The sequence below is a fragment of the Mycobacterium sp. genome (genome assembly GCF_035274705.1).
Taxonomy (GTDB): domain Bacteria; phylum Actinomycetota; class Actinomycetes; order Mycobacteriales; family Mycobacteriaceae; genus Mycobacterium.
Genome location: NZ_DATENY010000113.1, coordinates 1 through 45,419 on the forward strand (window position 1 = coordinate 1; position 45,419 = coordinate 45,419).

Below are 45,419 nucleotides of genomic sequence, written 5' to 3' on the forward strand. Positions count from 1 at the left end.
TCGAAGAGGACGTCCACCCGATCGACGTCCCCTATCCGGTGTTGTGGCGCAACCTGACTGACGTCGTCGCCCAAGTCCTTGAGGCACTCGGCGAAGATCCGCGGCTGGCACCCGCGCCGGTCCTGGAACGCCAGGCCGACCAGCGCTCCGATGAATGGGTGGACCGTTATCGCGCGGACGCCGAGAGGGAGGGACTACCGACATGACGACAGTCGAGACCAACTTCGACACCCTGCATGTCGACGAACTCCGGCTGCTCGAGGCCGAAGCGGTTCACATCATCCGCGAGGTGGTGGCCGAGCTGGAACGGCCCGTGCTGCTGTTCTCGGCAGGCAAGGACTCGATCGTGCTGCTGCGGCTGGCGGAGAAGGCATTTCGGCCGGCTGAGCTGCCCTTCCCCGTCATGCACGTCGACACCGGTCACAACTTCGATGAGGTCATCGAGTTTCGCGACCGCAGGGTCACCGGCCACGGCCACAAACTGATCGTGGCGTCGGTGCAGGAGTCGATCGACAGCGGTCGCGTGCCCGACCCCGGTCCAGGCGCCTCCCGCAATCGCCAGCAGACCCGCACTCTGCTCGACGCCTTGGAGGCGGGCGGATTCGATGCGGCCTTCGGCGGCGCCCGCCGCGACGAGGAGCGCGCCCGCGCCAAGGAACGCATCCTGAGCTTCCGCGATGAGTTCGGCCAATGGGACCCGCGTTCGCAGCGACCGGAGCCGTGGTCGTTATACAACGGCCGGATCAAGAAGGGCGAGCAGGTCCGGGTCTTCCCGCTGAGCAACTGGACCGAACTGGACGTCTGGCGCTACATCGAGCTGGAAAACCTTGAGCTGCCCTCGATTTACTTCGCTCACGAACGCGAGGTGTTCGAGCGCGACGGCATCCTGTTGGCGGTGTCGGACTACGCCTCGCCGACCAACGGCGAGACCGCCGCGGTCGAATGGGTGCGCTACCGCACGGTCGGTGACCTGACCATCACCGGCGCGGTCCGGTCCACCGCCACCGAGATCGAACAGGTGATCACCGAGATCTCCGCGGCCACCGTCTCCGAGCGCGGCGAAACCCGCGCTGACGACCGCACATCGGCGGCGGCCATGGAGGACCGCAAGCGCGAGGGATATTTCTGATGACCCGTCAGCTATTACGCATCACCACCGCAGGCTCCGTCGACGACGGCAAGAGCACGCTGATCGGCCGGCTGCTGCACGACACCGACAGCCTGCCGCTCGACCACCTCGAAGCGGTCACCGACGAGGAAGGCGTCGCCGACCTGGCCGCGCTGTCGGACGGTCTGCGCGCCGAACGGGAACAGGGCATCACCATCGACGTCGCGTACCGCTTCTTTTCCACCGACGCGCGCAGCTACATCCTCGCCGACACACCTGGCCACGAGCGCTATACCAGAAACATGTTCACCGGCGCGTCCAACGCCCATGTCGCTGTCTTGCTGGTCGACGCGCGCGCCGGCGTGTTGCGGCAGACGAACCGCCACGCGCGCATCGCAAAGCTGTTGGGCATCACGCATTTCGTCGCCACGATCAACAAGATCGACCTCGTCGACTTCGACCACGCGCGATTCACCGAAGTGGAGGACGAACTGCGTCAGCTCGCCGCCCGTCTCGGCGGACTCGACATCACGGTCATCCCGATCGCCGCGAAGCTCGGCGACAACGTCGTGCACCGATCCGACAACACGCCCTGGTACCACGGGCCCACCTTGCTCCAGTATCTGGAAGGCGTCGAACTGACTGCGCCACAACCAGAGCCGAACAAGCTGCGACTGCCGGTGCAGTGGGTGTCGCGCCCCACGGTCGATCAGCGCCGACGCTACACGGGCAGGCTCTCGGCGGGAACGCTCAAGGTTGGCGATCCGGTGCTGAGCCTGCCCTCGGGCACTCGGTCGACCGTGACTGTCGTGGATGCGCTCGACGACGACCGCACGACGGCCGTTGCACCGCTTAGCGTTTCGATCGAATTGGCCGACGACATCGACGTCGGGCGCGGGGACGTCTTCGTCAGCGACACCGACGATGCGTCGCTGCCCGTGCTGGCGCGCGAGCTCGATGCGACGGTGTGCTGGTTCCGCGACAGCCCATTGCGTGCCGGCGATCGGTTAGCCCTCAAGCAGGGCACACGAACCGTGCGTACCACCGTTCAGGCACTCCACAGCAGGCTCGATCCCGAAACCCTCGACGAGCTCGACAACCCGGTCGAGCTGGTACTCAATGACATCGGCTCGGTCACTCTGCGAACCAGCTCCATCGTCGTCGCTGACGCGTACGCCGACAACCGTGACAGCGGCGCGTTCATCCTCATCGATGAGACCACCAACGACACCGTCGGCGCCGGCATCATCACCGAGCCCCGCGAGGTCAAGCCCGGCGTGCAGACCCGCAACGACGTCCGCTGGCATCCTTCTTCACTGGACCGCGACTACCGCTGGACGGCCACAGGTCAGCGCGGGGCCACGATATGGTTCACCGGCTTGCCAGCATCAGGCAAGTCGACGATCGCGGTCGCGGTGGAGAGGGCGCTCGTCGAGTCCGGTGAGGTGGCCTACCTCCTGGACGGCGACAACATCCGGCACGGGTTGTCCGACGATCTCGGCTTCTCGGCGGGTGATCGAGCCGAAAACATCCGCCGCGTAGGGCATCTCACCCGTCTCTTCGCCGATGCCGGTGTAGTGGCGCTCGCGTCCCTGGTTTCTCCCTTGAAATCCGACCGTGAAATCGCTCGCGCGCTCAACAACGCGGCAAGGCTGCCGTTCATCGAGGTGTACGTGGCCACGCCACGCGAGGAATGCGAGAAGCGGGATCCCAAGGGGCTGTACGCGCGTGCCCGCGCCGGCGAGCTCAAAGGCCTCACCGGTGTCGATGCGCCCTACGAAGCGCCCGAGAACGCCGATCTGGTGCTCGACACCACCGGGGCCAACATCGACCAGCTCGTCAAGCAGGTGATCGACCAGCTGGACCAGCGTCGCGGCATCTAATTCACCTGGGCCACAACGAATATCCGGCGGAACGGAAAGAACGTCTTACCGTCGGCCCGCGTCGGGTAGGCCGCGTCAAGCATCGGAATCAGTTCGTGGCGGAACTGTTCCCACTGCTCGTCGGACAGGCGGCTCCTCACCGGTGTGAGCGCGGTCCCGGTGATCCACTCCAGGACGGGATGCTCACCGCCTAGTTCGTGGATGTACGTGGTCTCCCATGCGTCGACGCTGCAGCCGGCGTCGGTGAGCAGCCCCGCGTATCCCGACGGGGATTCGACCTGACCTTCACGAAACGGGAAGTCCGCCAACGGTTCCAACCATGGATCGCGCCGAGCGAGTTCGCGGACCGCCCGATGCGAAGGAGCATCGAAGTTCCCCGGCACCTGCACCGCGATCCACGAGCCGGACACCAACTGGTCCGCCCAGCGCAACAACAGTTCGGCGTGCTCGGGCACCCACTGCAGGGTGGCGTTGCTCACCACGACGTCGGTATCCGGTTGCGGTGTCCATGCCCGCACGTCGCCAACCCGGGCGTCGACGCCGCGTTCGCGGGCGGCCTTGACCATCTCCGCTGAGCTGTCCAACGCCTCGACGACGGCGTCGGGCCAGCGCTGCGCGAGGCTGACCGTGAGATTGCCGGGGCCGCAGCCAAGGTCGACGACCCGGCGCGGATTCTGTGCTCCGACGCGGGAGAGCAGGTCGAAGAACGGGCGGCCGCGATGGTCGGCAAAGGCCAGGTAGACGTCGGGGTTCCACATGACGCCAGTGTCGCACCCGCCATCAAACTCACAGCGGCTTGACAGCCGCGGCACAGGCTGGGGGCCAGCAAAGACCGGCACCGTAGGCGTGTGATTGCCCTCGTCGACGCATCCGCCGTAGCCGTCGACCCGGCCGCACCCACACACACCAGCCACTGGCCGCGGTGGGCGTTGGCTTCGCTACTGACGGCGACAGCTCTTCTGTATCTGTGGGACCTCTCGGCCAGTGGCTTCGGCAACACCTTCTACGCCGCCGCCGCCCAGGCCGGCTCACAGAGCTGGTCGGCATGGTTCTTCGGGTCGCTCGATGCCAACAACTTCATCACCGTCGACAAGCCACCCGCCTCCGTCTGGGTGACGGGATTGTCCATGCGGTTGTTCGGCGTGAACAGTTGGTCGGCGCTGGCACCACAAGCGCTCATGGGCGTAGCGGCGGTCGGCATGGTGTATGCCACAGTCCGGCGGACGTTCACCGATCCGACCGACGGCGCGGTCGCGGGCCTGCTGGCCGGCGCGGTGCTGGCATTCACACCCGCCGCGGCGTTGATGTTTCGGTTCAACAATCCCGACGCGCTGCTGGTGCTGCTGCTGACAGTGGCCGCGTATTGCCTGGCGCGTGCGGTGCAGTCCGCGTCGTGGCGGTGGCTGGTGCTGGTCGGCGTCGTGATGGGCGGCGCGTTCCTGACCAAGATGCTGCAGGGCTTCTTGGTGCTGCCGGCGTTCGGGCTGGCGTACGTGCTTCTCGCGCCGACGTCGTGGCTCAAACGCGCACTGCACCTGCTCGCCGCGGTGGCTGCATTGATCGTCGCGGCAGGCTGGTGGGTGTCGGCTGTGCAGCTTGTGCCTGCGAGCGCACGGCCCTACATCGGCGGTTCCGCCGACAACACAGTCCTCGATTTGGCGTTGGGCTACAACGGAATCAGCCGCATCCTGGGGCACCACCGCGAATCGCTCGGCGATTGGGGAGGTTCGGGTGCGCAGATGTTCGGCGGGCACGCCGGACTAGAACGGCTGTTCACCGGCGAGATGGGCAACGAGATCGCCTGGCTGTTGCCGGCGGCTTTGTTCGCAATCGCGTTCGGAATCCACCTGACACTGCGCCGGCAACTCGGCCGTATGCAGTTGTGCGGGTTGGTGATGTGGGGCGGCTGGCTCGCCGTGACCGGTGTGGTGTTCAGCTACATGGGCGGAATGGTCCACCCGTATTACACGGTCGCGCTGGCACCGTGTATCGCCGCGATGGTTGGCACAGGCGCGGTGTGGGCCTGGCAGCGCCGGACAATCTGGGACGGGCGCTTCGCGATGGCGGCGATGGTCGCGTTGGCGACGGTATCCGCCGTAGTGATATTGCACGGCAACCACTTTGGTCCATCGTGGATCGGTGGGTTGATCGGTGCAACGTCGGTCATCGCCGTCGTCGGAGTTCTGTGGCCGAGGCCAGGGATCGTCGCGGTCATCGTCGGAGTAGTGGCCGCGCTGGCCGGCACCATCGCGTTCTCCATCGCAACCGCATCAACGGCGCATCAGGGCTCGATCCCGTCCGCGATTCGGCCGACGAAGGTGACGGGCGCCTGGATGGGCGACGAGGGCACCAATGGTCAATTGGCCAGCCTGCTTGCGGCCACCCACACGCAGTGGTCGGCCGCCACGAACGGTTCGCAGTCTGCGGCTGCGCTCGAAATCGCGTCCGGCACGTCGGTGATGGCGATCGGCGGGTGGAGCGGGGATCCGGTACCCACATTGCAACAGTTCATCGACGATGTGCATGCCGGCAGGATTTCCTACTATGTCGAGGCGGGACGCCGCACGAATCATGGCGAGGTTGTGCGCAGCCCTCTCCATAGCGGGTCGCACACCCGCGAGATCGCCGAATGGGTTGCCCAGCACTATTCCGGCACAGTGATTGGCGAATCCACCGTTTACCGATTGGCCTGACTTCCCGGGTTACCATCGAATTGCCTTATCCCGGTGAGAAAGGCCGACAATGCCGTCCGATGCCGCTCCGGTAGATCCGCCGATCCCAGTTCCCGACGTTACCGGTGCCGACGCGAGCGCTCGTGGCCTGCCCCGCCGAATCGACCTCACGCTGCGGCAGCGGCTGATCGTCGATTCCTCAGCGGTTGCCGACATCGCGCTGCGCACCGCGATCGCGTCACTGGTCGGAGCGGCGATGCTGCCGCCGGTGATCACCGCGGCGCTGCGGCGTTCGGAATCCCGCACTGAGCGTGACCATCTGAAGTACTATGCGGAACTCGCCAAGGCGCAGGATCCCACCGTGTCGTTCCCGGCGCCCACGTCGGAACCGCGAATCTCGTCACGGCCGGCCAATCCCGTCGCTGAATGGATGGCCAAGGGCCGGGTGCACAACATCCGGTTCAACAGCAGCTTCGAAGCAGTCAACCCGGCGCTGCGCGGGCAGTGCCACGGATACCTGCGCAACAACATTGTGCGCGCACAGCATTGGGTGCACGACGACGGACCGCATCCGACCCTGTGCGTGATTCACGGCTTCATGGGCTCGCCGTACCTGTTCAACGGCCTGTTCTTTTCGCTACCATGGTTTTTCCGCTCGGGCTACGACGTCTTGCTGTACACCCTGCCGTTCCACGGACCTCGAGCCGAAAAAGGTTCACCGTTTTCCGGATACGGGTATTTCGCGCACGGGTTCGCCGGCTTCGCGGAGGCGATGGCACAGGCGGTGCACGACTTCCGTTCGCTCGTCGACTATCTGGAGTTCACCGGTGTCGACCGGGTTGCGCTGACGGGCATGTCGCTCGGCGGCTACACCTCGGCGCTCATCGCGTGTGTCGAGGACCGTATCCAGGCAGTGATTCCGAACGTTCCCGTCGTCACTCCGGAGAAGACCGCCGACGAATGGTTCCCCGCCAACCAGGTTGTGCGCTTGCGCAACATACTTGCCGATACGGATGACGAGCTGGCGACTGCGGCCTCCATGTACCACTCACCGCTGAACTACCCACCGCTGGTGCCCAAGGACCGCAGGCTGATCATCACCGGGCTGGGAGATCGGCTGGCGCCGCCACAACAGGCGGAGTTGTTGTGGGAGCACTGGGACCGATGCGCGTTCCACTGGTTCCCCGGCAACCACATCCTGCACGTAAGCCAGCCGGACTATTTGCGCCGGATGACCCGATTCATGCGCGGGTTCATGTTCGAATGAGTCGGTTCGTCGACAGCGGGCTGAGCGCGGTGAGCGCGGGCCCGTGCCGTCCCCGCAGCGGCGTCCGTAGGTCGTGGAAAGTGGGACTACTTCTTGATTGCGCTGACCAGGCTGATCTTGCCGCTCATGACGCCTGCATCGGAATCGGCCTCGGGAATGGGGCGGCCGGCCGAGTTGAGGTAGCTACTCAATGGCGTGGCGGTCGCATCCCAACCGCGTTCCGTTAACCACTGGTCGGCAGGAGCGTGCTGCTCGTTGTAGGTAAGCGTGAAGAAGTTGCTCCCATCGGCGGTTTCATACCCGCCGTCTTCGCGCCTGGCCGCGTACAGCTCTGCGTCAAGGGGCACGGTGTCCTCGACCGCGACGTGGCTGCCGGACGCCGCAAGCCCGTCAAAACCGGCGAACAGTTGGGCCTGGGCCGTGCCAGGCAGGTAGATCAGCAGCCCCTCGGCGATCCACGCCGACGGCTTGGATGCGTCGAAGTCGTTGTCGCGCAGAGCCTGTGGCCAGTCATCGCGTAGGTCGACGGCGATCTCGCGGCGCTCTGCCGACGGTGTGGCGCCGTGCTGACTCAGAACCTCCCGTTTGAATTCGAGTACCTGCGGCCGGTCGAGTTCGAAGACCACGGTCCCGTCCTGCCAATCGAGCCGGTATGCCCGCGAGTCAAGGCCCGCCGCGAGCATCACGATCTGGCGCACGCCTGCATCGGCTGCCGCGCGGAAATAGGTGTCGAAGTACTTGGTCCGCGCTCCCTGGTAGTTCACGAAGTACTTGCCGAACTCCGTCGTGGTAAGGGGAATATCGGTGGGCTTGCCGTCGAGCACTTCGGCCCACATGCCGCCAACGGCCCGGCAGAAGACCTCGGCATAGGGATCGACGGCAAGTGGAGACGGCTTCTGCGCCTCCAATGCTCGAGAGGCGGCGACGAACAACGCGGTCGCGCCGACGCTCGTATGGATGTCCCAGGAGTCGTTTTCAGTACGCACCTACGCGTTTATACGCCAACATCCTGACAGTCGAACGGTTGGCACACTCGACACATGACCCAACCGTGGAACATCAACATCCACTACGACGGCAAGATCGACACCTCCGTCGCACGCGACGCAAAATCCGCCCTAGACGTCGGCTGTGGAGACGGATTCCTAGCAGCACGGCTGGCGCGCCGCATACCGCATGTCGTGGCAATCGATATCGACGCGCCGGTATTGGAGCGGGCGCGCGAGCGCTTTCCCGATGCACCCGTCGCGTGGACGCACGGCGACTTCCTGACGGCAGGCGACGAGCTGGGCAGTTTCGATGCCGTGGTCTCCAACGCCAGCTTGCATCACTTCCCTGACACCGGGATCGCGCTGCGACGACTGCGCGACCGCGTGCAGCCTGGCGGAACCCTTGCGATTGTGACGTTTGCCCGACCCGGTTTGCGCGGATTACCTTGGGCCCTGGTCACATTAGTCGCCCGTGGAGTCGCGATCCGGCTGCGCGGGAAATGGGAACACAGCGCCCCGACGGTATGGCCGCCACGAGATACCGTCGCCTCGCTACATCGTCACGTACGCGCGGAGCTACCAGGTGCACAGTTGTCGCTACTGCTCTTGGGACGCGTGTTCATCCTCTGGCGCGCGCCGGCCACCTAGACCAGCGGACGGCCGGCGCGGATCCGCCGGTCGAGGTCCTTCAGCAGCACATTGAACGGGAACTGCCGGATGAACCGCGGCATCAGATGGTTCACCGTGCGCAACACGGCGATCAGCCGATCGAACCGGCGCTGCTTTGCAGCGTCCCACGGCAGCCGCATCTCCTCGCGGAACCGTTGCGGCAGAAAGCCCGTCGTGATCAACAGCGCAGCGGCTTCCGACCACCGCTGCAGCGGGCCAGGCAGCGTGACGCCACGCACCCTGGACGCGGCGATCGGATACAGATACTCCCGAACGGTGTCGTCGATGTGCACTTTGTCCACGGCGTCCTGCCAGTACCGGTCAAATGCGGCCCGGTCGGCGGGCCACATGTCCTCCGGCACTTGAAGAGTGGTGCCGAGTGCCATCCCCTCGCGATAGTGGCGCTCGGCAGACTCCTCGTCCATCTCCCCGACGAACGTCCGGTATACGTCGACCGCGCCCTTGTACAGGCACGCCCCCACCCAGAGCTGCAGATCCTTGTCGAATGCGTGGTACTTGACGGGGCTTTCGTCGGTCGAATACACCTGCGCGTGTGCGCGGTTCACCGCACGCCGGAACGCGGCCTTCTGTTGGTCAGTTCCGTTGGTGGCGACCGCGAGATAGGTGAAGGTGGTGCGGGCCCGCTTGATCGGGTGCCGGTCGACCCGTCCGCTTTCGACTCGGCTCTCCAGGACGCCGTAGCCGACGCCCGGCTGTGCCAACTGCATGATCACGTTCGCGGGCCCAGCCAGCAGTGCCACACCCATCAGGCCGTCACCGAAGTCTGCGCCTCGTCGTGAAGACGCTGGCAGCGTCGTCGCGGCCTCATTCACCGGACGTTCGACGATCGTCATTGACCCACCTGTCGATAAAAGTGAGAACGTCTGTTTCCAGATATATTGCACTTGTGCTGACCGCGGTGTCAAGATTGACGCGATGGCTCAAGTGCGGCCCTACCGCGGCGTCGAGGCGGCCGATCGGCTGTCCGACCGTCGCCGCCGGTTCCTCGAAGCGGGCCTGGACATCCTCGGATCGGAGACCGACCCCTCCGAACTGACGGTGCGGGGCATCTGCCGCCAGGCCGCGGTGTCATTGCGGTACTTCTACGAAAGCTTCACCGACAAGGACGATTTCGTCGCGCAGGTGTACGACTGGGTGATTGCCGACATCGCGGCCACCACGCAGGCGGCGGTGGCGGCCGCGCCTCCGAAGGAGCAGAGCACGGCCGGTATGGCCAACATCCTTCACGCCATCGCCGCCGATCCCCGCGTAGGACGCTTGTTGTTCAGCTCTCAGCTGTCCAATTCGGTTGTGCTGCGCAAGCGCGCGGAGTCCTTCGCGTTGATGGCGATGTTGACGTTCCAGCATGCGGGTGCGTTGGGGGCCCAAGGCAATGAGCGCACCAAAGCGTTCTCACACTTCGTGGTCGGCGGCGTGACCCAGACCATCACCGCGTGGCTGGCCGGCGACATCGACCTCGAACACGATCAACTTGTCGACCAGCTGGCGGCGATCATCGACAAGCTCGCGGATCCGAAACTCTCCAAGGGCTAGGGCAGCAACGGGATTCGCCACAGCGGCATGCCCGGGTCTAGAAGGTACAGCCGGGTTGCGGTCAACCGCAGAATGCGAAGCGCACCCGTGATCAGAACGACCGCCAGTGGCAGCTCACCGAGCCCGCCTGTCAACAACGACAGCCACCTGTCGCCGGGCGCTGCGGTCATCACGTCGAACCACGCGTCGCAGATCAGCAGGATGCCGCTGGTGAACGCGGTGAGGATCAGCAGCTGACGTTGCAGTAGGCCGAGCACGGCGGTGGTGGTCAGGAAGACCAGCAGGAGGATGTCGAATCCGACCCATGTTGTGGTCCAGTTGTGCGCAACGTACTTGTCGGGCAATGTGAGCGAGAGGTAAACGATCCAGGGGATCAGGCCGATCGACGCGCCGACCATCAGCACAATACGAATGCGGCGCAGTCTCGCGAGTGACGATGCGGGCAACAGCTCGCCAAGCGGGCGTTCCAGCCGCAAGATCAGCTCCCGGCGCTCGTCGGCGGACAGCGCCGCGATAGCGGCGTCCGACAGCGCCCCGTCGGTCACCTTCCGGCGGCCACCGGGGGCCGACGATCAGCCGCGGTCTTGGGCACTGTCTTGGTGTCGTTGTCGGTGAATTCCTTGGTCCAGCAGGCGAACTCGAGCGTGATGCCATCCGGGTCATGGAAGTAGAACGACCGCACATAGACGCCGGGATGCACCGTCGGGGAGACCTGCGCCTCGCTTTCGTCATGATTGAGCACCGGGCCGACGCGCACGCCCTTGTCCTTGAGCCGCTGCCGGTACTCGTCGAACTTCTCCGCAGGCACGTGGAAGGCGAGGTGGTTCATCGTGCTCACCGCGCTGACGATGTCGCCGATGCCGGGAATCGCTTCCGGCGACGAGATACCCGCAACGCGGTCCGGCGCCTCGGCGAACCAGAAGAACGCGACGCAGTCGCCGTTGCCCGCGTCGAAGAAGAAGTGTTGGCCCATGCCGCTCGGCAGGTCGAGCGACTTGATCAGCGGCATGCCAAGGACATTGCTGTAGAAGTCGACGGTGCGCTGCATGTCCGAGCAGACCAGCGCGACGTGGTTGATGCCGCCGAGTTCGAACTCGGAATTGGGGTTGTTCGGCTTGATCATCTGGCATCTCCTCTAGCCAAGCTCGAAATCTGAATCTAACATCAGGTTCAGTTTCAATCAACGGCCGAGGAGCTTCGTGACGGTCAGTCCCCGCGAGCAGTTGCCCACTCTGCGCGGACGGCAAACGCAGGCCGCGATCGACGCGGCGGCCCGAGGGGTGGTTGCACGCAAGGGCATTCTGGCAACGACGATTTCGGACATCGCCGCCGAAGCCGGCAGGTCTACCGCATCGTTCTACAACTACTACGACTCCAAGGAAGCGATGGTCCGCGAGTGGGCCGTACGATTCCGTGACGAGGCTCGTGAACGTTCACGGGCCGCCGAGGAACCTGGCCTGACGAGCTGGGAGCGCTCGTATCAGGCCGCGGCCGCGCACTGGACCACCTACCGCCACCGGCTGGCGGAGATGATCAGCGTGTCGCAGCTGGCGATGGTGAGCGACGATTTCGCCGAGTACTGGAGCGATATCTGCTCGGTCCCGATCGGACTGATCACCGGCATGGTCAAACACGCTCAGAACCAAGGACTTTCTCCTGTCGACGACGATCCGCACCTGGTCGCCGTCGCGATGGTGTCGATGCTCAACCAGTTCTGCTACACCCAACTGTCCGAAAACAAAGCGGATTTCGTGGACGACGAAGCGTGCATCACCACGCTTGCCAACTTCTTTTACAGGACGATCTATCCCAAGGAGGCCGGGCTGAAATGAGCAGACCACCGGCAGCATCCGGCGCACCCGGAGTCACCCGCGAGTTCGTCGGAATGGATTCACCGACGGCGCGCAGGGCAGGATCAGGCGGGCACCCCTGCCAGGGGCTCTACCACCGCGGAGTGGGTCGCAAGCCCAAGGTCGCGATCATCGCCACGCACTACCAGATCGATTTCTCCGAGCATTACCTTGCCGACTACATCGCCACCCGCGGCATCGGATTCCTTGGCTGGAACACCCGCTATCGGGGATACGAGAGCAGTTTTCTGCTCGACCACGCGCTCGTCGACATCGGCGTCGGCGTGCGTTGGCTGCGCGAAGTTCAAAATGTGGAAATCGTGGTGCTACTGGGCAATTCCGGCGGTGGGTCGCTGATGGGTGCCTACCAAGCGCAGGCCGTCGACCCACACGTCACTCCGCTGGAAGGCATGCGCCCGGCGGCCGGGCTCAACGACCTGCCGCCGGCCGACGGCTATATCGCCAGCGCGGCCCATCCCGGACGGCCCGACGTGCTCACGGCCTGGATGGACCCCTCCATCGTCGACGAAAACGACGCCATTGCAACCAATCCCGACCTCGACCTGTTCAACAAGCAGAACGGGCCGCCCTACTCCCCCGACTTCCTCAAGCGCTACCGCTCGGCGCAGCTTGCCCGCAACCACGCCATCACCGATTGGGCCGAGACCGAACTCAAGCGGGTACACGCTGCCGGCTTCTCGGATCGCCCATTCACTGTGCTGCGTACCTGGGCCGATCCCCGGATGGTCGACCCGACGCTGGAGCCGACGAAGCGTCCGGCCAACATGTGTTACGCCGGCTTGCCGGCCAAGGCGAACCGCTCCGCGCACGGCATCGCGGCGGCGTGCACCCTGCGCAACTGGCTGGGGATGTGGAGTCTGCGGCATGCACAGACCCGCGCCGAGCCCCACCTCGCGCGCGTCGAATGTCCCGCTCTGGTCATCAACGCCGAACAGGACACCGGCGTCTACCCCTCGGATGCGCAGCGCATCTACGACGCGCTGGCCAGCACCGACAAATCCCAGTGCTCTGTCGACACCGACCACTACTTCACCACCCCCGGTGCGCGCAGCGAGCAAGCCGATACCATCGCGAAGTGGATCGCGAAGCGGTGGCGCTAAGAGTCCTTGCGCATTTCACTCCCGGCGACAAGGTAGCCGAATTCCTTGCACCAGAGACGAATTGGCTCGACATTCGGTACTGCGCCGAGGACGACAACGACACGTTCTACCGCGAGCTGCCCGACGCAGACGTGGTCTGGCACGTGTTGAGGCCCCTCTCTGGTGACGATCTCGAGAACGCGCCGAAGTTGCGGCTGGTGCACAAGATGGGTGCCGGGGTGAACACCATCGACGTCGACACCGCCACCCGACTGGGTATCGCCGTGGCGAATATGCCTGGCGCAAACGCGGCCTCGGTCGCCGAGGGCACGGTGTTGTTGATGCTCGCGGCGTTGCGTCGACTGCCCGCCTTGGACCGGCTGACCCGCGAAGGCAAGGGCTGGCCGTCGGACCCGAGCCTGGGCGAGACGGTGCGCGACATCGGCGGCTGCACGGTCGGGCTGGTCGGCTACGGCAACATCGCCAAGAGTGTGGAAAAGTTCGTGGCTTCGATGGGAGCCCGTGTGCTGCACACCAGCACACGCGACGACGGCCTTTCCGGCTGGCGGCCGCTGCCCGAGCTGCTCGCCGAAAGCGACATCGTCTCCCTGCACCTGCCGCTGACCGAACAGACCGCGCGCATGTTGGACAGCCCGGCGCTGGCCCTCATGAAAGCGGACGCAGTGCTCGTCAACACCTCGCGCGGCGGGGTGGTGGACGAGGATGCGCTCGTCGACGCGCTGCGTAATGGAGGGCTGGCCGCCGCAGGTCTGGACGTGTTCGCCGTCGAACCCGTATCGGCCGACAATCCCCTGCTCACACTGAACAATGTGGTGCTGACGCCGCACGTCACCTGGTACACCGCCGACACGATGCGCCGCTACCTCGAACACGCCGTCGAGAACTGTCGCCGGATCCGGGACAAGCGGGATCTGGCGAATGTCGTGAACGGTATCGTGGTTCCCAACCGACCGGTTAATAGGGAGACCCCGCCACAATGAGGTGCAAGTATGCCCATCGCAATCACTCCTGAGCACAACGACCTGGCCGATTCGGTGCGGTCGCTGGTGGCGCGCGTGGCGCCGTCGGACGTTCTGCACGAAGCCCTCGAGACCCCGATTCCCAATCCCCCGCCGTATTGGAAGGCCGCGGCCGACCAGGGCTTGCAGGGCGTACACCTAGCGGAATCGGTTGGCGGACAAGGCTTTGGCATCCTGGAACTGGCGATCGTCATCGCCGAGTTCGGCTACGGCGCCGTGCCCGGCCCTTTCGTCCCTTCGGCGATCGCGAGCGCTTTGATCTCGGCGCACGATCCCGACGCCAAGCTGCTCAACGACCTGGCGTCCGGCGAGGTGATCGCCGCCTATGCCATCGATTCGGGCCTGACCGCCACGCGGCACGGTGACGGCCTGGTCATCCGGGGCGAGGTACGGGCCGTGCCGGCGGCCGCGCAGGCGTCGGTGCTCGTGCTGCCGGTCGCCATCGACAGTGGCGAAGAGTGGGTGGTGCTCGACGCCGATCAGCTGGAGATAGAGCCCGTCCAGAGCCTCGACCCGCTGCGGCCGCTGGCCGACGTGCGCGCCAACGCCGTCGAGGTCGGCGACGACCGCGTGCTGTCCAACCTGAGCCGGACGCTGGCGCGGGCGCTGATGTCGACGCTGCTGTCCGCGGAATCGATCGGTGTCGCACGCTGGGCGACCGATACCGCGTCGGCGTACGCGAAGATCCGCGAACAGTTCGGCCGGCCGATCGGCCAGTTCCAGGCCATCAAGCACAAGTGCGCCGAGATGATCGCCGACACCGAGCGGGCCACCGCGGCTGCGTGGGACGCGGCCCGCGCGATCGACGAGCATCGCGAAACCGGCTCGAAAGAAACCGCTTACGAGTTCGCCGCGGCCGTCGCCGCGACGTTGGCACCCGCCGCCGCACAACGCTGTGCGCAGGACTGCATCCAGGTGCACGGCGGCATCGGCTTCACCTGGGAGCACGACACCAACGTCTACTACCGCCGCGCGATCGTGCTTGCGGCCTGCTTCGGCCGCCATGCGGACTACCCACAGCAGGTGGTCGACATAGCGACTCACAGCGGAATGCGGCCGATCAACATCGATCTCGACCCGGAGACCGAGAAGCTGCGGGACGAGATCCGCGCGGAAGTCGCAGGGCTCAAAGCGATTCCACGTGAAGAGCGCAACGTCGCGATCGCCGAGGGCGGTTGGGCGATGCCCCACTTACCCAAGCCGTGGGGTCGCGGGTCGAGTCCGATCGAGCAGATCATCATCGCCCAGGAGTTCGACACCGGCCGGGTCCGCCGCCAGGCGATGGGCATCGCGGCATGGCTTATCCCGTCGGTCGTCGCGTTCGGCACCGAGGAGCAGAAGCAGCGCTTCCTGCCGCCGACGTTCCGCGGCGAGATGATTTGGTGCCAGCTGTTTTCCGAGCCGGGCGCCGGTTCGGACCTGGCCAGCCTGACCACCAAGGCCACCAAGGTAGACGGCGGCTGGCGCATCACCGGCCAGAAGATCTGGACCACCGGCGCACAGGTGTCGCATTGGGGGATGCTGCTGGCCCGGACGGACTCGAACGCCCCGAAACACAATGGCATCACCTACTTCCTGCTCGATATGGCCAGCGACGGCGTCGAGGTGAAGCCGCTGCGGGAACTGACCGGCAACGCAATGTTCAACACCGTGTTCATCGACGACGTGTTCGTGCCCGACGACCTGGTGCTCGGTGAAGTCAATCGCGGCTGGGAAGTCAGCCGCACCACGTTGACCGCAGAGCGGGTGTCGATCGGCAGCAGCGAGCCGCCGTTCCTGGCCAACCTGGACGGCTTCGTGGAGTTCCTGCGCGACGGCCACTTCGACCAGATCGGGCAGAACCGCGCCGGCAAGCTGATCGCCGAGGGCCACGCCGCGAAGGTGCTCAACATGCGGTCGACCCTGCTGACGCTGGCCGGCGGTGACCCAATGCCGGCGGCCGCGATCTCCAAGCTGCTGTCGATGCGCACCGGCCAGGGCTACGCGGAATTCGCGGTTTCCTCGTTCGGCACCGACGGCGCGATCGGCGATCCCGAACAGCTGCCGGGCAAGTGGGCACAGATGCTACTGGCCAGCCGCGCCACTACGATTTACGGCGGCACGTCTGAGGTACAGCTCAACATCATCGCCGAGCGGCTGCTGGGACTGCCTCGCGATCCGTAAGAGGGAGGACGGGCCCCACGACCGGTAGCGACCGTGGGGTCACGCTGCGCCTGTTGCGGCACTTCTAGGCGCCTATCCCGAAATCACCCTGGAGCCAAGGGAATTCGACTTTCCCGATCCGACGGCGGGTTTGGCCGACGGCACCACGGAAGTAGCGATCATCCGGCCGTCGGTGGACGGGTGTGCAAATGCAGGTCGTGCAGACAGGGCTGAGCCATAAGCACGGCGCCCGGGTGATGCGCCGAATGCACCCCCTGATTGATCAATCGCGAACCGGCGACCTATCCGTCCGAAGTGAGCTCGACCATGCCCCGGCTCGGTGAGGTCATTGGCGATGCGACGCACTGTCGGCTTCGGAATGCCCGTTCGAACGACCAGCGACACCGCCTACGTGCGGTTTTCAGATGCGGTTGCCAAGTTGCTGACCGGGGCGTCAATAGGGGTCTACGATCGAAATAGTCGATAGCCCCACGCCGTTGGGATTGATTATGAGCATCATCGGACGATTCACCGTGCGTCTTGCAATGTCCGCAGCGGCCGTGCTCATCCTGGTCATCGCGCCGGCCGCTCTCTTCACGGGAACGGCCCCGCAGGCGACAGCCCAACCTTGCTACAACGGCGTGATACCGGGAGCACCCTTCATCCCGAGCTGTACGCTTCCTGGGCCCCAAAGCCCCAGGGTCCGTGGATCAGCGCCTGACGCAACCGCGATCATCGCCTGCCGTAATCTGCCAGGCTGTCTGTCCTGGTACGTCAACGGTCCTTAATGGTTTCGGCATCCCTGCACTGGAAATCCGAAAGACATGACACACGACGTTGAGAAGCGGTTCGACCGACCGGGAACATTTCACGAGGCCGCACTGTATGTAGGCGCAGTGGTGGCGGTGGCGGGCGTCGTATTCGCGGTATATGCATTCACCGCGCGCGATTCAGTCGTGGCTGCGTCGCTCGTTCCGGCGATCCTGCTCGCCGGTGGAATAGGCGCGTTTGTCAAGACCTATCGGGTATGGAAGGAACAGGGCGCGTGGCCGGCATGGCAGGGTGCGGGCTGGTTCTTGCTGACATTGATGCTGGTGTGCCTGTCGATTCCAGCGGCGGCGATTCACGCCTCGTTGAGCTGAAACGCGAACGGAGTCTTCGCGGTAAGTCCCGCACGTGGTCCGGTGATACGAACGCGAGATAGAGCACAGACATCGATGGCGTGAAGAAGCCGACGGCCATCGTCAGCATGATCGAGTGACAACTCTACGGCGATGGCAACCCATGTGGCGATATTGATAAGCAGTGCGTTTGTCGATAAACCATTGCGGGACAGGAACAATCAGCATGTCTCCGAGACGGAGGGCATACGAGACGGGTCACTCCGGGATATGCAAGCCTCAGGACCGCCCGACGAAGTAGGACGCCTGTCTTCAAAGGTGAATATTGCACGTACGGCTGTTACATGCCATCGATCCACAACCGTGAGTGCAACCTGCAGGCGACGCTACGCCGCCACCAAATACACTACTGCACAATCGATTTCGAGATCCGGGCGTTGCGGTTGTGCCTACCGCCCCTAGCCTTGTTCCACTTCCATCTCGCGCAGCTCACGCTTCAACACCTTGCCGGTCGGATTGCGCGGCAGCTCGTCGAGGAAGACCACCTCGCGCGGGACCTTGTAGCGCGCCAGGTGCTCTTTGACGTAGGACTTGATGTCCTCCTCGCCGATGCTGGCGCCGTCGGTCTTGACCACGAACGCGCGTAGCCGGTGTCCCCACTCCTTGTCCTCCACGCCAAGGGCGGTGGCCTCGACGACCTCGGGGTGGCCGCTGATCAAGTCTTCGACCTCGGCGGGGAATACATTTTCGCCACCGGACACGATCATTTCGTCGTCGCGCCCACTGACGTAGAGCAAGTCGTTCTCATCGAAGTAGCCGACGTCTCCGGACGACATCAGCCCGTCGATGATCTGCTTGTGGCCGCCGCCGGTGTACCCCTCGAACGGGAAGGTGTTGCCGACGAAGATCCGGCCGACCTCGCCCTGCGGAAGCTCGTTGCCATTGTCGTCGAGGATCTTTACCTTCACGCCCTTGACCACCGGTCCCACCGTCGCGGGGTTCTTCTCCAAATCCTCGGGTCTGGCGATGGTGGCGAACGCGATTTCCGTTGAGCCGTAAAGGTTGTAGACGACCGGCCCTAGGTCCTTGAACGTGCGCTGTGCCAACTCCGCACCGAGCTGCGATCCGGACACGAACACGATCCGCAGCGACGACAGGTCCGGCTTGGTGTCCATCTTCTCCAGCGCGTCGAGCATCCGGGACAGCATCACCGGGACGACGACCACGGCAGTCACCTTGTGCTTCTCGATGTCTTCGAACACCGTCGGCGGCTTGAAGCGTCGCCGTAGCACCAGCGTGTCGCCCAGGATCATGGCGATGGTGGCGTGCAGATAGCCCAGTGCGTGAAACATCGGCGCCGGCAGCGACGTCACCTCGCCCGCCTTGAACGGCACGTGCGACAGGATCCCGCCGATCGGGGCGAGCGACGGTGGCGTGCTGCGGTTGGCGCCCTTCGGGGTTCCGGTGGTGCCGCTGGTCAGAATGATGATCGACGAATGCTTCGTCACCTTGGGTGCGGGCTTGCCGCTGCTGCGCGCGACCAGGTCTTCCAGTGTCTCGTCGGTGCTGGGCGAGTCCTCTTTGTCGGGGTTGGTGCCCAACGCGCGCAGCTTGCCCAGCGGTGTATCCGCCTTGGACACCGCATCGAAGTACTCGTCGTCGTAGATGATCAGCTTGGCGCCCTCGCGCTCGGCGACCTCTTTGATCTGCGGTCCGGAGAACTCGCTGTTGAGCAGGATGATGCGGGCACCGGTGCGCGCGGCGCCGTAGGCCGCGATCAAGAACCACCGGTGGTTGCGGGCAAGGATCGCGACACCGTCACCACCCTTGACCCCTTTGTCCAACAGCCCGTTGGCAACCTCGTGGGCGGCCTCGTCGAGTTCCTTGAATGTGATTTCGCCGAAGTCGTCGATGATCGCGGTGCGGTTGGGCGTCCGGCGTGCGTTGAGCGCCGGGATCATGCCGAATTCACCCCAGCGGCGGATGTCGGCGACCATCGCGGCGACATTCTGCGGCGGCTCGATCTTGAACGCGCCGGCCTCCAGCATCTTCAGGGCGTAGTGCAGTTCGGCTGAGCCGCGTTCGGCGAGCTGCTGGATTTTGCCGACTGCCTGCAACGGAAGATCAGTTAGCTTGGGCATAACCTCACCATATGTGACGCTCGTCGCACCGCGGCCTGAATGCTGAGCGCAATTACGATGGCCACATGGCCGCTCCACTAACGCTGGAAGTGGACGGTCGGCAGGTCGCTATCACCCACCCTGACAAGGTCGTTTTCCCAGCCATCGGGGTTACCAAACTCGACCTGATCAACTACTACGTCGCTGTTGCCGACGGTGCGCTGCGCGGCGTCGCCGACCGGCCGATGATCCTCAAGCGGTTCGTCAAGGGCATCACCGAAGAGGCCATCTTTCAAAAGCGGGCACCGGAGAAACGGCCGGACTTCGTCGACGTCGCGGAGCTTAAGTACGCATCCGGAACCTCGGCGAAAGAGGCGGTCATCCACGATGCAGCCGGTCTGGCCTGGGCGGTGAATACCGGATGCGTCGACCTCAACCCGCACCCGGTTCGCGCCGACGATCTCGCTCACCCCGACGAACTGCGAGTCGACCTCGACCCGATGCCTGGGGTCGATTGGCAGCAAATCATCGACGTCGCGCTGGTCGCCCGGGAGGTACTCGAGGAGCATGGCCTGACGGCGTGGCCCAAGACGTCGGGGTCGCGCGGATTTCACATCTACGCCCGCATTCAGCGGCGATGGCCCTTCAAGTTCGTCCGGCTGGCCGCGCAGACCGTAGCCCGCGAAGTGGAACGGCGGGCACCCGAACTTGCCACGGCTCGATGGTGGAAGGAAGAACGCCAGGGCGTGTTCGTGGACTTCAACCAGAACGCGTTCGATCGGACGGTGGCCTCGGCGTACTCGGTCCGCGCGACGCCGGATGCCCGGGTCTCGACACCGCTGTACTGGGCCGAGGTCGCCGACTGCCATCCCGAGGCCTTCACGATCGCGACCGTGCCGAAGCGATTCGAGAACGGCGACCCGTGGGAGGCCATCGACGATCACGCCGGCACTTTGGATGCATTGCTCGATCTCGCCGACCGGTTGGGGCCGGCCGAGAAAGCGCCGAAGGGGGCGAAGAAGGGGACGGGCAGGCGAGCGTCGGTGATGCCGCTGATCGAGATCGCGCGCACCAAGACCAAAGACGAAGCCATTGCCACACTCGACGAATGGCGCTCACGTTACCCAGCAGTAGCTGAAAAGCTCGAACCCGCAGACATTCTCGTGGACGGCATGCGCGGGCCCAGTTCGATCTGGTACCGCATTCGGATCAATCTGCAGCACGTTCCTGAACAGGAGCGGCCACCGCAGGAGCCGCTGCTTGCCGACTACAACCCGTGGCAGAACTATTCCGGACCGCAGTGGATGCGCCGCGGCTGATCAGTTTGCTGTACGAACCAAAACCGGTTCTTAATAAAGTATTAGCGGCTACTCCCCGTTGCCTTATATCGGATCGTTACCGTCAGTGACAAGTCGGGCGAAACAGGGGAGGCTGCGGATGTACGGAAATCCGGCATTCGACTGCGACGGCGCGCAGATTCGGGCGCACAGCCGACAACTTGCCACCGTGGTGACGATCCGCGGCGCCCTGGACGATGCCAATCTCGACGGGGTCTGCCAACACACCAAGCGTTTCGTCGTTCGTGAGAAGCCCGTGATTCTCGATCTCAGCGACGTGAGTTCGGCTTCTCCACATATGGTTTCGCTGCTGTACGACATCGACGACGCCTGCACGGCAGCCGGGATCGAGTGGTCTCTGGTGGCGAGCCAACCGGTACATCGCGCACTGCGTATCGCCGACGTTGACGTGCCGACCGATGGTTCGGTCGCGGATGCGCTCAACCATTTCGCCGACGAAATGCTCGAACGCCGCCGGCTCCTTCCGCTTCTCACCAAGAGCGCTTAGAGACAGGATCGATCACAGTGCTTCTCGACATTCGGTGGTTGAAGTTCTTGGTGCACGGCCGGCGCCACAAGCCGCGCGGCACTCTTGCCCTGACAAGCGGCTGACGCAAATTCGCTTATAGAGTCACCACCCGTGTCGGGTGGTTGGGGAACGGTGTTCGGCGAGTTCGTTCCGCCGGCGCTCGTCGTCGCGCTGTCGCCTGGGTGCGCATCGCCGCTGGCGCCGTGCTGATCGCGCTCGGGGAATGGCACTGGGTGACACGTGACAGGTCAGCCGCGGCGCCGTCGTGGTTGACCCCGCTGAGCAAAAATCACGCCGATCGCCGCGTTCGGTCTCGGCTTTGGGCTGATTGTGGTCAATCCGAAGGTGCTCGCGATGAACGCCGCGGCGGGTCTGGTGATCGGCACAGCAGCGTGGGGCCTACCCGCGACCTGGCTTGCCGTTGTCTACTACTCCGCGTTGGTCGTCGGTTTGTTTGTTGATATTCACCGGAATTCGCGCGATGTAGCCGTCATTCGGGCTTGATTTCGTCCTGGTACTTCTTCGTCATGTGGTCGATGGCCTGCAACTGTGTTTGTGCGAGCTCTTCTCGCACTCCGCTGGCCCGGGCCGCCGCATCGACCGTCGGCTGCGCCAGGCCCTGGAAGTGCGGCATGACCTCGGCGGCGAACAGTTCCGCAGACCGCTTGGTAGCGGCGGGATTCGCCCACTCGTGGCCCATCTGCAGCATGCATCCGAACCCACCGGACTGATCCCACAGCCGCTGCACCTGCGCGCGTGCCCGTTCCGGCGTGCCGATGACGCCGGCACCGGCGTCGTTGATGATGTCGATCATCTCGTCGAGCTGCTCGCCAGGAATCGTCATCTGTGGGAAGGCCGCCACTTTCTGGAAGTACCGGAACCAGGGCTCGATTCCGTACTTGACGTCGGCGCGCGCCTGCTCATCGGTTTCAGCGATGTGGAACGGCCCGACGAGTGTCCAGTCCTTGCGGTCGACCTGGGTGCCGAACGCTGCGGCGCGCTCCTCCACGATGCCCCAGTGGTAGGCGAGCGCATCGAAGCCCTCCACGACAAGGGTGGCCCCGATCGACAGCAGGCCGATGCCGTGCTTGCCGGCCAGCCGCGCTCCTGTCGGCGAGGCCACCGCGGCGACCGCCAGCGGGATACCGCCCTCGGAGTACGGCGCGAGTTGCAGCCGGGCGTCGAACAATTCGTGCGTGGCGGTCTTGGCCGACACCGTCTCGCCGGCCAGCAGCCGCACCACGATGTCGAGGTTCGTCTCGAGCAGCTCCCGCGTGTCGGTCGGAGTCAGGCCGATCATCGCCGAATCCGTTGGTAAAGAGCCAGGTCCGACTCCGCCGATGATGCGGCCGTGGGTGAGGTGATCGAGCAGCATCAAGCGGTCGGCGACCCAGAGCGGATTGTGATACGACAACGAAATCACGCCCGTTCCGAACCGGATCCGCTTCGCGCGTTCGGCGGCCGCGGCGATGAAGATCTCCGGCGAGCTGATGATCTCGCTGCCCGCAGAATGGTGCTCGCCGAACCACACCTCGTCGAAACCCAGTGCGTCGATGTGTTCGACGAACTCGAGGTCGCGTTGCAGTGCGAGTGTCGGATTGGTGCCCGCGCGGTGGAACGGCGCGATGAAGTATCCAAACCTGAGCTTGGCCATTGAATGCCCCTTTGCGTGAATGCCCCTTTGCGGTCGCGATGACCTGAGGCTAGTGCCGGACACCGGTTCGTCAGGTGCGATCACCGGTAACTGATCGTTGCGGGACCGCCGGCCCTGGTTCAGTAGTGCTGGGCCATGCTCAACACGACGAAGGCCATACAGATGAGTAGGTTCAGCAGCACGAGAACCACGCCCGCGACGATCAGCCATTGGATGCCGCGGCGACGTCTGCGCTCGAAGTTGGTGAGGCGTTCTTCGCGCTGAATCTCGGTCGCGGTGAGCGCGAATTTGAGATCAGTGAGTTCACTTTCCGCGCACGGCGCACCAGCCGCTATCTGTTGTAGTCGCGCGGGTGCGATCGGAACGCCGACGCCCGCGCAGCGCCGGCTGATCCGTCGTGCTGCCCTGCTGCCCAGCGCGTGATCCCGTGGGATTCCCCATACGCCCGCCAGCGGGTTCGACGGGGTGGTCATAACCCAGCATTGTCCTACTCCGGGGCGGCGATTGTCGCGAAATCAGCGGTGCCGCTATTGAACCGGGCAGACTCCGCGTTCGAACATCCGAGCAGTTCAAGCTGTTCTTCAACAACCTGGTAACCATCCAGAAGCTGCCATCGTCGGCTTAAGCTTCGTCTATGACGGAGTCGCGACGGGGCCGTCCGCGCAGCCATACGGTGCATGCCGCGATTCTCGAGGCGACGCGTGCACTACTGATCCAAAGCGGCTACGCCTCGCTGTCGATGGACCGCGTGGCCAACCATGCCGGCGTCGGCAAGCAAACCGTCTACCGCCGGTGGCCCTCCAAGGCGCCGCTCGTGGCCGAGGCGGTCATGGATTCATATCCAGGCGGATTCGAACTGCCCGACACGGGCGACATCGCCGCAGACCTGCGCTCGTGGCTGCACAGCAATGCGAAGGCTCTTGAGGCACCGGAGAATTCGGCCCTGGTGCGTGCCCTTGCTGCCGCCGCGGCCGACGATCCTCGCGACGGTGAGGCTCTCTATCGTCAACTCACCGGGCCGCAACACGAAGCGGTCATCCAGCGACTTCAAAATGGCGTCGACGCGGGCGTGGTACGCACAGAAGTTGACCTCGAGGCCGTGGCCGATGCGGTCATCGGGGCGATCCTGTACCGCGTGGTCTCCCGCAGCTCCACTACCGACGAAACGCTCGGCCATTTCGACGGGCTCGTCGAGGCCCTCGTCGGGGGCCTCAGCCGGCCGCCGGCGCGCCGACGTTCAGGGCAATGACTCCACCGACCACCACCTACCGAAGGCGATCCCGTTGCGCTTTCGATAATGTTCAGTGGTGACCGACGCCCATTGCGAACTGGTCGACCCGGCTGATCCGCGCGGCCCGAAGGCGATTGGATCGGCGTCCGGGCCGAAACCCATTACGGGAGCGATGGATTCGGCGCCTCCGTCGGCACGCTGTTCGACGAACGCGGATCCGTCGCGGCCATTCAGCAGGCGCAGCTGGTTCGGCGCCGCTGAAACTCAGACCTCGTCGGCCAGTTCCTCATAAGGTGAGTAGATGAGCGGCGGGGAGCAGCGCGCCGGAGTCGAGCTGACGAACCTCGATCAACCACTGAGTCCCGACGCCGGGGCGACCAAGCGCGACTTGGTGGATTACCTGGATGCGGTGGCCGACCGAATCCTGCCTGGACTGGTCGGCCGGCCGCTCACCGTGTTGCGTGTGTTGCGCGGTCAGCCGCCGTTCATGCAGAAGAACGCGCCAAAATACACCCCCGACTGGGTGAAGACGCTGTCCATCTGGGCCGAAAGTTCCAAGCGCGAGGTGCGCTACCCACTGTGCGACGATCGGCGCACTCTGATGTGGCTGGCCAATCAGCGCGCCGTCGAGTACCACCCGACGTTGGGTCTGGCTGACAACTTCTACCGGCCCACGCACTTGGTGCTCGACCTGGACCCGCCCCCCGACAACGACTTCGGCGCAGTGGTCGCCGCCGCGCTACTGGTACGCCAAGTCCTCGCGGATTGCGGTTTGGCCGGCGCGGTTAAGACCAGTGGCGCCAAGGGCGTGCACGTGTTCGTGCCCGTCGACGACAGCTCCCCCGCCGATGACGTAGCGGCGGCCACTCGCGCCCTCGCCGCCAGGGCCGAAGCACTCGATCCTGCCTTGGCGACCACGGCGTTCATCGTGGAGGACCGCGGCGGCAAAGTATTCGTGGATTCCACCCGCGCCGGTGGCGCGACCGTCGTCGCCGCCTACAGCCCCCGTTTGCGTCCGGGCGCGCCGGTCTCGTTTCCTTTGGACTGGTCCGATTTGGACCGGGCAACGCCTGCCGACTTCACGGTGCACACGGCGATCGACGCCCTTGCTGGTCGCGACCCCTGGGGTGAGCACATGCCGGCCCCGCAGCGCCTACCACGTGATCTCGTCGAGCAAGGCCACACGATACCGGTCGCTCGAGTCGCCGCCATGCACGAAGGCAAGCGTCGCGCCCGCGCCCGGCGAACCGCCGGGGACTGAGAGAATAGACGGGAAGTGGAAGAAATGATCTCTTCCACTTCCAACGTATAACTCACATGGGGGCTTGCGGCAAGCCCCCGGCCATGCCGCACAATCGCTGGCCTAGACCGGAACCGGCGATCTATGGGGGCATGTGTCAACTCGAGACTACGAAGACGAATTGCGGTCCGAGCGGAGCTATGTGGCCGGGCTGTACACGCGACTCGACGCCGAGCGCGCACAGGTGAAGGGTAGATACAGCGCTGCGTTGCGGGGAAACGGCGGCACACTCGTGGAACGAGATGTCGAGGTGCGTGCGCTCGCCAAACAGGCGAAGCGGCTCGACGTGGCGGACAGCGGGCTGTGTTTCGGCCGGTTGGACACCGTTTCGGACGAACGGTTGTACATCGGCCGGATAGGCATTTTCGAGCGTGACAACGAGTACGAGCCGTTGCTGCTCGATTGGCGGGCGCCGGCGGCACGCGCGTTTTACACTGCCACCGCCGCGCACCCTGAGGGCATGCGGCGCCGCCGCCAGTTCCACACACGCGGGCGTCGAGTGCTCGAATTCACCGACGAGGTCCTCGGCCGCCCGATCGGCGACGAGGGAGGCGATGCAGCCCTGCTCGCGGCGGTCAATGCGCCGCGCGGCGACGGGATGCGGGACATCGTCGCAACAATCCAGGCCGAGCAGGACCAGATCATCCGGCTCGATCACTCTGGCGTGCTGGTGATCGAGGGTGGTCCGGGCACCGGGAAGACAGTGGTGGCGCTACACCGCGTCGCGTACCTGCTCTACACCCAGCGAAAGCGGATGGAACGCCATGGCGTGCTCGTCGTCGGCCCCAATACGGCGTTCCTCAGCCACATCGGCCGCGTGCTGCCGTCTCTGGGCGAGTCCGACGTGGTGTTCATGACCGTCGGCGACCTGGTGCCCGGTCTGCGCGTCAGTGCCGAGGACACCGAGGAAGCCGCGCGGCTCAAGGCCTCGCTGAAGATCTTGGACGTGCTCGCCAGGGCTGTCGCCGATAGGCAGCGGAAACCGAAGGATCCACTACCGGTCGAACTGTCCGACGTCACTGTGCGGATCGACGCCGAGACCGCAGAGTGGGCCATCGACGAAGCGCGCACAAGCGGGCTGCCGCACAATGAGGCCCGCGCGGTGTTCCGTGAGATCGTCACGTACGTCCTCACCGAAAGGGCGATAGCGCGGATCGGCCGAGGCTGGCTGACCCGGGAGGACCGTCACGCGTGGGAGCAGCTGCGGACAGCGCTGATCGACGAGCTCGCGGACAACGACAGGTTCACTGCCGCGCTCGACGAACTGTGGCCGATGCTGACGCCGCAAACACTGCTGGCGCAGTTGTACTCCTCGCCCGAGCGGCTGCGCGCCGCAGGCGCCGACGAGGCGCTGTATCGAGCCGACGGCGACGCGTGGACGGTGTCGGATGTGCCGCTGCTCGATGAACTGGTCGATCTGCTGGGCCGCGACAAATCGGCCGACGATGCCGCCGAGCGGGAACGGAAGGTCGAAGAAGAATACGCCGCCGGGGTGCTGGACCTCATGATCAGCCGCGAAGACTTGATGGACGACGAGGACCACCTCCTCGCGCAGGACCTGCTCTACGCCGAGGACCTGGCCGATCGCTTCATCGAGCGCGACACCCGCGAACTCGTCGAACGCGCTGCGGCAGACCGGGATTGGACCTATGGGCACGTGGTGGTCGACGAAGCCCAGGAATTGTCCGAAATGGACTGGCGGGTGCTGATGCGGCGTTGCCCAAGCCGATCGTTCACAGTGGTGGGCGATCTGGCCCAACGCCGGTCGGTCGCGGGGACGACGTCGTGGGCCACGATGCTGGAACCGTACGTGCCCGGCCGCTGGGTCTACCGGTCGCTGTCGGTGAACTACCGCACCCCGGCGGAGATCATGACCGTCGCTGCCGCGCTGCTCGCGGAGTTCGCGCCGGATGTTCAGCCACCGGATTCGGTGCGCGCGTGCGGTGTGAAGCCATGGTCGCGAGAGGTCACTGACGGCGAATTACCCACTGCTATACAGGAATTCGTGCAGGACGAGGCCGGGCGTGAAGGCACCAGCGTGGTGATCGGTCCACCGGGTACGCCGGGCGCGGTGACGCCGTCGGAGACGAAGGGCCTGGAGTTCGACGCCGTTCTGGTGGTGGAACCGGATCGGATCCTCGCCGACGGCCCACGCGGTGCGGCCGAGCTCTACGTCGCGCTCACCCGCGCCACCCAACGCCTCGGCGTCCTGCATCAGGGTCCGTTGCCGCAGGCCCTGACCGGACTCGCCCTACTGCCAGGCGAACACCGGTTGCTCTAGTTCGTCGGGCCAGGGAAAGGCCCCCCATCCCGATCAGCACTTCAACCCGACGTGGACCGTCGTGGCCGTCTGCAGATTCGGCACACCGGCCGCGCATCTCACGTTCTTCCAAAGACGACTTCAGCGGTCATGGCGTTCGCGCTACTGGCGGTCGGCTACGTCATCATCACAATGTTCACCATCTACGTCACGGTGGTGATCGGTGTGAGCTTGCTGGTCTACATCTTCGGGCTGTAGAACAAGGGGATCACGGTGCTCGACCGCGAGCAGGGCAGCGCCTGGGCCGACCCTGTTTCGTCAACTGCCCGCTGAGTAGGCGCGCGTGTCATCCCGCTATGCGGCGGCGGGCGAGTTGTTTTACCTCATCGGCGAGCGCTTCAGCGGTCAGGATGCCGGGCAGAAGTTCGGGTTCGGTCATCATCGCGCGGAACACCTGACCGATCGTGACGTCGTGATCGGGACGTTCGATGATGGTCACCGCATCGTCGGCGCGCAGTAGGCCCGGCGCGATCACCCGGAAGTAGGCGCCCGGCTTCGCGGCACGGGTGAAGGTGTTCATCCAGCCTCGGATTCCGAGGAAGTGGGTGAATGTGCGACAGGGAGTGCGCGGCCGCGACACTTCCAAGATCAAGCCGTCTGACCCCACACGCCACCGCTCACCGATGACGGCGCCCGTCACGTCAACTCCGGCGGTGGTCAGGTTCTCGCCGAACATGCCGTTGGCCAGTGAGCGGTCTAGCTCTCCCTCCCAAGCGTCGAGATCCTCACGCGCATAGGCATATACGGCCTGATCATCGCCGCCGTGAGATTTCCGGTTGCCGATCAGGTCGCCGGCCAGGCCGCTGCCCAGTCCTTTGCGTCTGTCACCGGGCGCGCGCACGGCGACCGGTTCGGTTGTCGGCCGCTTGTCGAAGCCGGTTTTCCCCCGCGGACCATCCGAATAGTGGTGAGCGATATTCACAGAGAGCACTTTCGGCACCACGCCACAGTACGGCGACCTGCCCGCTACGGCAGCACGGTGCGCATCAACATCACGTTGTATGCCGACCACAATGACAAATTGAAGTACAGCTCCCTACCTGTCGACCAGGGATGGAGGTACGGCGCGTAGATGCCGCCGGGGAACTGCATCGACGACACGAGCATCTGCTCCGGACCCCACGGTCCTTGCGGCGCCGGCGCAGTCCGTGCCACGACGTCGTTCATACCGTTGGTGTACAGCACCAGATATTGCTTGAGATATGTGTTGAACTGGGCCGACATTTCGCCCACCGGACCGGGGATCACCACCGTCGCGGCCGCCGGATTGCCTGGAACCCAGGAATTTTGGTCGGAGTTCCAGTATTCGTAGTGCCTGAGATCAGGCACGTAGCCGGGAAGGACCCGCGCCACAAACGCCGAACCACCGCGTCCTGACGGGGTTCCGAACGAATAGAGGTACGGGTCACCGGGCCCCGGCTTGAGAAACGCGCCCATCTGGAAATTCTCATTGCCCGCAACGTAACGGCCGCCAGGGACACTGTCCGGCGTGGGCACGCGGACGGAGTCGGGGTAGACACCCCAATGTTCACCATTGTCGGGCGACACCGCGATTGCCGAGTAGTTCGTCGTCCATGCGCCGTTGTTGTCCCAACTCTTGATGGACATGAAGTTGAGGTATTGGGTTTTGCCCACAGAGATCCCGGCGGTCGGGATGATTCCCGTCTCGGTCGGCGCCCACTTGGTGCTGTTGATGATCTGTTTGGAAACGCCTGGGGCCCATAGCGGTGAGCCGGAGTAGCTGTTGGAGACCACCCCGTTCGGGACGCTGATTGTCTTGGCGAGAGAACCGTCCTGGCTGCGGAACAGCGTGTTGTACCGCCATTGCTGGCCGTGGACGCTGCAGTAGCCGTAGGTGTCGCCGAACGCCATGAGCACTTGATGGCCGGCGGGATCGCCGTTGTCCCACATGATCCCGAGGTCAGTACCGGTGATGGAGAAGCGTCCGACGGTGTCGTTTGGGCTGTCCGGTCCGGTCACCCAGCCGACGAGCGAGGTCCCAGGCGGCGCGGGCGGAGGCGCCGGCTGGGCTGCTGCTGCATCCGGAACCGGCTGAGTAGCGTTGGGCGGCTGTTGATTACCCGCGCCGGGAGGAGTGGGCGACGGCGCCACCGCCGCTTGCTGCTGCACCCGCCCGGTCTGTGGAGACAACGCGTGGAGAAGGGCGGACGGCACCTGCCCCAGCCTGGGCAGCGGTGCGCCCTCATTCGCGTTGCGAGGCCTTTGCCCTATCGGTCGGCGGTTAGACGACGACGGTAAGTCCGGAGTCGCGGCGGATTCGGCGGGTGGTTGGGCCGCTGCGGCAGCACCTTGGCAAGGCTCGGCGGTCGCCGGTGGCGCGACGCCGATCGCAACGCAAAGGACGAGAACGGCCGCCGACGCCACGGACACCGATGCGGTTGGCAGACGCGGCGACATGTCACACCTTTCAGGGGCACGACGTCGCGTTGACGTCAGCGGTTGGCTGATGTGACGATAGTGATGAATGAGGCCCTTGTGCTCACTGATGTACGGATAGGTACGCATCCGTGACCATGTCGCAACCGCACCGGGTGACTCGTCAGACGATGAACGTGCTAGTTAGTGACTTCCGCGGTTTGAGACTCGATCACTGTTTCCGGTGAGGCTGTGCGCTCCCACAGCAGCGCGCTGACACACGCTGTCACGACCCATCCGGTGCCGACCACGCTGCACCAAATCAACAGGGCCATAGCAACGCCGATCGGACCGAAGCCGTCCCAGTCGTGCAGCAACGACGGGAAGAAGAGCCGCGCGCCGACCGGGATGGCAATTCCGTCGATGACCACCCCGGCCAATCCAGCCAGCGCGAGATGTGTCAGTCCACGGCCGCCGTCGCGGACCAGCAGAACAGGGGTGAGCGACCAGAACAGCCAGACCGGCAACAAGCCGACGACAAACAGCAGCGCGTGCATATGTCCGGTGTGGTGGCCGCCGAACATGATCCGTTCACGGATGGCGATCGTGGTCAGATACAGCAGGAACCACACGGTGCCCCGCAACAGTCTCTCTGCGAGCCCGAATTGCTCGCGGCGCCAGGCCTTCGCGAAGATTCCGGCAACAGTGACCGACATCGGTATCCCCCACACCAGGAACCCCGCGACCCCGAACAACGTCCAGTCCGCCTTCAATCCTGAGGAATGTCCGAATGCCTCACGGACCCGGTCGTTGAGGGGATGTCCAAGGGCGAACTGCCGGATGAAGATGGTGCCGGGGCTAGCGTTGTCGGCGAAGCCTGTGAAGTAGCTGAAACCGATGATGGTCAACGGGATGATCGTGGTGAACAGCTGGGTGGAGACGACTGCACCCTTTGTGCCGCCGTCGATTTCGTTGAAACGAGCCACAAGTGCTGCAAGAGGTCTTACCTTGCGTGACTCCTCCAACCGCCGATAACGCTCCTCGAGCCGTCGACGGATTTCCTCCCTGTTACTGCTTACGCTCATAGGTCGGCGAACTCCTCGAACGTCCCCAAGCCCAGGATGGGCAAATTTCGTCTGGGGTAAATATTAGAGCGAGGTTCACCAGCTGACATGGAAGCGGCCGTCGTGGCGGATTGAACGCTGCTTATCGCCTGGTGCGTGCGACTGGCCAAGGCGCTCCGACCGGCACGCGATCCGGCGCTGCCCGGAAGCTGGCAGCGAAGATCAGCCGGGTATCACCGGCAGCGTGACAGCAGACGGGTGATCCCGGTCATGCAGAATTGTCTGTGTTGCGATGCGAGTCGCCGTGTCCGCCCCGAACGGCGCACCGGTGTTGGGGTTCGGCGCGAACTGGGGATAGTCGCTGCTGGAGATTTCCAACCGAATGCGATCTCCCGCGCGGAATTCGTAACTCGTTGGCCAGACATGGATTTGGTACTCGTACGGACGGCCCGGCGTGACCGGGGTCGGGTCTGCCAGCGAGTCCCGGAATGACGTCCGAAGGATTCCGTTGTTCAGGTTGATTACCCGACCATCAGGCTTGGCCACCGTCAGCTTCGCCGTGAAATCTGTATCTGTAGCGCTGGATTGGGCCCAGATTTGCACTGTCACCGGGCCCGTGACCTCGGTGTCGCGTTCGAGCGGGGCGCTGCTGTACACCAGGACGTCTGATCGCTGCTCGACGGGAGATTGGTCGTAGGGCCCCTGAGGGCCGGAACTCGCACCACAACAGGAGTGACCGCCCAGGCTCGGCGCTGGGAAAGCGGGGTCATAGGTGTACGTATCCGGCGGCTGAGCAGCCGGTGCGGAAGGAATGAGTTCGCCCTTCCGGTCCGCGATTCCGCCGCCCCCCGAGAGGTAGAATGTCGTCCAGTTAGTCTGTGGCAGAGGCCAACTCGTCGCCGACTTCCAAGCGTTAGCCCCCATGACAAAGTAGTCGACCTTAGGACTGCCGGCGACGTCGTTGTTCGTCCCCTTCAGGAAATGGTCGAACCACGCCAACATCATGTCGTTGATCGGGCTGTCGCCCACCGCGCCGATCTCCTTGAGCAGCGGCGCAGGCGATGAGTCCGGCCTTCCCCAATTGACGTGATCCCAGGGCCCGATAACCAACCGCTGATTGTCCCTAGCCAGGTCCGTGCCACCGTGGGCGACCATTCCGGCGAAGTTCTCGATGCCACCTGCGAGAAAGGCGTCATACCAACCCTCAAAGTGCAGCACCGGCACCTTGATCGACGCGTAGCGGTCCCTGACGCTGAATTGCTGCCAAAAGCCGTCGCGCGTGGAGTGGCGGATCCAGTCGAAATACCACGGTGCCACCGCGGGGTTATGCGGTTGCATTGGCGGCAGGTCGTTGAAGGGCCGAAAGTCCATCCAGCGGGTTGGCTCGGCATCCGCCGCCTGCAGTTCGGCGACGGTAGCTTGATCGTTGCGCGTCCGTGCCGCTGACGTCGCGAGTCCAATTGCCCACGGCTGCACGAACGCCAACCGAAACTCGCCACCCTCGTATGTCCATCCGTCGTAGTAGTCCGAGGCGGTGTTGGCCGGGACGATCGTTGCAAGATGCGGCGGCGCCGTCGTCGCGGCGAGCCACTGCGTGGCGCCGACGTACGAGGACCCGTACATCCCCACCTTGCCGTTGGAGCCGGGCAGGGCAGCGGCCCATTCGACCGAGTCGTAGCCGTCCTGCATGTCATTGGTGTACTCGCTGAACGTGCCGCCCGATGCGCCCTGGCCGCGCACGTCTTGAATCACCACCAGATAGCAGTGCGAAGCGAACCAATCTGGACTCTGGTAGCGCGATCCGGCCTGTGCACCAGACTTGCCGTACTGAGTGCGCATCAGGATCACGGGTACCGGATCGTCAGCGTGTGGCCGGTAGATGTCGGCGCGCAACACGGTGCCGTCCCGCATAGTCGCCGGCACATCCCTCTGTTCGGCGACCTCGCACGGGCCACGTCGCGCACCAGCCGGGAAGGGCCCGGACATACCGGCCCGGTCGCCGCCGGTGCATCCACTCGCGACAAGCACCCCGACCGCGGCGAGGGCGCAGAGGCGGACGGCGAAGGAACGCACGTCACAACGCTAGTTCTCCAACACAAACGGTTTTGGTGGAATGCACCTGGACGGCCCGCCAACAGTGCATAGGCCAACGTATGTGGTTCCTCGTATCACTTGAGATTCTTGACTGTCAGCTCAATCGCGGACATGCCCACAGTGTCGGTCCTGTCTCAGCATTACGCGGGTGGGGTTCGGAATTTGACTGTGTGACACCAACTCTCACCCAATTCATGTATGGGAGCGGAGGAGGGGAGCCAAGTTGCGGTGAGTCCGCACGACGCCTACATGCGTCCCTCCAGGGCATTGGAGGCAAGGCGGTTCCTGTGAACTACTTGTGAATGTGCGAAATCACGGCCAGTATTGCCGCTATATAGGTTGCGTGATATAGATACCGATGTGGGAAGTCAGCCGACCAATGGCGACGTCGGCGACTGCGTCGGCGAGCTTCTCGATCAGGCAATGGACCTGACGGCGCGGTTCCTTGCCGACCGGGCCGATTTGAGCGCATCCGCCGCGTTCGTGATGAACAGAGTGTGCCGTGAAGGGCCTATTCGGCTTACCACGCTGGCCGCCAAGGAAGGCGTCAGCCAGCCGTCCATGACTCAACTGATCCAGAGGCTGGAGCGGCTGGGCTTGGTTACCAGGCTCGCTGATCCCGACGACGGCCGCGCTGCCCTCATCGACATCACGCGAGACGGTCAAACGCTGCTCGACGAGCGGAGGCAGATGCGGCGGCAGCGCCTGAGGATGCTGCTGGAAAAGCTGTCGTCTGAGGAGGAATCTGCGTTGTGGCTTTCCGCGAGGGTCGCGCTTCCCGTGCTACATCGACTTGTCGAAAAAGCCGACTGTCCTTCGGAAGGTCTTGTGGGGCAACGGATCGCGACCCAGACGACTACCACAGAATGGCCGTCGTAGCGGAGAGCGCAGACAGTATTCGAGAAGTCTCGACGGTCGTGACGCGATCCGTCGATCAGCGGAAGGCGGTCGGGTGAGGGCTATTCCGGTGAGTCGCGCGCTGAAACGCCTGTGGATACCGTTGGTTCTGATGATCGTTCTGGCGACCTCGAGCCTGGTCGTATCGCGTTTGCACAAGATGTTCGCTTCAGCGGACCTGAATGCCAACGCCGGTGCGGGTATCGAGATCGTCCAGTTCAACCCGAAGGTCATGGTCTACGACGTGTACGGCTCACCCGGAACCACGGCCCATATCAGTTATTTCGACCCAGACGCGAACGTGCACTCGATCACCGCACCGCTGCCCTGGTCGGTCACCTTGTCGACGACGTTGCCGACGGTCAGCGCCAACCTCATGGCGCAGACCGACGGCGACCAGATTGGATGCCGCGTCACCGTGAATGGAACCGTCCGTGAGGAGCAATCCGCCAACGGGGTCAACGCCCAGACCTACTGCCTGGTGAAGTCGGCATGACCGATACGGCTACCTCGACCGCAACTGGACATGAGAAGCGCCCCGTCATAGCGCATAGCCTGCGCATACTGGCGCTGCCGATCGTTTTGTTCTGGATCGCAATCGCGGTCCTGGTGAATGTCATTGCCCCGCAACTCGAGGTCGTCGGCGAGCTGCATGCGGCTCCGATGGCTCCAGAGGACGCGCCGTCGATGCAGGCGATGAAGCTGATGGGCGCCAACTTCAAGGAGTTCAACTCCAACAGCACGGTGATGGTCGTCATCGAGGGCCAGCAGCCCCTCGGCCCGGACGCCCACAAGTACTACGACGAGATCATCCACAAGCTGCGGCAGGATCCCGAACATATCCAGCACATCCAGGACTTCTGGGGCGACACGCTGACCGCGGCGGGGGCGCAGAGCGCCGACGGCAAGGCCTCCTATGTGATGCTTAACCTCGCCGGCGAGCAGGGCCAGACTTTGGCGAACGAAGGCGTTCAGGCCGTTCGCAAGGTCATCGAGGACACCAAAGCGCCGCCGGGGGTTCAGGCCTATGTGGCAGGCCCGGCAGCGCTCACCAACGATTTGCACATCATCGGCAACGCCAGCCTCGGCCAGATCACCCTGTTCACCCTCATCGGGATCGCGGGCATGTTGCTGGTCGTCTACCGCTCGATCGTCACCACGCTGATCCAGCTCTTCCTGACGTTTCTCGGATTGCTGACCGCACGCGGAGTGGTGTCGGTGCTCGCCAGCCATGGCGCGTTCGGTCTCACGACGTTCGCGGGGAACATCCTGACAATGCTGGCGATCGCGGCGGCCACCGACTACGGCATCTTCATCTTCGGTCGCTATCGCGAAGCGCGCGGCATGGGCGAGGACCGGGATACCGCCTACTACACCACCTTTAAGTCCGTGGCGCCTGTCATCGTGGGTTCGGGTCTCACAATCGCGGGCGCGACGTACTGCCTCAGTTTCGCGAGGTTGCCGTATTTCAGCACCATGGGTGAGCCTGTCGCGATCGGCATGATCGTGATCGTGGCAATTGCTGTCACGCTAGGGCCTGCCATCCTGTTCCTCGGCAGCCGCGTCGGGCTCTTCGAATCCAAACGCCCTCCCCGAAGCCGGTTTTGGCGACGGGTCGGTACTGCTGTAGTCCGTTGGCCCGCACCCGTTCTCGTGGCAAGCCTATTCGTGGTGTTGATTGGCTTGGTGGCCATTCCCGGCTACAAGCCGGCCTACAACGACCGGTACTACATGCCTGCGGATGCCCCGACCAACATCGGCTTCGCCGCCGCCGACCGGCACTTCTCACAGGCCCGGATGAACCCCGACATCCTGATGGTCAATGCCGACCACGACATGCGCAATCCCGCCGACATGCTGGTCCTCAACGCGGTGGCGCGAAATGTCATGCATACCGAGGGCATCGCGATGGTGCAGAACATCACCCGGCCATTGGGAATTCCGATCCAGCACAGCTCGATTCCGTTCCAGACGAGCGTCCAGGGGCAGACCAGCAACATGAACCTGCCGTTCCAGCGGGATCAATTGGCCAATCAGCTCAAAACTATCGATGAGACGAACGTCTCGATCGACATCTTGGAGAAGCAGTACCAACTCTCCCTCGAGCAAACCAAGCTCACGCAGGACTCGGCGGCCAAGTCGCAGGCCCTACTCGCGACCACCGAAAAGCTTCGAGACAACATCGCGAACTTCGATGACCAGTTCCGGCCCTTGCGCAACTACTTCTACTGGGAACCGCATTGCTTCGACATCCCCTTGTGTGCCGCAACACGGTCCCTGTTTGATGCCCTCGACGGGATCGACGAAGTGACCGACCAGACGAGTGCGGTGCAGGCCAACACCGACCAACTGGCCGACCTCGCTCCGAAGCTGACCGCACTGCTTCCACAAACGATCGCGTCGATGAAGGCCAGCAGGGACCTGTCGCTGGCGTCGTACAACTCTCAGAAGGCCCTGCTCGACCAGTTGCAGGCGTCCAACGACACCGCCCTGGCGATGGGGCAGAGCTTCGACCAGGCCAAGAACGACGACCTGTTCTACCTGCCCCCGGAGGCCTTCCAGAACCCCGACTTCAAACGCGGTCTCGGGATGTTCCTGTCACCGGACGGCAAGTCCGCTCGCATGTTCATCACCCACCAGAGCGATCCCGCGACGGTCGACGGCATCGCCCGGATCGACTCCGAACGCAAGGCCGCGCAGGAGGCCTTGAAGATGACCTCGCTCTCGGATGCCAAGATCTACCTGGGCGGGGTCGCGGCAACCTATAAGGACATGTCCGACGGCGCCCGCTACGACCTGATGATCGCCGTTGTGGCGTCGCTGACACTGATCTTCATGATCATGCTGATCCTCACCCGAAGCGCGGTGGCTGCACTCGTCATTGTCGGCACGGCGGCCAGCTCGATCGCCGCATCCTTCGGCATCTCGGTGTTGATCTGGCAGGACCTGTTCGGTATCCGAATGCAGTGGATCGTCATGTTGCTGTCCGTCATCATCCTGTTGGCAGTGGGTTCGGACTACAACCTGCTGTTGGTGTCGCGTTTCAAGGACGAGATCCACGCTGGATTGAAGACCGGCATCATCCGCTCCATGGCCGGAACCGGCGGCGTGGTGACGTCGGCCGGTCTGGTGTTCGCAGCCACCATGGCGGGGATGATGGGCAGCAAGCTGATCGTGCTCGCCCAGATGGGTTCCACCATCGCCATCGGACTACTGATCGACACCTTCATCGTGCGCTCGCTGCTGATGCCGTCGATCGCGACGTTGTTGGGTCGATGGTTCTGGTGGCCGCAGGTCGTCTACCCACGCGGCGACCATCACTTCCTGAAACCGCAACCCCGACGTCCGCCAAGCGACGATCCGGACACGGTGGCGATCCCGGCCCGCGTTTAGCACGTAGAGCCGTCCACATCCGTTCGCAGTTGACTGGGCACCACATCTAGTTGGCTTTCTGCCAGATGCCTTGGTGCGGCAATACTCTCGTGTCGTACGCCATGGCTAGCGGGTGGCCATCGTCAGGTGTCATTTGGAGAAGACGCGCGACGGCTCACATCGTTGCCTAAGTGTTCGCTGTACTACATAATCAGCCGGTGATCTTGAACCGTCTTCGCACGTTGGCCGTTGCGCTGATCCCCGTACTGTCGTTGCTGTCGCTTCCGGTGGCTGCCGCCGATGCGGAGCAGGGCGCTCACATCACCGACATCCAGCACGTCAATGACCGCTGGGACAAGGTGTCGGTGTACTCACCGGCGATGAACATCGTCATCGTCAACGATGTCTTCAAGGCCCCGAAAGCCGGTGCGCCCGTGCTGTATCTGTTGCCTGGCATCGACGGCGGCGACGACCTCGATGGGTTAGGCATCGCGCCCGGCGGCAAGAGCTGGTTCGGCATGACCGACATTCAGGGCTTTTTCGCCAACAAGAACGTCAACGTCGTCTCCCCGCTCGGCGGCCCGTTCAGCTGGTGGACCAACTGGGTCAACGACGCCAGCAAGCAGTACCAGACCTACATGACGCAGGAACTGCCTCCGCTGATCAACAAGCAGTACAACACCAACGGCCGCAACGCCGTTGGCGGCCTGTCGAGCACAGGCGGCACCGCAGTCGATTACGCCGTTCAGGCGCCCGGCCTCTATCGGGCCGTCGGCTCCTACAGCGGTCTGCTCAACCCCGCGGATCAGCCCCAACAAGTGGCATTGACGCTGATGGGTGGCGGGCAGAGCGCCGATAACATGTGGGGCCCGGCAGGCGGCCCGCTGTGGGTGGCACACGACCCGTCAAAGAATGTCGCGAAACTCAAGGGCGTCGCGGTCTATGTCGCCGCGTCGGCCAGCGGCGGAGTGGGCGCCGTCGACCAGCTGCCCGAGGGCTTCGGACCCAACATCACCGGCGGCCTGATCGAGCGCATTGTCGCCGACAGCACCAAGGTGTTCGCCGACTCTGCGGCGGCTGCTGGCGTCCCGGTCAACTACGTCGTGCGACCCGAGGGCTCCCACACCTGGGGCCTGTTCGGATCGGAGATGCAGGAGTCCTGGAACACCACAATCGGACCAGCCCTAGGCGCATAGCCCGAAGCCGACGTCCACCGGCCTGATGTTGGGTGAGCCGGTCGACGACCATGGCGGATGTCGCCGTCATGCCAATCCAATCTTCGATAGGCACCTGGTGCCGCGACGGCTTCTACCAAGCTGTACTCCAGTTGGACTCATGGTCCCAGGATGGTTTGCTGCGCGAACGAATTGGGATCTACCGGCCGCTCAACCGGTTCTGAACATGGTGCGCGCAATTGGGCCAGCGGGTGGCGCGGATGCGGATCGTCGGGATGACAGTCCGCACAACGTCATAGCGCGGGATGCTCCAGCGCGAGCCCGCCGCACCCCGCAGTGACGGTAGTGACGCCACCGCCAGCCGACGGCGCCGGCCTTGGTTGCCGACGGGGAATGGACACGGTGAGACTCAAGGTCCCCCGGGCGACGGCTCGTCGGTCTGTTGAGCGTCCGGCTCGGGAAAGAAGCTGTCGGCCATCCGTTTGAGTTGCGCGAGATGCGAGGCTGACAATGCCCACTCCGGGCCGTCATGGGGTGCATCTCCGGTGGGGGCGGGCGGATCGGGCGTTGCCTTGATCGCCTTTGCGAGCAAGTCCCCGGCGTCGGCGTCTCTGCGTGCGTTCCTGGCAAGGCTCCTTGCGATGCCTGCCTCTTTGGTCGCATGTTCAGCGGCTGCACGGTGCACTTCTCGCCCGAACAGCCAGCCCACCGCCGTGGTCACCAGGCCGCCCAGCGCTCCGGCTACGTAAATGAGGCGACTCCACAGTTTTTCGTCCTGGATGTACTCGGCACGCCAGTACAGCAGCCCGCACAACGCAAGGTATGCCAGAACAACCAGAACGGTGAGGCCAAGCGCCACCCAGAAACCGGCGCCGGCGTTCGCCGGGAAAGACGCAGTCTCTGACTCGGGGTCTTGTTGACGTTGATTCGACATCCGCCGCCCTCCGAGCCTCGATTGCCTAAACAGTGTGACAGAAGGGGCTCCTGGCTGGATTTCACGATTCGAACCGTGACCGCATTGGTCCGAAACACCGCCAGCGTCTATGTGTTGATGAAGCTACTCGGCCACAAATCTATGGTCACTTCGCAGCGGTATGTCACAGCAGCCGGAACTGAAACCCGCACAGCCGCGGCCCAAAACAGGCTCTACAGCCTGCTCGACAAGCTGGACTAGCTTCGATCACCGACGTATAACGGCGCTTGAGCCGCCAGGCTGGTGCGTTGCCGAAAGTCTATCTTATGTCAGATTGACTGCCATATGTACCATATTCAGTTGTACTGCAACATATTTCGAAAGAATCGCGCGCACCGATAATTCGTCAGGAAGCGCTTTCGCGCGTTCTTCCAGCCATATTCGGGGTGACACGTCGACTGCAGCAGTCACGCAGCTTGATTCATCGGATGAATCGACTACTCGATGGGGAGGCGCCGCAGTCAGCAACGGTCCCGACAGTGGCCTCCACCCGGGCGCCCCTCCCCCACTGGGAACTGACGCGGTTGTGCACGGGCCACCGTCGAAACGCCTTTGGCCACAACAGATTAACAGGTAGCTATCAGGATTAATTCAGGTGACTTACAGAATAGGCGCAGCGCGCAAAACGCGTAGTGCAATTACCACGCCCGCCGCCGGTCCGGAAGACACCATCACATCGGTGTGCGCAGCGTTTCAAGCGAGTTCCACCAATCGCTAGCCAGCGCGCCCGGCGACCCTCAGCCGACGAGCGTGGGTGCGAGTCGCAGGAAATGGCACCGAGATTCACATTTGCGTGAGCCCGTTCGTCATTGTTGATACGCCCAGGATGTAGTCGACGAATCACTGTCAGGTGTAGGCGGAATGGGTTAGTTAACGCAACTTAGTTGTCCGTCGGCGCCGATCATCGAGTGCAGCAACGGCTTTGGCAGAATACGACTAGCATGGTCCCTCACCCGAGTTATGGACCTCGCCACGACAAAGCCGTGGATGATCCGCGCGCAGTCGATGAGGCCGCCGTTGACGGAATTTGCCCAAACATGACAGCGACGGTTGGCTGCCCAACGGCCGGGGACGCACTGCCCGCCGCGGTATGCGCCCGCCGCCAGTCGTGGGCGGGCGCGCCGGTTGCTTGCCTACGATCAATTCCCTGATGAAACGACTCCGCGTGGACCGCAGCGGTCGGGGCATCTCGAACGCAATCCCGCTGATTGACATGGGCACCATTGAAAGCCCTCAGTCGCCACAACGCTGACTTCGTCAATTTTGACAGACACGCGGTTTTGTCCGCGACATAATTCAGCCGACGGGCACCTCCACGGAGATAAGCTGCACGCCTGTACCGAACGGCCCGCGGCGCGCCGGTAAGCACCAAGACCTCGATTCTTAGCCAAGGCGTCTTAATCACACGCAAAGACAGACGAAAGATCCGTCTGCCAAACTGCGATTGTATCGCCGTCATGCGTACCAGCACATTCGCAATAATGACAGTTATATTGGCTATTGCGGAATCGCAACAGGACCATATCCAGTATGGATCAATTCAGACCACACCGGGTCCGACAGAAGCGGTCGGAGCAATTCGTCACCAAGGGTTAACACCGTCTGCCCGGCGCCAAAAAACCGCGTCACGACATTTGGCCATGTGCCGAGTGATCGTCGCCATGGGAATCCAGGACCGTGTCCGATTTAGTACCCACGGCGCCGGAACCGGTCACCGGCACACGCGCCACCTGGTGCGGCTACCTCGAGGGGCCACCGAGCCCGCCAAACTGCGTGCGATCCGAACCATCCCCACACTTGAACAGCCCGATAAGTGACGGCTAGAGTGGCCTTGAATGCGTCAGCCTGCATGGTCGCAGGGGCCGGGAGCCTTGTAGCGCTCGACCCAGGGTTCGAATCCCGGCGTATTCTCAGTCGGCTAAGGCCCTCGCCACCACTGCGGTGGCGAGGGCCTTAGCGGCGTTCAGGCCTCCTCCAGGCGCGCCCTCATCGATCGCCGCCTCCCGCCCGCGATCGCGCTCGGGGCATTGTCAAGACCCCTGGCGAACTCTGTAATAACGTCGGCGTGTGAACTTTGCACCGCTATAATTTTTTGCTTTTCGGATCCCGTAGCGGCTTGACCAAGCGGCCGTGAAAGCGCACAACAAGATCAACACTTCAGACCGCGGCTTCGGGGCCAATGCCGACCCGGCCGGGCGCCAAAATCCGTTCGAATCAGCCATTCCCGAACAGGTTTCTTTACCGACGCATAAATTGCTGCCGGAATATGCTGCGCAGCTGTCGCAGTGTCTTTACGATGTCGTCATTCAGAATGGACCGGCCGTCCACGTCCCCACTCCGAGATGGAGGCATTAGATGCCCGTTCAAACTACCTATCCCGGGGTCTACATCGTCGAACAGATTTCCAGTTCGCACGTCATCTCTGGGGTGTCGACCTCGGTGACCGCATTCGTCGGAGCAGCCCGCAAAGGCCCGTCGGACACCCCGACCGCCATCGGCAGCTACGCGGACTTCGTACGAACATTCGGCGACCCCGTCGACGCCACCGACCATCCGATGGGGTACGCGGTCTCACACTTCTTCGCCAACGGCGGCAGCCAGGCGATCGTGGTACGTGCTTTGGCCTCAGACGCGGTGGCAGCGTCACTTCCTCTGACCGACGCCAACGGCGTGACCATCACGCTCACGGCGAAGAGTCGCGGCGGGTGGGCGAACGGCACCGGGAGCGGGGCCGCACAGACCGGGATATTCGTGGCGGTCAGTGCCGCCACAACCAACACCAACGACCGGTTCACACTCACGATCAGCAGTTGGGCACCCGGCATCGGCGCCGCCTCGCTGCTCGCCCGCGAAACGTGGAAAGAACTGTCGATGTCGCCGAACAACCCGCGTTACGTCGCCACCGTGCTGGCCGGCAGCGCACTCGTCTCCGCGACCGTGACCGGCGCCGAAACCAATACGTCCGAGGGGTATTCAGAAAGCAAGAACGACCTCTCGGCAGGAGTTGTCGGCCTCGCCCACCGGACGCTGCGGGTGTCCATCGACCAAGGGGCGCCCCAGGACCTCGTCCTGTTCCCGGCCGGCACCGCGGCCGACTCACACAACACCGGCGACCTCGTCACGTTCATCAACGCGGCGGGCCTGGCGCTGACCGCCAGTGACGACGGCGGCAAACTCGCCCTCACCAGCCACACCCACGGGCCCGACAGCGCCGTCGTCGTCGGACTAAGCGGAGCCCAAGACGCCAGCAGCCTGCTGACGATGGGGGTGGCGGCCGGTGGCACCGAGATCTCCGGCAGCGCCGCCGACCGGCCGCCGGCCACTGCTGCGACCGGGCTGGCCAACGGCACCGACGGCTCCAACGTCGACGCCCACGCCATCGTCTCGGCCACCGAAGGCGAGGGCATGCTCGCCCTCGACGTGCTGAACTTCCCCCGGTTCAACCTGCTGTGCCTGCCCGGAGTGACCTCCATCAACGTCGACGCCGTCAGTACCGCACTGGCGTACTGCCAAACGCAAAACGCGTTCCTGCTAGTCGATCCCGACCCGAGCGTCACACAAGCCAGCGCCGTCGGCGCGGCGGGACTGTTCGCCGCCGAAGGCCAACACGGCGCCCTGTACTGGCCGCGTCTGATCACCCCCGACTCAACGTCGTCAGGCCTGCCCCCATGCGGCGCTCTCGCCGGGATCATGGCGCGCACCGACAGCCAGCGCGGCGTTTGGAAAGCGCCCGCCGGGCTGGCGGCGGGGGTTGCGGGCGCCATCGGAGTCGCCTACCCGACCAGCGACAAGGCCTCCGGTGATCTGAACCCGTTCGGCATCAACGTGTTACGCAGCTTCCCCGGCGCCGGTCTGGTGGTCTGGGGGTCACGCACGCTGGCCGGCTCGGACCTGCGCGGCGACCCATTCAAGTACGTTCCAGTGCGCCGAATCACGGACTACATTGAGGCCAGCCTCTACCTCGGCACCCAGTTCGCGGTGTTCGAACCCAACGACCCGGTGCTGTGGGGGCAGCTGCGGCTCGCGGTCGGCGCGTTCATGCGCGGGCTATTCCGGCAAGGTGCGTTCCAGCAGTCCGAGTCACAGGCCGAGTCCGACAGCTTCTTCGTCACCTGCGATGCGACCGTGAATCCGCAGTCAGAGATCGACGCCGGACGGGTGAACATCGTGGTCGGTTTCGCGCCGCTGAAACCCGCTGAGTTCGTCGTCGTCACCATCACCCAGATCCTCAACACCGGAGACTGACATGGCCGAGTTCACCGTCAACCCGACCCGCTACGACCCCTACAAGACACACATGTTCCGCGTGAAATGGGACGGCGTCTACGTGGCGGGCCTGTCCAAGATGTCGGCGCTCACCCGCGCGACCGCACCGGTGTCACACCGCGTCGGCGGTGACCCCTCCCACGATCGGCGCAGCCCAGGATTGACCACCTACTCGTCTGTCACCCTCGAACGCGGCGTCACCCACGACCCCGCGTTCGAGGCCTGGGCCAACAAGGTCAGCAGCTACACCGCGCCTGGCATCTCACTGCCCGACTTCCGCAAGGACATCACCGTCGATGTCTTCAACGAGGCGGGCCAACAGGTGATCAGCTATCACCTGTTCCGCTGCTGGGTGTCGGAGTACACCGCGCTTCCTGCCATGGACGCGGCGACCGCAGCCGTTGCCATCCAGTCCATCAAACTCGAAACCGAAGGCTGGGAGCGCGACGCATCGGTTACCGAACCCAAAGAGCTGAGCGTCTGACGCGATGGGCACCGGCGCCGAGCAGACCGTCACTGCGCCGGCGGCAGAAGCCACCCTGCCGGCCGTGGCCGGGTCCCGCGGCGCTGGCCTCTCGCGCCTGAACCTGCTGCGCGAGTTGGACACTGCCCACGGAGAACTCGAGCAGGCGCTGGCGATCCTGCAAGCATGCGGCGTCGCGGACGCGGCGCGACTGGCACTCGGGGTCATCGACCGGCTGCTGCTGCACGCCCACCGGACGGTGTTGGGAACCGACCTGGAGATGGTGGTCACCTGCCCACAGTGCGCAGTGCTCAACGCGCTGCCGCTCGGGGCGTCCGACGTACCCGACTACGCGCCGCGGTCGGGGTGGTGCGGCCCGGGGGCCGGCGTGCGTGAACCCACCCCTGCGGACCTGACCGGGCTGCCGGACGATCCCGACGCCGCCGGCCGGATCGTGGTCCAGCGTTGCACGGCCGGCCCGGCCGACGGCCCCCGCGACGTCGCGGCGCTGGAATGGGCCGAGCAGTCGCTATGTGGCGCCGTCGCGGTCGCCTGCATCGAATGTGGCGCGCCGATAGAGGAATTCGTCGACGTGCAGCGCCTGGTCACCTCCGCGATCGCGGCCGCGGTGGCCGAGGCCGACGTCGAGGTCCACCTCCTGGCGTCGCGGTACGGCTGGGATCTGGCCAGCATCGAAGCGCTTCCCGACGCGCGCCGCAGCCGCCTCGCCGCACTCGCCGGCGGAGGCGGCCGATGACCGCGCCGAACGCTGGAACACCGCGCGGCCGCGGGCTGCGCAGGCTCATCGCCCGCGCACAGCGACCACCGGTAGTCCCCGGGCCCAGCGCCGCCG

General features: G+C 64.3%; 39 protein-coding genes and 2 pseudogenes. 28 read left to right on the forward strand and 13 right to left on the reverse strand.

The genetic code is table 11. The annotated features are described in order from the left end of the window. The 3 genes from VJV41_RS23695 to cysC form a co-directional block, all read left to right on the forward strand. The coding region (locus VJV41_RS23695; protein WP_325337838.1) for a Stf0 family sulfotransferase at positions 1-206 on the forward strand (206 nt) is incomplete at its 5' end. Beyond that, positions 203-1,129 (forward strand): sulfate adenylyltransferase subunit CysD, encoded by a 927-nt coding sequence (cysD, locus tag VJV41_RS23700; RefSeq protein ID WP_325337840.1) that lies wholly within the window; start codon positions 203-205, stop codon positions 1,127-1,129. The genes VJV41_RS23695 and cysD, both read left to right, overlap by 4 nt. Beyond that, the gene (cysC, locus tag VJV41_RS23705; protein ID WP_325337842.1) at positions 1,129-2,991 is read left to right on the forward strand and encodes an adenylyl-sulfate kinase; all 1,863 of its coding nucleotides are present in this window, start codon (positions 1,129-1,131) and stop codon (positions 2,989-2,991) included. The genes cysD and cysC overlap by 1 nt, the downstream gene beginning before the upstream one ends. Here cysC and VJV41_RS23710 read toward each other — a convergent pair. Beyond that, positions 2,988-3,749 (reverse strand): trans-aconitate 2-methyltransferase, encoded by a 762-nt coding sequence (locus VJV41_RS23710; RefSeq protein WP_325337843.1) that lies wholly within the window; start codon positions 3,747-3,749, stop codon positions 2,988-2,990. The two genes, cysC and VJV41_RS23710, sit on opposite strands and share 4 nt — an antisense overlap. 90 nt (positions 3,750-3,839) lie before the next feature. On the opposite strand from VJV41_RS23710, the gene VJV41_RS23715 reads away from it, so the two are divergent. Both VJV41_RS23715 and VJV41_RS23720 read left to right on the forward strand, forming a co-directional pair. Beyond that, positions 3,840-5,684 carry a glycosyltransferase family 39 protein gene (locus tag VJV41_RS23715; protein WP_414685035.1) on the forward strand — a complete coding sequence of 615 codons (1,845 nt, stop codon included), beginning with the start codon at positions 3,840-3,842 and terminating at the stop codon, positions 5,682-5,684. Between the two features lie 49 nt (positions 5,685-5,733). After that, complete coding sequence (locus tag VJV41_RS23720) at positions 5,734-6,930, forward strand: alpha/beta hydrolase family protein (protein ID WP_325337845.1); 1,197 nt, start codon at positions 5,734-5,736, stop codon at positions 6,928-6,930. A gap of 86 nt (positions 6,931-7,016) precedes the next feature. Here VJV41_RS23720 and VJV41_RS23725 read toward each other — a convergent pair whose 3' ends face one another. After that, on the reverse strand, positions 7,017-7,916 hold the full coding sequence (locus tag VJV41_RS23725) for a class I SAM-dependent methyltransferase (protein ID WP_325337847.1): 900 nt from the start codon (positions 7,914-7,916) through the stop codon (positions 7,017-7,019). A gap of 54 nt (positions 7,917-7,970) precedes the next feature. Between VJV41_RS23725 and VJV41_RS23730 the strand changes: the two genes are divergently transcribed. Then, a complete protein-coding gene (locus VJV41_RS23730) occupies positions 7,971-8,567 on the forward strand; it encodes a class I SAM-dependent methyltransferase (protein WP_325337849.1) in 597 nt (198 codons plus the stop codon). Here VJV41_RS23730 and VJV41_RS23735 read toward each other — a convergent pair. Next, on the reverse strand, positions 8,564-9,442 hold the full coding sequence (locus VJV41_RS23735) for an oxygenase MpaB family protein (RefSeq protein WP_325337851.1): 879 nt from the start codon (positions 9,440-9,442) through the stop codon (positions 8,564-8,566). The genes VJV41_RS23730 and VJV41_RS23735 overlap by 4 nt on opposite strands. 82 nt (positions 9,443-9,524) lie before the next feature. Between VJV41_RS23735 and VJV41_RS23740 the strand changes: the two genes are divergently transcribed. Continuing rightward, entirely contained in the window at positions 9,525-10,142 is a 618-nt protein-coding gene (locus VJV41_RS23740) for a TetR/AcrR family transcriptional regulator (protein ID WP_325337853.1), read from the forward strand. On the opposite strand, the gene VJV41_RS23745 is transcribed toward VJV41_RS23740, so the two are convergent. Together VJV41_RS23745 and VJV41_RS23750 are read right to left on the reverse strand one after the other, a co-directional pair. Further along, complete coding sequence (locus VJV41_RS23745; RefSeq protein WP_325337855.1) at positions 10,139-10,687, reverse strand: hypothetical protein; 549 nt, start codon at positions 10,685-10,687, stop codon at positions 10,139-10,141. The two genes, VJV41_RS23740 and VJV41_RS23745, sit on opposite strands and share 4 nt — an antisense overlap. Then, a complete protein-coding gene (locus VJV41_RS23750) occupies positions 10,684-11,265 on the reverse strand; it encodes a VOC family protein (RefSeq protein ID WP_325337857.1) in 582 nt (193 codons plus the stop codon). Before VJV41_RS23750 ends, VJV41_RS23745 begins: the two co-directional genes overlap by 4 nt. 76 nt (positions 11,266-11,341) lie before the next feature. On the opposite strand from VJV41_RS23750, the gene VJV41_RS23755 reads away from it, so the two are divergent. From VJV41_RS23755 to VJV41_RS23775, 5 genes are all read left to right on the forward strand, one after another. Continuing rightward, positions 11,342-11,974, forward strand: coding sequence for a TetR/AcrR family transcriptional regulator (locus tag VJV41_RS23755; RefSeq protein WP_325337859.1), 633 nt, complete (start codon positions 11,342-11,344; stop codon positions 11,972-11,974). Continuing rightward, the gene (locus tag VJV41_RS23760; RefSeq protein ID WP_325337861.1) at positions 11,971-13,113 is read left to right on the forward strand and encodes an alpha/beta hydrolase; all 1,143 of its coding nucleotides are present in this window, start codon (positions 11,971-11,973) and stop codon (positions 13,111-13,113) included. Before VJV41_RS23755 ends, VJV41_RS23760 begins: the two co-directional genes overlap by 4 nt. After that, positions 13,089-14,093, forward strand: coding sequence for a 2-hydroxyacid dehydrogenase (locus VJV41_RS23765; protein ID WP_325337863.1), 1,005 nt, complete (start codon positions 13,089-13,091; stop codon positions 14,091-14,093). Before VJV41_RS23760 ends, VJV41_RS23765 begins: the two co-directional genes overlap by 25 nt. A gap of 9 nt (positions 14,094-14,102) precedes the next feature. Next, on the forward strand, positions 14,103-16,295 hold the full coding sequence (locus tag VJV41_RS23770) for an acyl-CoA dehydrogenase (protein ID WP_325337864.1): 2,193 nt from the start codon (positions 14,103-14,105) through the stop codon (positions 16,293-16,295). An 803-nt stretch (positions 16,296-17,098) separates the two neighbouring features. After that, complete coding sequence (locus VJV41_RS23775; RefSeq protein WP_325337866.1) at positions 17,099-17,416, forward strand: hypothetical protein; 318 nt, start codon at positions 17,099-17,101, stop codon at positions 17,414-17,416. Between the two features lie 437 nt (positions 17,417-17,853). On the opposite strand, the gene fadD2 is transcribed toward VJV41_RS23775, so the two are convergent. After that, complete coding sequence (gene fadD2, locus VJV41_RS23780) at positions 17,854-19,536, reverse strand: long-chain-fatty-acid--CoA ligase FadD2 (RefSeq protein WP_325337868.1); 1,683 nt, start codon at positions 19,534-19,536, stop codon at positions 17,854-17,856. Between the two features lie 65 nt (positions 19,537-19,601). On the opposite strand from fadD2, the gene ligD (VJV41_RS23785) reads away from it, so the two are divergent. The 3 genes from ligD (VJV41_RS23785) (at position 19,602) to VJV41_RS23795 (ending at position 21,885) form a co-directional block, all read left to right on the forward strand. Next, the gene (gene ligD, locus VJV41_RS23785) at positions 19,602-20,834 is read left to right on the forward strand and encodes a non-homologous end-joining DNA ligase (protein WP_325337870.1); all 1,233 of its coding nucleotides are present in this window, start codon (positions 19,602-19,604) and stop codon (positions 20,832-20,834) included. Positions 20,835-20,952: 118 nt separating this feature from the next. Continuing rightward, entirely contained in the window at positions 20,953-21,360 is a 408-nt protein-coding gene (locus tag VJV41_RS23790; protein ID WP_325337872.1) for an STAS domain-containing protein, read from the forward strand. A 375-nt stretch (positions 21,361-21,735) separates the two neighbouring features. Next, positions 21,736-21,885, forward strand: a complete 150-nt coding sequence (locus tag VJV41_RS23795) for a hypothetical protein (protein ID WP_325337873.1) — start codon at positions 21,736-21,738, stop codon at positions 21,883-21,885. Here VJV41_RS23795 and VJV41_RS23800 read toward each other — a convergent pair. Beyond that, the gene (locus VJV41_RS23800; RefSeq protein ID WP_325337875.1) at positions 21,872-23,035 is read right to left on the reverse strand and encodes an LLM class flavin-dependent oxidoreductase; all 1,164 of its coding nucleotides are present in this window, start codon (positions 23,033-23,035) and stop codon (positions 21,872-21,874) included. The genes VJV41_RS23795 and VJV41_RS23800 overlap by 14 nt on opposite strands. A 119-nt stretch (positions 23,036-23,154) precedes the next feature. Further along, positions 23,155-23,508, reverse strand: a complete 354-nt coding sequence (locus tag VJV41_RS23805; RefSeq protein WP_325337876.1) for a hypothetical protein — start codon at positions 23,506-23,508, stop codon at positions 23,155-23,157. Positions 23,509-23,669: 161 nt separating this feature from the next. On the opposite strand from VJV41_RS23805, the gene VJV41_RS23810 reads away from it, so the two are divergent. From VJV41_RS23810 to VJV41_RS23830, 5 genes and pseudogenes are all read left to right on the forward strand, one after another. After that, positions 23,670-24,284, forward strand: a complete 615-nt coding sequence (locus VJV41_RS23810) for a TetR/AcrR family transcriptional regulator (protein ID WP_325337878.1) — start codon at positions 23,670-23,672, stop codon at positions 24,282-24,284. 105 nt (positions 24,285-24,389) lie between these two features. Beyond that, positions 24,390-24,527 (forward strand): annotated as a pseudogene (locus VJV41_RS23815) (hypothetical protein); the annotation flags it as partial. Positions 24,528-24,567: 40 nt separating this feature from the next. Next, positions 24,568-25,527 (forward strand): non-homologous end-joining DNA ligase, encoded by a 960-nt coding sequence (gene ligD, locus VJV41_RS23820; protein ID WP_325337880.1) that lies wholly within the window; start codon positions 24,568-24,570, stop codon positions 25,525-25,527. 133 nt (positions 25,528-25,660) lie between these two features. Then, entirely contained in the window at positions 25,661-27,847 is a 2,187-nt protein-coding gene (gene helR / locus VJV41_RS23825; protein ID WP_325337881.1) for an RNA polymerase recycling motor ATPase HelR, read from the forward strand. Positions 27,848-27,952: 105 nt separating this feature from the next. After that, positions 27,953-28,159: pseudogene (locus VJV41_RS23830) on the forward strand (alpha-ketoglutarate transporter); the annotation flags it as partial. A gap of 13 nt (positions 28,160-28,172) precedes the next feature. On the opposite strand, the gene VJV41_RS23835 reads toward VJV41_RS23830, so the two are convergent. From VJV41_RS23835 to VJV41_RS23850, 4 genes are all read right to left on the reverse strand, one after another. After that, entirely contained in the window at positions 28,173-28,826 is a 654-nt protein-coding gene (locus VJV41_RS23835) for an MOSC domain-containing protein (protein ID WP_325337883.1), read from the reverse strand. A gap of 26 nt (positions 28,827-28,852) precedes the next feature. Next, complete coding sequence (locus tag VJV41_RS23840; RefSeq protein WP_414685039.1) at positions 28,853-30,304, reverse strand: DUF4185 domain-containing protein; 1,452 nt, start codon at positions 30,302-30,304, stop codon at positions 28,853-28,855. Positions 30,305-30,462: 158 nt separating this feature from the next. Further along, a complete protein-coding gene (locus tag VJV41_RS23845) occupies positions 30,463-31,347 on the reverse strand; it encodes a hypothetical protein (RefSeq protein WP_325337886.1) in 885 nt (294 codons plus the stop codon). A 201-nt stretch (positions 31,348-31,548) separates the two neighbouring features. Continuing rightward, on the reverse strand, positions 31,549-33,312 hold the full coding sequence (locus VJV41_RS23850) for a CocE/NonD family hydrolase (protein ID WP_325337906.1): 1,764 nt from the start codon (positions 33,310-33,312) through the stop codon (positions 31,549-31,551). A gap of 468 nt (positions 33,313-33,780) precedes the next feature. Between VJV41_RS23850 and VJV41_RS23855 the strand changes: the two genes are divergently transcribed. The 4 genes from VJV41_RS23855 to VJV41_RS23870 all read left to right on the forward strand — a co-directional run bounded on the left by VJV41_RS23855 (position 33,781) and on the right by VJV41_RS23870 (position 38,885). After that, the gene (locus tag VJV41_RS23855) at positions 33,781-34,299 is read left to right on the forward strand and encodes a MarR family winged helix-turn-helix transcriptional regulator (protein ID WP_325337888.1); all 519 of its coding nucleotides are present in this window, start codon (positions 33,781-33,783) and stop codon (positions 34,297-34,299) included. 130 nt (positions 34,300-34,429) lie between these two features. Further along, the gene (locus VJV41_RS23860; protein WP_325337890.1) at positions 34,430-34,813 is read left to right on the forward strand and encodes an MmpS family transport accessory protein; all 384 of its coding nucleotides are present in this window, start codon (positions 34,430-34,432) and stop codon (positions 34,811-34,813) included. Next, the gene (locus tag VJV41_RS23865; RefSeq protein WP_325337892.1) at positions 34,810-37,710 is read left to right on the forward strand and encodes an MMPL family transporter; all 2,901 of its coding nucleotides are present in this window, start codon (positions 34,810-34,812) and stop codon (positions 37,708-37,710) included. The genes VJV41_RS23860 and VJV41_RS23865 overlap by 4 nt, the downstream gene beginning before the upstream one ends. Positions 37,711-37,907: 197 nt before the next feature. Continuing rightward, positions 37,908-38,885, forward strand: a complete 978-nt coding sequence (locus VJV41_RS23870; protein WP_325337894.1) for an alpha/beta hydrolase family protein — start codon at positions 37,908-37,910, stop codon at positions 38,883-38,885. Positions 38,886-39,273: 388 nt separating this feature from the next. On the opposite strand, the gene VJV41_RS23875 is transcribed toward VJV41_RS23870, so the two are convergent. Continuing rightward, positions 39,274-39,798: a hypothetical protein gene (locus tag VJV41_RS23875; RefSeq protein ID WP_325337896.1), complete on the reverse strand. Its 525-nt coding sequence runs from the start codon at positions 39,796-39,798 to the stop codon at positions 39,274-39,276. A 75-nt stretch (positions 39,799-39,873) separates the two neighbouring features. Here VJV41_RS23875 and VJV41_RS23880 point away from each other — a divergent pair, with 75 nt between their 5' ends. The 4 genes from VJV41_RS23880 (at position 39,874) to VJV41_RS23895 (ending at position 45,323) form a co-directional block, all read left to right on the forward strand. Continuing rightward, the gene (locus tag VJV41_RS23880; RefSeq protein WP_414685041.1) at positions 39,874-40,038 is read left to right on the forward strand and encodes a hypothetical protein; all 165 of its coding nucleotides are present in this window, start codon (positions 39,874-39,876) and stop codon (positions 40,036-40,038) included. A gap of 2,154 nt (positions 40,039-42,192) precedes the next feature. Then, positions 42,193-44,082, forward strand: coding sequence for a phage tail sheath subtilisin-like domain-containing protein (locus VJV41_RS23885; protein WP_325337898.1), 1,890 nt, complete (start codon positions 42,193-42,195; stop codon positions 44,080-44,082). A gap of 1 nt (position 44,083) precedes the next feature. After that, entirely contained in the window at positions 44,084-44,587 is a 504-nt protein-coding gene (locus VJV41_RS23890; RefSeq protein WP_325337900.1) for a phage tail protein, read from the forward strand. Positions 44,588-44,591: 4 nt separating this feature from the next. Continuing rightward, complete coding sequence (locus VJV41_RS23895; protein WP_325337902.1) at positions 44,592-45,323, forward strand: hypothetical protein; 732 nt, start codon at positions 44,592-44,594, stop codon at positions 45,321-45,323. The last annotated feature ends 96 nt before the right edge of the window (positions 45,324-45,419 follow it).

Coding starts and splice junctions, on each gene's coding strand:
- VJV41_RS23730 (WP_325337849.1), top strand. CDS start 7,971: ATGACCCAACCGTGGAACATCAACATCCACTACGACGGCAAGATCGAC.
- VJV41_RS23845 (WP_325337886.1), bottom strand. CDS start 31,347: ATGAGCGTAAGCAGTAACAGGGAGGAAATCCGTCGACGGCTCGAGGAG.
- VJV41_RS23875 (WP_325337896.1), bottom strand. CDS start 39,798: ATGTCGAATCAACGTCAACAAGACCCCGAGTCAGAGACTGCGTCTTTC.
- fadD2 (WP_325337868.1), bottom strand. CDS start 19,536: ATGCCCAAGCTAACTGATCTTCCGTTGCAGGCAGTCGGCAAAATCCAG.
- VJV41_RS23740 (WP_325337853.1), top strand. CDS start 9,525: ATGGCTCAAGTGCGGCCCTACCGCGGCGTCGAGGCGGCCGATCGGCTG.
- VJV41_RS23860 (WP_325337890.1), top strand. CDS start 34,430: ATGATCGTTCTGGCGACCTCGAGCCTGGTCGTATCGCGTTTGCACAAG.
- VJV41_RS23795 (WP_325337873.1), top strand. CDS start 21,736: ATGAACGCCGCGGCGGGTCTGGTGATCGGCACAGCAGCGTGGGGCCTA.
- VJV41_RS23790 (WP_325337872.1), top strand. CDS start 20,953: ATGTACGGAAATCCGGCATTCGACTGCGACGGCGCGCAGATTCGGGCG.
- VJV41_RS23775 (WP_325337866.1), top strand. CDS start 17,099: ATGACACACGACGTTGAGAAGCGGTTCGACCGACCGGGAACATTTCAC.
- VJV41_RS23810 (WP_325337878.1), top strand. CDS start 23,670: ATGACGGAGTCGCGACGGGGCCGTCCGCGCAGCCATACGGTGCATGCC.
- VJV41_RS23895 (WP_325337902.1), top strand. CDS start 44,592: ATGGGCACCGGCGCCGAGCAGACCGTCACTGCGCCGGCGGCAGAAGCC.
- VJV41_RS23710 (WP_325337843.1), bottom strand. CDS start 3,749: ATGTGGAACCCCGACGTCTACCTGGCCTTTGCCGACCATCGCGGCCGC.
- ligD (WP_325337870.1), top strand. CDS start 19,602: ATGGCCGCTCCACTAACGCTGGAAGTGGACGGTCGGCAGGTCGCTATC.
- VJV41_RS23890 (WP_325337900.1), top strand. CDS start 44,084: ATGGCCGAGTTCACCGTCAACCCGACCCGCTACGACCCCTACAAGACA.
- VJV41_RS23720 (WP_325337845.1), top strand. CDS start 5,734: ATGCCGTCCGATGCCGCTCCGGTAGATCCGCCGATCCCAGTTCCCGAC.
- VJV41_RS23850 (WP_325337906.1), bottom strand. CDS start 33,312: ATGTCCGGGCCCTTCCCGGCTGGTGCGCGACGTGGCCCGTGCGAGGTC.
- VJV41_RS23770 (WP_325337864.1), top strand. CDS start 14,103: ATGCCCATCGCAATCACTCCTGAGCACAACGACCTGGCCGATTCGGTG.
- VJV41_RS23800 (WP_325337875.1), bottom strand. CDS start 23,035: ATGGCCAAGCTCAGGTTTGGATACTTCATCGCGCCGTTCCACCGCGCG.
- VJV41_RS23750 (WP_325337857.1), bottom strand. CDS start 11,265: ATGATCAAGCCGAACAACCCCAATTCCGAGTTCGAACTCGGCGGCATC.
- VJV41_RS23760 (WP_325337861.1), top strand. CDS start 11,971: ATGAGCAGACCACCGGCAGCATCCGGCGCACCCGGAGTCACCCGCGAG.
- VJV41_RS23805 (WP_325337876.1), bottom strand. CDS start 23,508: ATGACCACCCCGTCGAACCCGCTGGCGGGCGTATGGGGAATCCCACGG.
- cysC (WP_325337842.1), top strand. CDS start 1,129: ATGACCCGTCAGCTATTACGCATCACCACCGCAGGCTCCGTCGACGAC.
- ligD (WP_325337880.1), top strand. CDS start 24,568: ATGAGCGGCGGGGAGCAGCGCGCCGGAGTCGAGCTGACGAACCTCGAT.
- VJV41_RS23865 (WP_325337892.1), top strand. CDS start 34,810: ATGACCGATACGGCTACCTCGACCGCAACTGGACATGAGAAGCGCCCC.
- VJV41_RS23735 (WP_325337851.1), bottom strand. CDS start 9,442: ATGACGATCGTCGAACGTCCGGTGAATGAGGCCGCGACGACGCTGCCA.
- cysD (WP_325337840.1), top strand. CDS start 203: ATGACGACAGTCGAGACCAACTTCGACACCCTGCATGTCGACGAACTC.
- VJV41_RS23840 (WP_414685039.1), bottom strand. CDS start 30,304: ATGTCGCCGCGTCTGCCAACCGCATCGGTGTCCGTGGCGTCGGCGGCC.
- VJV41_RS23885 (WP_325337898.1), top strand. CDS start 42,193: ATGCCCGTTCAAACTACCTATCCCGGGGTCTACATCGTCGAACAGATT.